The following is a 57,671-nucleotide window of genomic DNA, read 5'->3' on the forward strand; positions in this document are numbered from 1 at the left end:
AAAGATTCTGAAATCACAATAACACCAAAAGATGGCACTCCATCAACAGTGAAAGTGTCAGACAAAACTAAAGAAACAGGTCTAAATGACCCTGCAAGAGTAGTGGTCAAAGATTCATCTAGCCTAACACCAGAAGAAAAAGCTGCAATCAAAAAAGCTGTTAAAGATGCAAACCCAGGTCTAAAAGACGATCAAATCGCAGTAGACAAAGAAGGTAATGTAACAGTTACAAAAGACGGCGAACAACCAAAGACAATTGGTAAAGACAAAACTGTATCAAAAGATGTAAAAGCACCAGCAATTACAGAAGTAGCAAACAAATCACAATTAACTGATGATGAAAAAACAAAAGTAAAAGAAGCAGTTAAGACAGCAAACCCTGGATTAACAGACGATCAAATCGAAGTTAAAGCTGATGGTACAGTAGTCGTAACAAAAGATGGAAAAGAAACAACAATTCCAGCATCAGATGTAGTTAAAGAAAAAGCTACAACTGGAACAGGTGGCTCTACTGGTGGCTCTACTGGTCCTGTAATCCCACCTATTAGTGATGGTTCTGGTTCTGGTGACAGTGGCGATGCTGATGAGGATAGTTCTCTTAAACCTATTGACAAGGTAGAAGTAAAGGATAAAGATAAGCTTACTGACGCTGAGAAGAAAGAAATTGCCGATAGGATCAAGGAAAAGAACCCAGGCATCACAGGTGTCGAAGTTGATGATAAGGGTAATGTAACAGTTACCAAAAAAGACGGCACAAAGACCAATATTCCTGCAGGAGATGTCCTAAAAGAAGCGGAAAGTAAAAATACAATCCAACCAATAGACAAGGTAGAAGTAAAGGATAAAGATAAGCTTACTGACGCTGAGAAGAAGGAAATTGCCGATAGGATTAAAGAAAAGAATCCAGGCATTAAAGATGTCGAAGTTGATGATAAGGGTAATGTTGAGATCACTAACCAAGACGGTTCTAAAACTAAGATTCCAGCTAAGGATGTCTTAAGCAAAGCAGAGGATGTTAAGGTAGTTATACCTAAGGATAAGGTCAAGGTTAAGGATTTGGATAAGTTGACCGAGGCTGAAAAGAAGAGCCTATTGGATAAGATTAAGAAGGCTAACCCAAATATCAAGAAGGTAGAATTTGACGATAAGGGTAATGTAGTTTTAACATTTGACAATGGCTTGATGACAAGTCTTCCATACAGGAACCTAGTTGTTAAGGCTGAAAAAGGTTCGGTAATGGTTCCTCACAAATCTAAGTCAGAGGGAGAAGCTCCATTGAGAAATAGGAAAGACAATAAAGGCGCTAGAAATGTAAAGACTGGCGTTAGTGAAGTTGGCGGCCTATTCGGAGTGGTAGGAACTGCAATTGCAGGCCTATTTGTGACAAGAAAAAAAGAAGACAAAGAAGAAAAATAATTCAATCATATTTCCAAGAAAAAACTCAAGGTGTGATGCCTTGAGTTTTTTTGTCCTCTTAAGCAAGTTGGGCAAAGAAGGTAGGGGAAAATATATCTCTTGTGCAAGTGATAGAAGTTAATCTCAAAGTTTATAATTATACTTAACATTAGCCAGGAAAATATTTTTACCTAAAACCATCCTAGGTGATTTTTTAAGCTATAGCTAAATATTTTTCGTTTTCACTCTTATTATAGTCATTTCTTAATCTATATATTTTTTTGGAGATTTTTTATTGATGCTGGTTTATGGATTATTGTATCTAAATTTCGATGGATTTTTGTATATTAATGCACAGTCTTAATTTTGTATATATAATCAAATGAATATAAAACATATTTATTATGGAATGAGTCATAAATCCCTTATTTACAAAAAACGTTTTACACTTTGAAATTCATAGGAGTCTAGAAATTTATTCACTTTTACTTACAAATAATAATAAAAATTAGCTTGATATTGGTAAAAAAATAAGTTATAATCTATCCGTTGAATAATTATTAATATGATAGGAGATGTTATAATGTTTAAAATCAATGTACCTTACGATCATACAAGTATGGAGGTCGTATTAGAAGATAAAAACTTTGCAGGAAAACTAGAAGGAAAACAAACTCACTATGTGGCTAGTAAGTCTCAAGAAGATTTGGTTGAAGATTCTCTAGATAATCCAATCGGACAAAAGAGTCTCGAGGAACTTGTAGTAGGTAAAAAGGATATAGTAATTATTAGTTCAGACCATACTCGTCCTGTCCCTTCAAAAATTATTACACCTATTTTGCTAAGAAGGATTCGCAGTGCTAACCCTGATGCTCGCATCCGTATTCTAGTGGCAACAGGTTTCCACCGTCCATCAACTAGGGAAGAATTAATAAATAAATACGGTCAAGAGATTGTAGACAACGAAGAAATTGTAATGCACGTATCCACAGATGACAGTTCAATGAAAGAAATTGGCACCCTTCCAAGTGGTGGAGCTTGCATAATTAATAAAATCGCTGCAGAATGTGATTTGTTGATTGCTGAAGGATTTATTGAAGCTCACTTTTTCGCAGGATTTTCTGGTGGTAGAAAATCAGTTTTGCCAGGGGTCGCTTCTTATAAAACAATCATGGCCAACCACAGTGGTGAATTTATAGATGATAAGCATTCAAGAACTGGCAATCTAAACCATAATTTAATCCATGAAGATATGGTTTATGCAGCAAGAAAAGCAAATCTTGCCTTTATCATCAATGTTGTATTGAATGGTAAGCACGAAATCATCGGTTCTTTTGCGGGCGATATGGAAGATGCTCACAAGGTGGGTTGTGATTTTGTAAGAGAACTTGCTAGCGTTAAGAAGATTGACTGTGATATTGCTATTACAACAAATGGTGGTGCTCCTCTTGATCAAAATATTTACCAAGCTGTAAAGGGTATGACAGCTGCTGAAGCAACTGTTAAAGAAGGTGGAGTTATCATAAGCTGTTGTGCTTGTGGTGATGGCCACGGTGGTGAAGGTTTCTATCACAATATTGCTGATGTGAAAGAAGCTAAAGAATTTGAAGATATGGCTATTAACACTCCAAGACTAGAAACTGTGCCAGACCAATGGACTTCTCAAATTTTTGCCCGTATCCTTTCCCACTATCATGTAATATTGGTATCTGACCAAGTAGATGAAAAACTTGTTACTGACTTGCACATGCAACTTGCTAGAACTATGGATGACGCTTTGAAATTAGCTTTTGATATAATGGGAAAAGATGCTAAGGTAGTTGTTATTCCTGATGGTTTGGGCGTAGTTGTTGAAGAATAAGAGCTAAGGAGAGTATATGATTTCAAAATTAATAGCAGAGTTCTTAGGAACTGCACTTATGATTATATTTGGTGTTGGTGTTCACTGTGATGAGGTACTTAATAAGGCTAAATACCAGGGTTCAGGCCACTTGTTCGCCATCACAACATGGGGATTTGGTATTACTATAGTTTTAGTAGTTTTTGGGGATGTATGCATTAACCCAGCTATGGCATTATGCCAAGCTATCCTAGGTCTTATCCCATGGGCTTACTTTATACCATATGTTATAGTTGAATGTTTGGGAGCATGTGTCGGAGCTTTGATTTGCTATGTCCTATACAAAGATCAATTTGATTCATCCCTAGACATTGACCCAGTAAAGGTAAGAAATATATTTTCAACAAACCCTATATTTAGAAACCTTCCTAGAAACTTCTTTGTAGAGTTTTTTGCAACCTTTATTTTCTTATCATCAATATTAGGTCTTGTTAAAAACCAACCAGATTTTGTGCCAATAGGTGTTGGTTTATTAGTATGGGCAATTGGTATGGCATTGGGTGGTCCTACAGGATTTGCTATGAATCCTGCCAGAGACCTAGGTCCAAGACTTGCTTATAGCCTCCTACCAATCAAAAACAAAACAGATAATGACTGGCAATATGGTCTAACAATTCCGGGTATTGCCCCATATGTGGGTGCTATTGCAGCTGCCTTATTTGCTAGGTTTTATCTAGGATTTTAGGAAAAAGCATAAAATAAAATAAGCCTATAACTTAAAAGGTTGAGTAACTTATAAAAAAATAAGCGGAATGGAATCTTAAGATAAGATTTACATCCCGCTTATTTTTTATTTATCAATATATAGCTAAGTTATTTTTGTTTGTCTGATTTATTCTAAAATCTTTGTTATTTTTCTGTTTTTGGGCATGAAAAAAGGAGCCTAGTTGGCTCCTTTTGCTATTGCCACATACCTTCTTTCCCCACTTGCTCTTCCTATATAGGATGCCCAGGTGTAGTTTTCGTTTTCGATTAATTGGTCGTAGTAGACTCTTTCGCCTGGGTAGTAGCAGGCTACTATGGGGGCTTGGATTGTTGGGGCTGTTCTTACGTTTGTGGCGACTTTTATGATAGCTATACCAATTGAGTCTATGATTTGCTGGGCTTTTTGATGTGGCTTTGTGACTGGTCTAAAGTATCTTTCCCTTGGTGACCTTTTTAGGTCGAGGACAGATCTTAGTCCGTTTTGCATGGTGGTGATGGTTACTCCGTTTGCCTTGTAGGAACAATGGATAATCCTGTCTTTGGCGAGGAAAATCCCTGTGTGTCCTCCTGCTCCTTGTGATTTTCCTTGGATACCTCTGATGAAGATGTCTCCTCGTCTGACTTCTGCGTAGGTGTATATTTCGATTAAAGCCTTGCCTTTTAGCTTATATAGGCTTTCGGTGTTGCCGATTGCTGTGCCTTTTGGAAGGTAGGCTCCAGCTATTAACGAATAGTAGACGAAGGATGAGCAGTCATAAAAGGCTGGTCCTAGTCTTTGAGGGTAGGCCATGGAATAGGCCACCCTCCCCACTTTGGAGAGGGCAAAATCAATCATTTTTTCTTGTGTCATATTCCTCCTATTTTTTGATTTCCCTCAATATCTCATCAAGCTTACCGTTGATTTGAACAATCAAGATAAGGTTCATTACGATAGGGAAACCGAGTTGTGATATTAATTCTACAATATCCATATGTCATTTTGAGGCAAAACTTACTGACTTTTCTTTATCGCTAGCAAATATCAAAGTGAGCAAGTAGAAGAAAATTAACCTTTATTAATCTCAATTTTCCTATAAAAAAAGCTCTAGACCGATGCTAGAGCAATTTTATTTGATTTTAAAGTGAAATTATCTTCTAATAGAAAGTAGCCTCTTTCTCCTTTCTATATTTTTTTAGCCGGCTAGTTATATATAGGAGGACCTACTTTTTTGTCCCGAGCCTGGTTTTTAATTTTTCTACAAGACTTAGGGATAGGATCATTAGCAGGGTCATGGCTATGAATACTATGATAGCTGGAAAGCCAGCGAAAAATTCTATTGGCACCTTTGTTAGGTAGCCATAGTTGGCATTTAAAGTTAAATCCACAATGAAAATTATAAGGTTGATGACAAAGCAATTAATGGCTATATCCTTAACTGGTAAAGATTTTTTATAATTTACAGTTACTAGCAAACCACACGCCATGAGGACGTAGTGGTTTAGGATGTAGGTTGCGTTAGTTACATGTGGCCAAGCATAGTTAGATGGGTCTGGCACTGCAAAGGCGACGAGGGTGCCCACCAAGGCAAGGTCGGCAAAAAATGTTCTTGCCTTTTCTCTTTTCAAAAAGAAAGATAGGGGCAAGCATATACCTGCTATCCTGCAATGGTAAAGAGGAAGGCCTTCCATAATCAAAATATTATGGTCAAGGGTGTACCACCAATACAAAACGCCTTGCAAGCAAATACTAGCCACTAGCAAGGTCTTTAATAGCCAAGCTTTCTGTCTAAATTTATAAACGATAAATAAAAATAATATTAAACCTAAACGCACCAAGTGCATATTAAAAGTGAACCCGGCGTCAGGTGTGGTCCTAAAAAAATAATCCATATAAATCCTTTCTTGATAATACAATATTATAACATAATATTGGGGATTAAGAAAATAATTTTGTTAAAAATCTTTTTTTAATCAGATATTGGCGGTTGTAAAATTTTTAAGGTAAAAATTAACTGCTCCTATCCTGGAGAGAAAGTTAGCTTTTTATATAAAACTTTGACTTTATTCGTAATATTTGTTGCAATGTTTGCAGTTTAGTGTTATAATTATATCAGGAAAACGAAATCTAAAGATACTGGTCAGGTGATCGGTTGATAATAAGGACTTTTGTTGGTGGATATACCAACACTAGTCCTTTTTTTAAAAAAATTACTTTAGGAGATGAAAATGGGAAAAGTAAACGTTAACAATGAAATCAAGACACTAAAAAAAGTTATGCTTCATAGGCCGGGCGAGGAACTTTTAAACCTTACACCTTTTTTGCTTGAAGAACTTTTGTTTGATGACATTCCAGACCTTGCCAAGGCGCAGGCAGAGCATGATGCCTTTGCCAAAATTCTTAGGGATAATGGAGCAGAGGTTGTTTATCTTGAAGACCTCATGACTGAGACCTTAGATGATAACGAAGGTCTTCGTGAGAAATTTTTAAACCAATACCTAGAGGAAGCAAACATTAAAAACGAAAACCTATACAAGGAGAGTGAAGCCTTTCTTAAGTCTATTAAGGATACTAAGGCCTTTGTTGAAAAAACTATGTCAGGCATCACCCTTAAGGAAATTGGTGGCTTCAAAAATATTGACAAGATTGTTAGTAACGAGGCTTACACTGCCATCTATCCAATGCCAAACCTATATTTCACCAGAGACCCATTCTCTTCTATAGCCAATGGCGTTTCTATCAATTGTATGCACACCAGGACCAGACGTAGGGAAACAATTTATGCTGACTATATTTTCAAATATCACAAGGAATTTGGTGGTACTAGAGACTTCTATGGAAGAACTTCTGGCCATTCTATCGAAGGTGGGGATATTTTAAATATCAATAAAAACCTTGTTATGGTTGGTATTAGCCAAAGAACTGAGCTTGATGCGATCAAAAAGCTTGCAACAAACCTAATTCTTGCTGACGATAATGAAGTTAAGCAAGTACTTGCAGTAAATATTCCGGTTGAGAGAGCCTATATGCACCTTGATACTGTATTTACACAAATCGACCACGATGCCTTTACATATCATCCAGGCATCATGAGCACCTTCCACGCCTATAGTTTCACTGCAAGAGACGGGGAAGTAATATCTGAGCAATTAGACAAGAGTCTCCAAGACCTACTCAAGGATGCCCTTGGCCTTGATCACGTAAAACTTATCCCATGTGGTGGTGGAGATCCAATCGCAGCTCTTCGTGAACAGTGGACAGATGGGTCTAACACACTCGCCATTGCACCGGGTAAGGTAGTAGTATATGACAGAAACAATGTTACAAACGATGTTTTGGAAAAAGAAGGCTACGAAGTTTTAAAACTTGATTCTTCAAACCTAACAGTAGGCAGAGGTGGCCCAAGATGTATGTCAATGCCACTTGTTAGAGAAGACTAAAATTGGGTATATACTTATTGGACACTTTTAGAGAAAGAAGGGAAAATGTTTAATAAAAAATACAAAAATAAACCAAATATCATATCTAGACTAGCAAAAGCAGCATTCATGGTTGGCGCTGGTGCATATTTAGTGGTAAAAAACAAAAAAGAAGTCCAAGAAACTGTTAAAGATGCCAAAGAAAAAGCGAATAGGGTAAAAGATGATTTGATAGACGCTTTTAGTGGCGAAGAATTAAAATAAAAAAAGAAAATCCGGCAACAAGGCCGGATTTTTTGGTGGGAAATTTTTTTGTTGCGAGTTGTTTTAATTATTAAATAATTTGAAAGATGTAGCGATAAAAGAGTGAGAGCGAGTGAGAAAAAAGACATCTCGGATAAAACTATTTTGCCGTTTTGTGGTATAGTATGACTAGGAGTTTAATCCTAGACTTTACATATTAAGAATAAGGGTTTTGCCCTTTTATATATTTTGACTTAGAAAGAGGATTTTATGGTTGATTTTGATGATAAATTGTTTTTTGCACCTATGACGGGCGAGGTTTTGGATATTACTGAGTGTGTAGACCCTATTTTTTCCAAGTCTATAGTTGGGGCTGGAGTTTTGATGGTTCCTTCAGACTCTAAGGTTTACGCACCTTGCTCTGGCAAGGTTACTATTGTGGCTAATGGCAAGCATGGAATGGCTATAAAAAATCCTTCTGGTCTTCAAGTTTTAATCCATATTGGCATTGATACTGTGGATATGGATGGAGATGGTTTTAAGGCTTACAAAAAAGTTGGCGATGAGGTGAAGGTTGGTGATTTGCTACTTGAGTTTGATCTTGATAAGATTAAGTCTTGTGGCAAGAATATCCAATCTCCTGTTGTTATTACTAATCCAGTTATTAAGAAGGTTGATGTTCTTAAGTCTGGCCTTGTTAATTTTGGGGACGAGCTTTTTAGGATTAAGTAAGGTCTTAATTTTAAGAATAAGTTAGGAGTTGTATGAAAAAACTAATTGCAGTTGATGTTGATGGAACTTTGGTTAATAGCGAGGGGGTGATTACAGCTAGGACTCGTGAAGCTTTGATTGCTGCTAGTAAGATAGGTCACGAGGTGATGATTGTCTCTGGCAGACCTACCTATGGACTAAGGGAGCAGGCGAAGGCTTTGGCTTTTGATGAGTTTGGAGGGATTCTTTCTTCCTACAACGGGGGCCAGCTTTATGATTTTAAGGCTGAGAAAATCCTTGCTAACCATCCTATGGATTTTGAACTTGCTAAGGAAATTCTCGAACTTTCAAAGTCTTTGGACCTCGTTCTCATAGCGCCTCATAGGGATGTGATTTTTACTGATGATGCGGAAAATTTTTATTCTAGTCGTGAGGGTGTCATGCTTAAGATGGAAGTTAGGGGAGTTGGGGATATTAGGGATAGCCTAGATTTTGCCCCAAACAAACTTCTTTTTGCCCAGGATCCTGACAAGATTGATGAACCTTGTGCAAAGATTAGGGAAAAGTTTGGTGATAGGACTGAGCAGGTTAAGTCTACTAGGTTTTTTTATGAGGTGATGCCTAAGGGACTTTCTAAGGGCTCTTCAATCATCGAAGCTTGTAAAATTTTTGGCATCGATATTAAAGACACTATAGTTTTTGGCGATGAAATGAACGATATGTCTATGTTTGAGGTGGCTGGCACAGGAGTTGCCATGGGCAATGCAGTAGAGCCGGTCAAAAATGTAGCTGACTTTGTGACAAAGACAAATAACGAAGATGGAATTGCTTATTATCTAGAAAAATATGTATTGAATAAGGAGAATAAATGAATCTAATCGTAGCTCAATCAGGTGGGCCAACTTCTGTTATCAACTCATCTTTGGCAGGTGTCATTGATAGTGGTATTGATAATGATTTTGAGAAAATTTTTGTTTCAATGAATGGTATCGAGGGAATTATAAACGAGCACATTAGACTTGTGGACGCTGAGGTTTTCACAAAGGAAAATATGGCCAAAAAACTCAAGGCAAGACCTGCTTCTATACTTGGTTCTTGTAGGTTTAAGCTTAATGATGACCTCGATAGCCCGGTTTATGAGAAGATTTTTAATGTCCTTAAGAAAAACGACATTGGACTTTTTGTCTATATTGGTGGCAATGATTCCATGGATACAGTTAAAAAACTAAATGCTTACATAGCTTACAAAAAAATTGATGGCATAAATGTAATCGGTTGTCCAAAAACCATCGACAACGATCTTGAAGGCATGGATCACTCTCCAGGTTTTGGGTCTGCTGCTAAATATATAGCATCAACCTTGAGGAGCTTAAGGTGTGATGTGGATATTTATGACCTTGAGAGCGTAACTTTCGTTGAAATTATGGGTCGTCACGCAGGTTGGCTTGCTGCATCAAGTTTGATTTCTAATTACAACTACCACAAGGACTTGGTAAATCTTTTGTATATACCAGAGGACGAAATGAGTATAGATGAGCTTTTGGGAGATATAAAAGATGCGTTAAAGACTGAGAAAAATTTACTTGTGGCTATAGCTGAGGGCTTTAGGGATGTAGACGGGATTTTGTCTGAAGAAGTCTTCACTAATACCAAGGACGGCTTTAATCATCCAATTGTTTCCGGTGTTGGTCAAAGACTCGCTGATCTTGTTAGAGATAGGCTTAAAATCAAGTCTAGGGCAGTTGAATTAAATATTGTCCAAAGATCAAATACCTTGATTTCAGAAACTGACTCTAGGGAAGCTTACAAGCTTGGCTATAAGGCTGTAGAGCTTGGGACAACAAGGACTAACCTGGTGCCAGTCCTAAGGAGAAAAGAGGGCGAAGCTTACGAAGTTTATTATACAGAAGTCGCTCCAGAAGAAATTGCCAACAGGGAAATGAAAATCCCACAAGAATGGCTAACTGATAAGAAAACTCTAGAGAAAAAAATTCAAGCCTACGCACTCCCACTAATAGCAGGGGAAGTTAAGCAAGTATATGAAAAAGGCATGCCAGTTTTTGTAAGAATAGAAGATTTCACCAGAGAAATTTAATAAAAAAAGATAAACCCCAGTCAAGGCTCGAAAAATAAGAGCAGGCTGGGGTTTTTGGTTGGGGTTTGCTAAGAATTCGGATAAGTTATATTGTTTATTGTATAGATTTTATGATAATATTTAGAGTAATAGTTTGGGTAAAGATACACCCACCTCGAGGAGCAAAGCGACGAGAGGTCTCCATCGGTTTCTCTAGATGAGGTTCACTTTTTCATCGGAAATTTTTTGGTAAATTATAAAGGCTTGGAATAATAACGATGTATAAACGGAACCCTTGATATAGAGAACGATGGAGGTCTCTCACCTACCTGCGGTAGGATTCGAGACGGCACTTGGGAGTTGGGAAATACTCAGCGCCGTCCCTAATGGGAATACAGCCCGTCGGCTAGAGGAGACCACAGTGAGCGTAGCGAACTGACGAGGGATCTCATCGATTTAGGATAATATGTTTCTTCGAATGTTCTTTTCCCGAATTTATAAGATCTCTCCTCCACCTTCGGTGACGTTCGAGATGGCGTTGTGGGAGTTTCGAAACTCTGCGCCGTCCCGACAGAAGGAGCGTAGCGACTGACGAGGGACCTTATCGCTGTGGGATACGGATAAACGAAGCAATCTTCTATATCATCTTATAATAAAGATCATCCCAATCTGGATTCATTTTGTTTATTAAGTTTATCTTTTTTTCTCTTCTGTAGTCTTTTATTTGATCCTCTCTCGTTCTAGCGTATTCGTAGTCTTCAAATATTTCGTAGTAGACTAGTTTGGTTATATTGTACTTATCTGTAAAACTCCCCTTGTCTAAGTGATTTTTGTGTTCGTATGTACGTCTTATAAGGTTGTTTGTATAGCCGGTGTAGAATCTTTTGTTATATTTTGTTGTAAGTATGTAAACAAAATGGTACATAATTTCTCCTGATGTTGTTTTATCGAAAGAACGCTTCGAATGTTCTTCTCCTTAATTCATAAGGTCTCTCACCTACTTTCGTAGGATTCGAGACGGCACTCGGGAGTTGGGAAACACTCAGCGCCGTCCCTAATGGGAATACAGCCCGTCGGCTAGAGGAGACCACAGTGAGCGTAGCGAACTGACGAGGGATCTTATAGCTGTGGGACCAGGATGAACGAAGAGACATTTCTATATCATTTAATAATAAATTTACTTATGGTAGGGTTCCTTGTTTATTATCCTGTAAGCCCTATATATTTGTTCCATTAGGATGACTCTCATCAGTTGGTGGGGGTAGGTCATTTTACCAAAGGATAGCCTGTAATTAGATCTTTTTAGGACATTTTCGCCAAGACCGTTTGACCCTCCGATTACAAAAACCATGTCTCTCCCAAAGCCATCTAGCATTTCATCTTGGATGAGCCTTGCAAATTTGATTGAGTCTAGGGCCTTGCCACCGATTTCCAAGGTTACTACAAAGGAATCTTCTTTGATTTTAGACAAAATTCTTTCGCCTTCAGCGCTTTTTACTTGGTCGATTTCTTTTTCTGACAAGGTTTCAGGAGCTTTCTCGTCAGCGACTTCTATGATTTCAACCTTGTTGTAGGAGGTCATCCTTTTTTCGTATTCGGCCAAGGCTTCTTTGTAGAATTTTTCCTTAATTTTTCCTACGCAGATTATTTTAATTAACATTAGTTTTGACTCTGGGCGTAGGCTTCGTAGGCGTCACGAATCTTTGAGAAGCCTTCGTTTGATAGAGTGTCTATGACTATATTTCTGACTTCATTAGTTCTTGTAAGTCTTTTTTTGTCGCCATGAAATAATTTGTCTGCCACATCTTTTAGGATGATTGCAATATCAGAGCTATTTAATTGCATACCTGCCATGTCTGCAGCGTTTTTTATTGATCTAGAAAGCTTATCTGCGTTGAATTTTTCGAGGTTGCCACTTTTTTTGACTACATACTCATCATTTCCTGAAATCATGGACATTATAGCGTCTACTGACAAAGATTTCATGATTTCACCTATGTCTAGGTCCTCAATATTGTTGTTTTTTAAAAATTCTTTTAGCAAGGTTAATATTTTTTCTGTCATTATTTTCTCCTATATTTAAAAATTCAATATCATTTCTACCCGTATTTATACCCAATAACCTTATAAATTTATCAGGAATTATAGTGCCTGTTGGGAAGTGTTATGATTTCGTTGAGCTCCTTTGGAAGCTTTATATCTCTTTTGAGGGCGGCAAAGGAAATAGCATCCTTGCCATATTTTTTTCTGATTTCATAAAGGGCCTTGTCGCAAGATTCTTCTTTGAAATACTTGTCGCATTCGGTGAAGATATCAAGTTGGCTTCCAGAGCCTAGAGGTCTGAGTTGGGTTGCCCTGATGCCGATAGCTCTGACAGGAAGGGGCCAGTCGTATTTTTTGCAAAATAGTTTGAAGCCAGCATCAGCTAGGGTGATTGAAGATTGGCTGGCAAGTTTTAAGTCGTCAGTAAAATGTTGAGAAAATAAATCAGAATCTCTTACGAAAATTTCAACACCGTTGGCTTCAAGTCCTGCTTCCCTAAGTCTTCTTGATACAGAAAAACTCAACTCTTGGATGACGTTTTTGACTTCGCCGTTATTTAAAAGGTCCTTCCTGCAAGTGGAGGAGTTGCCGATAGTCTTTATTATGTCCTCGTGACCTATATCAACGACTGGACGTATATCTTCACCATTGGCATAGGTCCAAAGATAGACCCCGTTTATACCGAGGAGGTTTTGTATAAGGCTAACTGGACTTTTGGCAAGGTCTCCTAGGGTGTAGATACCGATGTGGTTTAGTTTTGCCTTGGTTGCCCTGCCTATGCCAACCATAGCCTTAATATTTTGGGGCCAGACTTTATCTTTCCAATTTTTCTCATCAATGACAGTGATGGCGTCTGGTTTTTTCATATCAGAGCCTAGTTTGGCAAAAACCTTGCAAAAGGAAAGACCGATGGACACTGTAAGCCCAACTTCTTCCTTCATACGCCTTGAAATTTCCTTGGCAATGTCCAAACCAGACCCAAAAAGTTTGGTAGAACCAGACACATCTAGAAAACATTCATCGAGTCCGAAAGACTCGACTTGGTTGGTGTAATCGTAGTAGATTTTCTTAGCCATCTTTGAATGCTTAAGGTACTGGTCATAGTGGGGAGAAACTAATATTAGGTCTCTGCAATGGGTCATAGCCTCCCAAATTGGCATGCCAGTTGCCACTCCCATCTCCTTAGCCTCCTGGCTTTTGGCAAGGATGATTCCATTTCTATTTTTAGGATTGCCAGCCACAGCCATGGCCTTGCCCTTAAGGTCTGGGTTTAGCTTGGCCTCTATTGATGCGTAGCAGGCATTCATATCTGAATGTAGGATAATTCTCTTCATTTCGTACTCCTTGAGGTAAAAGATTTTGTAAAACATCTTGATTATTCTGGACTCTTAATGTATAATTAAGACAATAAGTGACTGTGACTTAATTATAAGACACTAAATGTCTTTTGTCAAGACATTTTATCCAATAGGAAAATAAAAAACGAGGAGAGTTATGAGTTTCGCAAGCAAATTAAAAAGTTTAAGAGAAGAAAAAAAAATGACCCAGGGAGAACTAGCTGAGAAGGTAAATGTATCCCTAAAAACCATATCCCGTTATGAATTAGGCATATCCAAGCCAAGGTATAGAAAGACCTACGACCTCTTGGCAGACGCCTTAAATACCAGCCATGACTACCTAGTCACAGATGAAGAAGACTTCATCCTTACAACTCGTGAAAGATACGGCATCAAGGCAGGAAAGGAAGCAGAAGACCTAGTTGATGGTGTGATTGGACTTATGGCAGGGGGCGAAATCCCAGAAGAAGATAAAAGGGCAATCCTAGACGCTATTTCCGAAGCCTACTATATAGCTAGACAAGACAGCAAAAAATTTAGGAACAAAAAATAATGGCCTACTCATATGATCAAATCTATGAGGACGTGCTAGACTTAATCAAAACCCATAAGACTCGTGACCCTAGGCAAATCCTTGAAGAACGAGGGGTCCACATCATCCCCTTCAAGGAAAACACCAAGCTTTTGGGCATGTATAAGATAATAATGGACAGTCGTTTTGTCTTCTACAATCCCTATGTAGACTACAGGATATTAAACATGGTCTTTGCTCACGAGTTGGGCCATGACATCTACCACCAAGCCAATGCAAAGGATACCTTGGTTGAATATGAAATTTTTGATATAAAAAGCGAAATGGAAATAGAAGCCAACATCTTTGCAGCTCATCTTTTGTTGGATGAAAAAAGGCTCATGGACGACATAATCGAAGGCTATACTTACAACGAGCTAGCCAGTATGCACGACGTAAATGTCAACCTCATGATATTCAAACTAAATGAAATGCACAGGATGGGTATGCCTATAAGAAAAGAAGGACCAAGCCAGGCAGATTTTTTCAAGGAAATTGACGGCAAAGACCTTAAAAATTTGAGGTCCTACTGATGGGCAAAAGAGTAACTGACCTAGTAAAAATAATAATAGGTTCAAAAAAAGAAATAAAAGTTGCAGCTGACTTAACAGTAGGAACTGGCAAAGACAGCGAGTATATCCTAGAAAACACAGAAGTAGAAAGGCTCTATGGCTTTGATATCCAAAAAGAGGCAGAAAAAGAAGCAAAAAAATTAATAGGCGACGATCAAAGATTTATTTTCCACCTAGACAGCCATGCCAATATTGAAAAATATATAAAAGAAGGGCTTGATCTAGCCATATATAACCTAGGCTACCTGCCAGGAGGCAACAAGGAAATCACAACCAAGTATGAAAGCACAATAAAAAGCCTAGAAAAAATCCTAGACTTTTTAAACAAGAACGGCATAGCCATAATAACAATTTATCCAGGCCACCCAGCAGGCAAAGAAGAAAGCGAAAAAATTGAAAAATACCTAGCAGGAATCGACCAGAAAAAATATGGGCTAATAAAAATAGCCTACCCAACCAGACCCAATAATCCACCATACATAATCGTGGTAGAAAAGAACTAAGAGCTAAACAAAAACCACTTGCCAAAGGCAAGAAAAACAAGGCCAGTTCAATGGGTCTTTTAATTTATAAAATTTTGGGAAATGGAAGAGAAATATGAAAAACCAAATTAAAAAACTACATTGATGAAGTTGTTTTATTATATAATTAGAGGAGAAAGGTGGAAGTTATGGAAAAATTTTTGTGGGCAAAGAAAAACAGGGTGAAAAATATCCAGAAAACAGCAAAAAAGGCATAAGCAGATGAAAAAAGATTACAACTCAATAAAAAAATTAAATCAGTATGTTGCCGACAACATAAAAATCTTGCCGAAAGAAACCTATCAAAGCATAGTTGACGACTTTGATCTAAGATTTACTCACGAGTCGACCAAGATTGAGGGTAACACTTTAAGTATAGCCGAGGTTAAAACTTTGCTTATCGATAGGGTATCTATAGGTGGCAAAGACCTTAGAGAGCTATACGAGGTCACCAATAATGAAAAAGCTTATAAGCTTATAAAAAATAGACTAGAGCAGGGTGCAGTCCTTGATGAGGAGCTGATAAAAGATATACACCAAGTTGTCATGGAAAATATAATCGAAGGTGGTTTGTATAGGAGCTATAACGTGCGAATCACAGGAGCTGGATTTACGCCACCAGACTGGATGGAAGTAAGAAATAACATGAAGTGGTTTATGGCAGATTTTGAGGCTAAAAAATCTGATCTAAATCCTATCGAGCTTGCTTCATACGTCCACGCTGAGTTTGTAAGAATCCATCCATTCCAAGACGGAAACGGACGAACTGCAAGATTAATACTAAACTTTATATTAATAAAAAAAGGATTCCAGCCTGTGATTATAGAAGCAAAAGATTGTCCACTTTACTATAAAAGCATGAACGACTATTCAGTAAAAGGCGACTTGGAGAGTTTTTATAATATCGTTATGGATAAGGAAAAATTTGCTCTTGAAGACTTAAAAACAGAAATTGATAAGGTAAAGACTAAGGGAAACTGTAGCTAAAATAGATTTTGGTGTAATTATTTATAGACTACCTACGGACGAAGGGGAGTTACTAGGGTAGGTGAAATTTTGAATGTAAGGAAGTTGTACCCGCAGACGCGGGGATGATCCTTTCTTAATATATCCATCTGAAATTAATTTTAAGGACAGGACTTGCAAGTGGGAAAGTTCGATTTTTTATTTTTTGGGATTAAATCAGGTCATAAAGGGTATAATATTAATGGAAGTGTTAATACTTTTTCATTTCGAATTTTTTATTAATCATTTATTTTTTCGAAAATTAATTCTCTATTTATTTTCATTTTTAATTCTGCATTTATCAATTTTATTTATCGAAATATCATTTTGTTTTAAAAGCTAGCTTTGTTTGTGTTTTGATTTTAAGTTTATGAGTTTATAAAAATTAGGATTTTATAAAGTTTTTTTGGAAGAAGGAGAAAATTATGAATAGAGAATATTTAATAATGAGAATAGCACTGGGGGATACAACTGCTGAGGCGAATAATATCACACTCACAGAAGAGGACAAAGAGGCCATCGAGTGGTACAAAAAGGAGTCTGAGAAGGCTAAGAAAGAGGGCAAGCATATTGTTTTTTATGCTCCTGATATGGATTAGGTATTTTGTTTAGTAGGATTATTTGAGTTCAAAATATGGGAGATTGAAATGAATAGGGAATATTTGCTTATAGGTATAGCGCTCGGTGCGGAAAAAGTTGAGGATTATGATATAATACTCACAGAAGAAGAAAAAGAAAGAATCAAGAGATACCAGGAAGAAAGTGCCAAGGCCAAGAAGGAGGGGAGGCATATTGTTTGGTATGCTCCTGATGATGAATAGGATTAGAAAATATAATTTAGCAATTAAAATTTTAAAAGTTGGTTAGATCCTAAAATAAAAATGATAGCTTTAGTTATTAGTTTACTTTAGCTAAATTTAGGCTAAGACCTGTTTGGGAAATTTTTTGTAAAGCAAAAGGCATGGCCAGTTTTTTGGTCATGCCTTTTTGAATTTGTTGATTTTCAAGTTTCCTAGAAAGATATGTGGTATCTGATGGCTATAAAGCATAGGATTATGGCTAGGGGTACGAAGATGTATTTGCCTGTATAATACCAGGTATTTCCGTATTTGCCTTTTACGCTTTTGTTTACTTCGCTTAGGAGGTCTTCTTTTTTGATTATCCAGAACCATGTGATGGCTCCTATTATCCCGCTGATTGGGAGGATGTAGATAGTTACTATGTCCATCCATGGACCCCATTTTGAGATTGGTTCGATGAAGATGCCTATTAGATAAATTGTTGTGATTAAAGCGATTAGAACCATTTTTCTTTTTAGTTTTGGGAAGCTATAGACTATGGCTTCGGTTATGGTTTCTAGCATTGATTGGATTGACGATATGCCTGCAAAGACTACTGCTAGGAACAAGATGATTCCATATAATCTGCCAAGGGGCATTTCTTTTAGGGCTTGGGGCAAGACTACAAAGAGTAGTTTTGGTCCACTTGCTGGTGAAAAGCCGTAGGCAAAACAGGCTGGTAGCATTACGAAGGCTGAGATCATAGCTGAGAGGGTGTCAAGTCCCATTGTGATGGTTGATGCTTTTATTACATCTTCATCATCTGGCAAGTAAGACCCGTAGACTACCATTACTGTTCCTACTAGGGATAGGGAAAAGAAGGCCTGGCCCATGGCTGCGACCCAGGTTTTGATTTCCTTAAGTTTTCCAAAGTCCATGTTGAAGATAAATTTATAACCTCCAAGGGCTCCGTCAAGGAAGAATACCCTGATTGCAAGGATAAGGAAGAGTACGAAAAACAAGGGCATGATAAATTTGTTTGTTTTCTCAATTCCTTCGGTTTCGTAGGCTAGGGCAAAATACACTAGGACCATCAAGAAGAGGTGGGGAATAATTACCTTAAAATCATTTGTGGATATGCTATCAAACCAAGTGGCACTTTCAACAGTGAAAATACTTCCACTGATGGTATCAAACAAGGCTTTTATGACATAGGTAATTACTACAGCATAGCCGATTGATAAGAGGCCTACTCCTATCATTGGTAGCCACCTAATTATTTTGCCAAATTTTTCCATGTTGCGACTTTTGTAGGCTTCTTTGTAGACAACCATTGGTCCTGATTTATATTTTCTGCCTATGGCGTTTTCCGCGGCCAGACCTACCCTGCCAAAAATAAAGGCGAATAGGAGATAGGGCAATAAGAATGCCAATCCACCATTAGAACCTAATTGATAGGGAAAAGCCCAAACATTGGCTAGGCCTACAGCAGAGCCAACACAAGCCATTATAAATCCCCATAGGGAAGAAAACTTATTTCTATTTTCCATAATAACTCCAATAAAATAATTTTAAATTAATGATTAATAATCTAATTATAATGAATTTTGGGAAATATTCAAGCAAGCACGAACTTTTAAAAAATTTTTATAATATTATTTTAAAAAATAGTTTAAAGAAGGGATAGACTTAGGGTATAATGTAACGAGTAAAGGAAAATTATGAAGATAAGAAGATTTTTTGCCCTAGTCTTTGTTTTTGCCCTATCTTTTGTGGCTAGCAAATTTGCTTTTGATTTTCTTGATCAAAGGTCGAATGCTGCTAATCATTCTAATGGAGGGACATTTGAAGACCAGGCTGTTAAAACAAGTAAAGATGAATATTTAATCCTCCTAGTTGGAGTGGATAAGGCAGCAGGTGAAGAGAATAACGAAGATTTCACCCGTACGGATACTATTATGTTGATGAAGGCCAATACCAAGGACGGCACAATTAAACTCTTGTCAATCCCTAGGGACTCCAGGGTCCTTGTGAGAAATACCTATGATAAGGTTAACCACGCCCACGCCTTTGGTGGTATTGAGCTAACTCTTCAAAGTCTTAGGAACTTCCTAGGCCTTGATATTGACTACTATGTCCAAGTTAATTACCAGGCTCTTGTAAATATTGTCGATGCCATCGGTGGTGTTGACTATGAGGTGCCAGAAGGTGTAAACATTAAAAAGTGGACTCTTAATATCAAACCAGGTATGCACCACTTTAATGGTACAGATACCATGTGGTATTTAAGGACTAGACATATCTATAACAATGGTGATATAGGAAGGGTTCATGCCCAACAAGATTTTGTTAAGGCCATGGTAGACCAAGCTGTTAAGAAATCAAATGAAATGAACCTTATGACAGTGATTTCGTCCTACATCAAATATGTAAAGACCAACCTACCAATGAGTGCCATAGTTAATTTGGTAAAAAGTATTCCAAATTTCTCATCAGATAAGGTTGAAACCTTTATAGTTCCGGGCAATGGTGCCTATATAAACAACATTAGTTATTATATACCAGATGAAAGAGGAACTTGGGATATAGTTAATGATGTATTTGCGGACTTCAAGCTTAGTAAGTGGAAGGAAGAAGATTCTGGTCTTCCTGAATCAAACCATGCAAGCATTAACCAAGAGGCACCAGTTAATATTTTCCCAAAAAATAATAATATAAATAATCAAACCTACGAGCCAAATTATAATTACGAGAATAATTACGAAAATACTTACGAAAATAATTATAATAACTCCTATGAATACCAAGAAGAACCAAAATGGGAAGAGCCTGCCAAGTCAACTCCAAAGACCAACCAAGGTCACAGGGAGAGAAGACAAGAGCCTAGTACCGAGACTTATGAACCAGCACCAAAGGCTCCTGAAAGCCCAGCACCAAAAGAGGCACCAGCAGACCCAGGCGTTGTTGAGTACGAACCAGGCTTGAATGTTGACCAACCATCAGACAGTGGCTCTGGAGAAGGTGGGGAATAGTTAGGAAAAAATATGACAAGTAGAAGACGAGAAAGAAAAGACGAACATATTGAAAATTACCTAAAGACATCTGGTTATAGCGACCCACTTTTTGAAGATGTCTACCTTGATCACAATAGTTTGTCAGACGTAAATTTTGATGAAATTGATACATCCATTGAGTTTTTAGGTAGGAAAATTTCTATGCCTATTATGATAAATGCTATGACCGGTGGTGGTGAATCAAGCGCTGATATAAACGAAGATTTGTCATCCATCTGTAAGAGCCTTAACATACCAATGGCTGTGGGCAGTCAAACAATCGGTCTCGAAGATGATGAAGCTAAAGAAAGTTTCACCCTAATTAGGGAAAAGGACATGGTAAGGATAGGAAATCTTGGAGCTGAAAGAAGCCTTGAAGACTTCAAAAATGCAGCCGGTATGATAGGTGCTAACGCCATCCAAGTCCACCTAAATGTGGCCCAAGAACTCTTTATGCCAGAAGGCGATAAGAACTTTAGGGGCTATTACGAAAATATAAAAAAATTAATCAAAAGCCTAGACGTGCCTATAATTGTAAAAGAAACTGGCAATGGTCTTTCAAAGGCAACTTGCCAAAAGCTTATAGAAGCAGGCGTAAAATACCTAGACGTTTCTGGCAAAGGTGGTACAAATTTCATAGAAATTGAAGATATGAGGGACTTTGAATCCGACTATAAAGAATTCTATGATTGGGGAGTGCCAACAGCCAAGGCGATAATTGATGCGAGGAGCCTATCCGATGATGTATTTATCATTGGTTCAGGTGGGATTAAAACTGCAGTAGATGTTGCCAAGGCCCTAATACTTGGGGCTGATATGACAGCAATTAGTGGTGAAGCTCTTAGGTACTTACTCTTAGGAAGTTATGAGGCTTGTTACGACTACTTAAAGGAAATGAATAGGCGTTTAAAAATAGTCATGGCTCTACTTGGAGTGAAGAATATAGAAGAATTAAAAAAAGTTGATTATAAGTTAACTGGCAGGCTTAAAGAGCTTGTTGACTAGGAAAATGAAAAACGACAGTAATCTGATAAACAGAAATCTGTCGTTTTTTTCTTTGCCTAAATTTTATTTTCCTGAAAAGGAATTTTTTTCGTAAAATTTTTTCTTTAATACTTCTGCTATTAAAGCGTAGGCTAAGGATATGCCAAACATTGAGATGAGTGCTTTTGTTGGCAAGGCTGTCAAGCCTAGGTAAGTATTAAGAGGACTATAGATTATGGCTATTAAAACTAAACTTACAAGGATTATTGCAAGGATTAGCTTTTTGCTTGGTTTGCTTCTAAGAACCGGTCTTGCAGTCCTTACAATGAGCATTACGACCATGGCAGAGATGACTGATTCTAACATCCAACCTGTTTGGAAAAATTGTTCGTCAGCTTTAAAGATTTTTAGCAAGACGAAAAATGTTAGGTAGTCAAAAACTGAGGATGTAATACCAAAAATTATCATAAATTTTTTGATAAATTTCATATCCCATTTTACTGGCTTTTCTAACCAAGCACTGTCGACAGAGTCTGATGCAATCTGCAAGGATGGAAAGTCAGTAAAGAGGTTGGTTAGGAGAATTTGCTTAGGCAAAAGTGGCAAGAATTTTAAAAATAGGCTCGCACCTGCCATTGAAAACATATTGCCAAAATTTGCGCTGGTAGCGATAAAAATATATTTTAAGGTATTGATAAAAGTTCTCCTGCCTTCTTTTATGCCAGAAAGCAAAACATTTAGGTTGTTTTGCAAAAGCACAATTGATGCCGCATCCTTGGCTGTATCAGCAGCTGTATTTACAGAAATACCCACATCTGCTTGTTTGATAGCGGGTGCGTCGTTAATCCCATCACCCATGTAGCCAACAATTTCGCCAGCTTCCTTGTAGGCTCTGATGATTTTTTCCTTTTGGTTTGGACTTATCTCAGCAAAAATGTCTACGTCTAGGACTTTTTTATTAAGTTGGCTTAGGGAATAGGCCTTCAAATCTTCGCCCAACAGGATCTTTGCAGGGTCAAGACCGATTTGGCTGCCGATATTTTTTGCAATTTCCTTATTATCTCCAGTAATCATTTTTAGAGAAACGCCCAGCCTATCCATTTCACAGATTACATCCTTAACGTCATCTTTGAGGGGGTCTATAAAGAGGAGCAGGCCCTTAAAAATCATATCGCTTGCCTTTTCTTCTTTGATATTTTCCCCATCATCTAAAAATTTATAGGCAAGGCCCAACACCCTGTAGCCTTGGGCAGAATATTTGTTAAAAAGTTCAGTTATTTGATTTTTGATTTCACCAATAGGCCCCTGGCTCTTGTCAGATTTTTCGTAGGTATTGCAAACTCTAACAATATTTTCAAAAGCTCCCTTGGTTACCATGAAATTTTTTTGCGCTAAGCTAGAAGTATCCTTCACAGCCACAGACAAAATCTTATTTTCAAAGGAATAGGGGATTTCAAAAAGTTTTTTGTAAGGTGAAAAGTCAGTGGTAGTTCCCTCAAGAATCGCCTCGTCAATCGGATTTTTGTAGCCTTCTTGGAAATATGAATTTATGCTTGCAAGCCTAATTAAGTCGTCAGATTTTTCTTCATTATAGGCAAGGCCATAATCGAGTTTGACCTTGCCCTTGGTGATGGTGCCTGTTTTGTCAGAACACATAATGGTCATTGATCCAAAGTTTTCGATAGAATTAAGTTTTTTAACGATAACTCCCTCATCAGACATCCTTTTTGCACCCTTGGATAAGTTTACACTTATAATGGCTGGCAACATTTGTGGAGTGAGGCCAACAGAAAGTGCCAAGGCAAACATGAAGGATTCCAAAAATGATTTGTTCAAAATAATATTAAATAAAAATATTAGACAGATCAAGAGGATTGTTACGTGCAAAATTAAATTACCAAAGTCTTTGATCCCTCTTTCAAAATCAGTGTCGGTATCTTTTTTGCCTAGGGAGGAGGTAATCTTGCCAAATTCTGAATTTTTTGCCAAGTTTACAACAACAGCTAGGCCCGACCCACTTATGACATGGGTGCCCATCCAAAGCGAATTTTCCCTATGGGATAGGCTGGTATTGACGTCTAAAATTTTTACATTCTTCTCTACAGGAAAAGTTTCTCCAGTTAGGCTTGATTCGTCTGTTGCAAGTGCATTCACATCAATAAGCAAGCAATCAGCTGGGATCATATCGCCAGTCGCAACCTTGATAATATCTCCCAAAGTTAAGTCTGCGTTGTCAATTTCTTGGAACTTCCCATCCCTTAGGACTGTAGATTTTACACTCACGCTTGAAAGGAGCTTTTTTACAGCATCTTGGGCATGGCTTTCGTTTAGGTAGCTTAGGAACGATGAAATCATGACGATGATTAAAATAATGAATCCATCAGAATAATCTTTCGTAAAAATTGACAAAATTGCTGCGAAAATAAGGATTAGGGTAATAGGACTTTTAAATTGAGATATAAAAACCATAAATTTTGAAGAATATTTTACTTCCTTGAGAGTATTTTTTCCGTAGTCTTCTATCCTGGTTTCTGCTTCTTGGCTGGTCAAGCCCTTTTCACTTGTCTTTAGTTGGTTAAAGATTTCTTTTTTATCATAAGACCAAAAATCTTTCATAATAGCCTCCAATATATAAAAACTATATATTTTTATGGCTAATTTTCAATTATAAATAATATTTAGATTATATCCCAAGTTGCGACCAACAAAAGCGCTAGGATAAACTAACAGGTTCCTAGCAAGATAGATTTGCTAAGGCTAAGACAATGGATGAGTAGGCGAGATTTTAAAAGCAAGAATCCTATCTTACTTGCTTTAGAAAGATACTACTTTTTTGCAAAAAAATTTGCGCTTGTAGCTCTAATGTCTTATTTATTAGTAGCGAACAAAGCCCTTCTATGTTGATTTTTAACCTCATTTACTAGATAATAGTTATAAGGAAGATAATAGATAATCCCTGAATTTAAGAAGAGATTTTTATTTTTAAATTCATGGATTCGCATTTAAGAATGGAGAAAAATATGCTAGGAAATGACCTTTTTATTGCGACAAGTTTTATTCTCGCAGTCATATCTTTGATATGTCTCTTATTTACCCAAAAAAAGCTTCTTTTCGCCGGTGCGGCTGTAGTGCTTTTTGCTTATTTTTACTATGCCAATGCCAAGTACAACATAGCAGATAACATCACAGTTCTCACCTTTATCGTGGGAATTTCCCTCTTAAGTTTGGAGCTTTTTATTCCTAGCTTTGGAATAATTGGGGTGGCAGGGCTTGCCCTTACGACTTATTCAGTGATGGATTCCTTCACAGATCCTCACACAGGAATATTTGTCATCCTTGCCACAGGCCTTGCAGTTGTCATTACTATGACAGTCTTTGTAAAGCTAGGCTTTAGGGCAAAATTATTTGATGCCTATGTTTTGGAAGGGTCTGAGAAAAATAAAAGAAGACCTAGACCTAACAAGGATCTAAATAATCTTATTGGAAGTATAGGCTATACAAAGTCAATCCTAAGGCCAACAGGCAGGATTGAAATTGATGGTGAAATTTATGATGCTATGGCCAGGGCAGAATTTATCGAAAAATCTAAGGTGGTTTCTGTCATAGGTGTTAAAGATGGCCACATAATAGTAAAGGAGATGTAATGGAATTTATAATGATGGGACTAATTTTTGTATTAGTCGTAGTATTTTTTACAATGGTACCAGTTGGTCTTTGGATCACAGCGAGGTTTTCAGGCCTTAAGATTTCTATGGCAAGCTTAGTTGCGATGAGATTTAGGAGGGTGTCTCCATCTAAAATCGTAAACGCAATGATTAAAAGCCACCAAGCAGGCATCCATATTGCCACAAATGACCTTGAAAGTCACTACCTTGCAGGAGGTAATATTAACCAAGTTGTTGACGCGCTTATAGCAGCAGAAAGAGCAAACATAGACCTTTCTTTTGAACAAGCCGCAGCCATTGACCTTGCAGGTCGTAATGTGTTTGAGGCTGTTCAAGTGTCTGTAACCCCAAAGGTTATCAATACTCCAACCATAGCAGCTGTTGCTAAAAATGGTATAGAGGTGAAGGTAATTGCCAAGGTTACTGTTAGGGCCAACATCGAAAGGCTAGTCGGTGGTGCGGGTGAAGAGACCATTATAGCTAGAGTTGGCGAAGGTATAGTAACCACAGTTGGTTCTTCAGAAACCCACGCAGAAGTTTTGGAAAATCCAGACAACATTTCTCAAACCGTATTAAACAAGGGACTTGACTCTGGTACTGCCTTTGAGATTTTATCAATTGATATAGCAGATGTGGACGTTGGAAGAAACGTCGGCGCTGAGCTTCAAAGAGACCAGGCAGAAGCTGATAAGAATATCGCCCAAGCCAAGGCCGAAGAAAGACGTGCCCAAGCTATCGCTCTTGAACAAGAAAATAGGGCCAAGGTTGTGGAAGCAGAAAGTGAAATCCCACTTGCCATAGCTCAAGCCTTCAAAGAAGGAAACCTCGGAGTAATGGATTATTACAACCTTCAAAATATCAAGGCAGACACAAAAATGAGACAGTCAATCTCAAATGATGAGGCTGATCTCGATGTCAAATAATAAATCTTTCCTTTCCTTCTTAGATGAGCTTGCAGAAGAGATTCAAGCAGGAAATGAAAAGAAGGGAAAAATACAAAAACCCCTTTTCGAAGTTAAGAAAAGTCCAAGGAAAAAATCCATAATTGGCTACCTAAATGATTTGGTAGAAAATATGGAATTAGACCAATACCAAAGTCAATCAAAACCAGATATAGAAGCCCAAAGAAGGTTAAAATCTGAACTTAGGACAAAACATGCAGAAAAATTCAAAAAACCTGAAGAGGGAGATACAGCTGCCCTAAAGAGATTAAAAGAGGCAGAGCAAAAAGAAAAGACAGATAAGATTAGAGAAGAAATGGCGAAAGAAAAAAACAGAAAGAGGCTTAAGGATGCCATAATAATGGCAGAAATCCTAGGCCCGCCAGTTTCTAAAAGAAGATAAAATTATAAAAAATGAGAGCATTCGAGCTCTCATTTTTTTGTAAAATAATAACAAAAAAAAATAATAACAAAAAAAAATAATAACAAAAAAAAATAATAACAAAAAAAAATAATAACAAAAAAATAACAAATGAATTTTAGCTCGCTAATTGCTTGAAAACTATAAAAATCGGGTGTAAATTTTTTTATAATAGGAATTTTAAACAAGGAAATAGATGGATTTTATCTATATAAGATTAAAACTTGACTGATAAATGATAAAAATAGAATTTCATTATGTGCAAAATTGAGATTGTAAAAAAGAGGAAAGGATGAAAGGAAAAAATAAAAAAATTTTTAAGAAAATCTTTTTGGTAATACTTATTTTTTTGAACTTTATTTTTTTAGGAAATAAAGCCCTAGCTGCCAAGAATTTAGCTAAGACAAGAGAGATAAAAGAGTATCACATGGATTATGGAAGAGAAAAAATATCTAAATTACTTAGGAGTTTGTTTAGAATAAATAAAGGACTCCAGCCATACTCTTTCAGAGCAAATAAGTCAGCCATGAGAAACTCACAAGATAATTACAAAATTAAATTAAAAATTGTTACTATAAGAGAAGGTTATAGATTAACCGGAGGGAAAATAGAAATTTATTCTGAAGACTATACATATATACGTGATTGGTACCCTGATACTGAGCCAGAGCTTAGCTTAAAACCAGGAACATATTGGTTGTGGCAAACTGGAGGAAATGAGGGATATGCATTTTTTTCAGGGATAAAATTAACTGTTAGAAGTAATGGTGGTCTGGAAATGGAGGAAGATACCAGTACATACTTAGATGGAAATACGATAGTTTTTAAGGCTCTCAGAAAAGTTGTTCCTAGTTCAAAATCTTTTGAATTGATTATATCAAAATTGGATGCAGAAGGAAATTATCTGCCTGGAGCAAATTTTAAAATATATGAAAAAACAAAACCGCAAAAATATGACTTTGGATTTATATCATTAAGAAGTGACAGGAAAGTATATCTAAACCGTATAGATACTATTGGTGCCACATACATAATCAAGGAAGTAGAAGCTCCAGTTGGTTTTGAGAAGATATTAGATATTGAAATAAAGATACCTAATTATACCGAACTTATTAATGGTAAAAAAGATACTGCAATCCTTGTATCAAATCCAAATGGAGAAAGAGTAAAGCTTGAAGGTAACAAGCTCATAATAAAAAATAAAAGAAAAGAAAGAAAACAAAAAAAAGAAAAAGAAGTCTACCTTACTAAGATAAACGATTTTTCAAAAAGAGTAGCTGGCGGTGTTTTTCGAGTATATAAAGCTAATGATTTAAAAAATGCCATAGCCGAGCTGACAAGTACCGGTTATGGTGATGATGTAAAGATTAAGCTAGAATATGGCAAGGAATATATCGTAAAAGAAACAAAATCACCAGAAGGATATAGTATAGTAAATTTTTTCAAAGTAAGCGTAAGCAATACTGGTGTTATATCAATATCAGGAAATGATAATAATGTAAGGCTAGAAGGCGACAAGCTGATTATAAAAGAGCCTTTTAGAAAATATCCCGTAAATATCAAAAAAGTAGACGAAAATGGTAAGGCCCTAGGGGGAGTTAAGTTTAATATCTACTCAAAAAAGGCAGATGGCAATTATAGTTTGGATGATACTTGGAATTCTAATACAGAATACTCAAAAAATTTGATACCAAATGAATACAAAATCGAAGAAATAAGCACACCAGAGGGATATTCATCAATAGACCCATTTGAATTTGAAGTAAAACCCAACGGACAAATCGAGCCAAAGGTAACAAATCCTGATGTAAGTGTTGATAACAAAACATTTACCATAACTATAAAAAATAAATATAAACAAAATCTAATAAAAATATCAAAAGTTGATCAAAATGGGGATTTGCTAAATTCAAATTCAAATCCAGCAAAATTAAGATTATCTAGTGTGATAAATAGGCGTTCTAAATCTATTAAGACATGGCTAACTAATGAACAACCTACATTTACTTTGGGTGAAGGTCTTTATAATATAAGAGAAATTCATACACCAATAGGTTATAAAGGAACAGGCAAAATCGTATTTGAGGTAACAGATAAAGGAAAAGTAGTAATAAAATCAGACTCGTCAAATGTCATAGTTTCAGACTCAGCAAATAACATTATAGAAATTAAAGTGATTAATAGGCAGAAGAAAGATATTATAATATCAAAAATTGATCCAGAAGGAAATGCCCTTGCCGGAGCAAGATTTGGTATATACGAAAAAAATGACCAAACAAAGTCAGTGAAAAGTCTAAAATCCGAGACAAGTGATCAGACATTAAGTTTAGAGTGTGGAAAGACATACATTATAAAGGAAGAAGAAGCTCCACTTGGCTTTGAAAAAGTATTAGACTTTGAGATAAGCATAGATAAGGACTGCAATATCAGCCTTGTATCTAACCCAAATGGAGAAAATGTAAAACTTGTAGGTGGCAAGCTTATTATAAAAGATAAGTATAAAAAATATCCGATAAAGATATCAAAAATAGACCAAAATGGTAAATTGGTCAATGGCAATAATAATGCAAGACTAAAAATATTCTCGATAGAAAATAAGGTTGAAAAACCAATCTCAGGTGGAGAATGGGATACAAAAGCTCAACCAACATTTGACTTTAAAGCTGGCACATATAAGATTAAAGAAATAAAAACTCCAAGTGGATATGAAGGAACGGGAGATATCCTCTTTGAAGTAAAACATGGGGGAGGGATAGAAATAAAATCCAACTCGTCTAATGTAATTGTTTCTGATTTGGCAGATAAGAGCAAGGAAATAAAAGTCATCAACAGGCAGAAAAAAGATGTCCTTATATCAAAAGTAGACCCGGAAAGAAAGGCTCTAGCAGGAGCTAAGTTTGATATATACGAAAAAATCGACCCTATCCAAAAAGTAGCAAGTCTTACTTCAGGGGCGGGAGATCAGACAGTAAGTCTAGTGTGTGGCAAGACATATACAATCAAGGAATCACAAGCTCCAGTTGGATATGAAAAAATTTCTGATTTTGACTTCGAAATTTCTAATAATGGCATTTTAAAACTACTAGACACTCCTAATGGTGTGAGCATTGATGGAAATAGGATTGTAATAGTTGACAATCTAAAGAAGCACATAGTTAAATTTAAAAAGGTTGACGAAAAAAATAATCAGTTAAACGATGCAGTGCTTGAAGTATATAATCAAAACAATACTTGTATAAACAGTTGGACAACTGATAAAATTGCTGAAATACCACTAGAACCTGGGGTGTATAAATTAAGAGAAACAAAAACTCCAAAAGGGTATGAAAGCATACCGGAGGTGACATTTACTGTCAATAGTGATGGGAGTGTCACCTTAGGAGATAATGGAAATATAAGTATAGTTGGAAATCTAATAATTGTCACAAACAAAAAGAAAAATATTCCGCCACCACCTAAAAGAACAATAAGTGTCACTGTTCACAAGTTGCTCTTAGGTAAAAAAGAATTTGATGGCTGGCAGACCCCTAAGGGCTATGACGCAAGTCAAAACAAGACTGATTTTGACAAACTTGTTGAAAATGCTCCTAAAGAAATTTCTGGAGTTTACTTTGTATGGAAAAATGACAAGGATCAATTTATAGACTCAGAGGGAAATGTTGTAGATTCAATTGATAAGGCTCTTGGGAAATTGACAGGTCCAGAGGGAGCAACTTTCGATACATCAAAACTTCCTAATGGTAATTATAAAATTTATGAAGTTAAGGAAAAATCCACTTATACTGGAGAAGATGGAAAAGTTTTGACTGAAAGTAAAGCCTCGCCAATAGAAATAAAGCTACCAGTCATCAACAAAAATGGAGTTGTTGAGGATGTTCACGTATATCCAAAAAATACTGAGAATAAACCACAAATTGATAAGAACTTTGATGAAACGGTTACTGACCCAGATGTGGATAATAAATTAGATCTTGAGAATTATCAAAGACCAAAATCAAAAATCAATAGGACTATCGGAGATGTTATCCCTTATGCTGTAAAAACAGTGATTCCAATCGGTTCCGAGTACAAAAAATTGACTTGGACTGATAATATGACTAATGGTTTAACTTATGATAAAAATATCAGTATAGATGGAGCGAACCTAACTTCTTCTGATTATATAAAATCTGAGGATGAACGAGGATTTAGCTTGTCTTTGAAGGACTCTGGTTTGGAAAAAGTTAGAGATGCCTGCAAGACGGCTGATGTTGTATTGATGATAAAATACTCAGCCAGCTTAAATGCTAAGGCTGTCATTAATTTAGCAAAACCACAAGAAAATACTATTGCTCTTGATTATAGCAATAGTCCAGGCAAGTCATACCAGCCACTAGACATAAATCCTTTGAATGGAAAAATCAAGGTAGATAAATCTTGGGTTACCGGTGGAAATAAGCAAATACCTTTTGATGATAAGGATTTGGCTGTGACTTATATTTTGGAAGAAAAAGTTGGAGATGTTTACAAGGAAATAAAAGCTGTAACCCTTAGAAATAGTGAACAAAATCCAGCATTTGATTATGAATTTACAGGGCTTTCGAATCAAAGGACTTACAGGATTAGAGAAAGGGTCGGGGGCTATGAACCTAACTATGTTTCTTATAATCAAGGAGTCTTAAGCATTACCAATATTCCAAATAAAACTTACCTAAGACCTTCAAATTCAAAGGTAGAAACTTGTGGCAAAAAATTTGTAAAGGTTAATACCGAAGACGAAAGACTATTTGGAGCTATCTTTGCAATCAAAAAAGATGGAAAGTATTTGAAGGCAAAAAGTCTAGGAAGACGAACTCAAGATAAGGAAGAACTAAAGAAAGCAAAGGATACTCTTTGTGGAGCCTTAGATGCTTATAGCAATTTAAAATCAGAAGAACTTGACACAGAAGCTGGAACTAAGGCAAAAAAACTTATTGAAGACAGCCAAAAGGAATATGATAAAGCCTTTGAAAATGAAGGAATAGGCTTTGAACTTACTGATAAGTCAGATGATCCTGATTTAATAAAACTCGCATCAAATGAGGATGGACAATTCATGATTAGAGGCCTGGGAGCAGGTTCATATGAACTAGAGGAACTTAGAGCTCCTAAAGGATATGGAAAATTTAATAAGATTGATTTTGAAATAAATGTAATGAGTTTTAACAATGGCAACATCAAATATTCAAATGAGGATAGTGTTGACAATGCTACTAAAGTAATTAATAGAAAAGTTATTATCCCTCAAGCTGGTGGTCTAGGATCATTGATATTTATGGTGGTCGGATTGTGCGTGATGATTTACGCTTTATTCAATTTTAGAAAGAGGTCCATATATTAAAGATATAGAAAAATTAGAAGAGAGTAACAAACAGCTACGAATTGTAGCTGTTTTTGCATATTATAAAAGGTATAATATAGCAGAGGAGTGATTAATATTAAGGAATTTTTAGAAATAGAAGAGCCGGGAAGAATTATTTCGCTTTTTGGCAATTTTGATTCAAATAGAAAATATATAGAAGATAGGTTTGACGTTAAACTTAAGCTTAAGGACAATAGTTTAGAAATAAATGGCGAAGAAGGGCATGTTGACCTTGCCAAAAAGCTAATTATCCAGCTTTTATCCGAGCTTAAAAGAGATGGAGAGCTTAGCTTTCAAAGATTAAAATACGATGCAGATATGCTCGAGAGGGAAAACAAGGATGTGGTTAAGGCTCTCCTTGACCATGTGATTGTCACAACAGCCGGTGGCAAGCCAATTAAGCCAAAGACCTTGGGACAAAAATCATATATAGAAAAGATTTTGGCGAATGATATTGTTTTTGGTATCGGTCCAGCAGGTACAGGTAAGACTTATCTTGCCGTAGCCATGGCTGTGCGTGCCTTTAAAAACAACGAAGTAAATAGGATTATCCTCACCCGTCCGGCAGTAGAAGCGGGCGAGAGCCTAGGATTTTTGCCGGGTGATTTGCAAGATAAGGTTGACCCATACCTAAGACCTCTTTACGATGGGCTTTTTGAAATTTTGGGTTTTGAAACCTACCAGGCCCTTGTAGAAAAGGGCATTATAGAAGTCGCTCCCCTTGCCTATATGAGGGGAAGGACCTTGGATAATTCTTTTGTAATTCTTGATGAGGCACAAAATACAACCTACGAGCAGATGAAGATGTTTTTAACCCGTTTGGGTTATGGTTCAAAGGCGATAATTACAGGTGATAAGACCCAGGTTGACCTCCCTCGTGGCAGGAAGTCTGGTCTTGTTTCAGCCAGTCAAATCCTAAAAAATGTGCCGGGAATTGATTTTATGAGTTTTACTTCAATTGACGTTGTCCGTCACCCACTCGTCCAGAGGATTATAGATGCCTACGAAAAGGACGACAGGATGAGGGAAGAAGAAAGAAAGAAAAAAGAAAATGAATCTTCTGTTAGCGAATGATACAAACCAAGATTTGGACCTTGACCTCATAAGGGAGAGGGCGGAAAAAACTATAGAAGAAGTCCTAAGAGTAGAAAGTTTCAATGAAAATGCTGAAGTTTCCCTTTCTATTGTGGATATGGAAACTATCCATAGGCTCAATAAGGAATACAGGGATGTTGATAGACCAACTGACGTCTTATCCTTTCCTATGGATGAAGAAGGCTATGATAATGATGGAAATCCTCTTTTCCTCTTAGGAGATATTGTAATTTGCTTGGATGTGGCAGAAAATCAAGCCAAAGATTTTGGACATTCTCTTGAAAGAGAGATGATGTATCTTATTTGCCACTCAACCCTCCATCTTTTAGGCTATGACCACATAGAAGAAGATGATAAGGTTGAGATGAGAGCCAAGGAAAAAGAGGTTATGAAAAACCTAGGAGTTTTTAAATAATTAATGGATAAAAACTACGATGAACTTAAAGAAAATTTAAAAAAAGAGATTCTTGATGAGTTAAAAAAAGGCGAAGGCGAAGACTTTGAGCCCCTCAAATTAACTCACGGGCAAAAATTTTTGAAGGGTTTTGACTATGCCTATGAGGGGCTGGTTTATGCTATTAACCACGAAAAAAATATGAAATTTCACATCCTAGCATCAATCCTAGTCCTAATCGCATCTTTATTTTTCAACCTATCTAGGGTTGAGATGATGTTTTTAGTATTCTCTATTGCCTTTGTTATTGCCCTTGAGCTTTTAAATACAGCCTTAGAAGAGGTAGTAGATTTGGCAAGTGGGGGTAAGTTCTCAAAACTTGCCAAGGCAGGTAAGGATGTGTCAGCAGCTGCGACCTTTGTTGCAGCTTTGAATGCAGGCTTTGTCGGCTATCTAATATTTTTTGACAAGTTTTTAAATTTTTATGATTCAGTAATCCTAAAAATTGCAAGACGACCATCGCATTTGGCTTTAATTGCCATATCTCTGGTAATAATTTTGACAATTTTTCTTAAGGGAGTTTTCTATGAGGGCCACGGCACAGCCTTTAAGGGTGGTTTTGTTTCAGGCCATACCTCTGTCGCCTTTTGCCTTGCAACTGTTGGGATTCTTATGGTGAAAGAACCCTTGGTAAGACTTCTTCTTGTAGTCCTTGCCTTAATAGTTGCCGAGTCTAGGTACGAGGCTGATATCCACTCTGCAAGAGAAATTGTGAGAGGAGCCATACTTGGTACATCCATGGCTATGGCTATATTTGGGATATTTTCATGATGGACATAAAGGATTTGATAAAAAAAGCCATAGAGCTTAAGCAAAGGGCTTATGCACCCTACTCAAATTTCCATGTGGCCTGTGTCGTAATGACTAAGTCTGGCAAAATTTTTGATGGGGTAAATGTAGAAAATGCTGCCTATTCTCCAAGTCTTTGTGCTGAAAGAAATGCTCTTTCTACAGCCATTACCCAAGGGGAAAGAGATTTTTTATACATAGTGATAACTGGCGATAGTGACTACACCTATCCATGTGGAGTTTGCAGACAATTTATAAGAGAATTTGCAGATTTTGATACAAAGATAGTTGTGGCTAAGGATTGTGAAAACTACAAAACATATACCATTGAAGACCTCTTGCCAGAAAGTTTTAGTAAAAAGGATTTAGAATGAAATCAGGATTTATATCAGTTGTTGGTAGGGCAAATGTTGGCAAATCGACTCTTATGGAAAAAATTTTAAAAGAGAAAATTTCCATAATATCTAACAAGCCACAAACTACCAGAGATAAGATAAATATAATATACAATGACGAGGACAGCCAGCTTATTTTTATAGATACGCCGGGCATACAAAAACCAAGAAATGTACTCCAGGAAAGACTTTTAAGTTTTTCTAAGGATTCCCTAAATGAATCAGATGTCGTAACCTATGTGGTTGACGAGTCTAAGGAGATTGGCAAGCTTGATCAGATGATAATTGACGAACTCAGAAAAGTAAGAGTTCCTATAATTTTACTTATAAATAAAATTGACCTTCTAAATGAAGAAGAAATTGAAGAGATAAAAAATCTTTATGAAGAGGTGGGACTTTTTGATAAAATAATAGCCATTTCTGCCTTGGACGATACCAATGTGCACACCTATATAGATGGGGTAAAATCCTACCTAGATGATGGCCCGGCCTACTATGACAGGGACATGATTACCGATAAGACCGAGAGGTTTGTGGTTTCAGAAATCATCAGGGAAAAGGCCTTAAGACTTCTTTCAGAAGAGGTCCCTCATGGTCTTGCAGTTAGGATTGATGATTTTAAACAGAGAGATGATAAGGCCCTAATAGATATAAGGGCAACAATCATTGTGGAAAAAAATTCTCATAAGCAGATTGTTATCGGCAAAAACGGTAAAATGATTAAGCAAATTGGCATTGACGCAAGAAGTGAGATAGAGACCTTCTTAGATAGCAAGGTCAATCTCCAGCTTTGGGTTAAGGTAGAAAAAGATTGGCGCAAGAAAGAAAAGTTGGTGGACAGGTTTGGCTACGGCAGACCTTAAGAATATAAGGGGCATAGTCCTCAGGGAATTTAATTACAAGGAATCTTCCAAAATTATCGAAGTTTTCACAGAATCTATGGGCAAAATTTCCATATCTTGCCAGGGAGTTTTAAAGAAAAATTCTAAAAACTTAGCCCTTACAACCAGGTTTATCCTAGCTTCCTTTGACTTATATAAGTCCGGCAAGGAATTTTATGGTTTGAGGGAGGGAGTTGTTTTAAATCCCTACTACAAATCAAATAAAAATTTTGATATAATATTATATAAATCTGCGATTTGCGATTTATTACTTAGGACTATAGACCATATCCAGATTGGAACGGTTTTTACCCTCCTTACAAAGAGCTTTGATGCCTTCGAAGAGGCGGAAAAAAATCAAGTGAATATATTTTTAGGCTTTCTTCTAAAATATATTTCATTTTCTGGTTTCAAACCAAACTTTAAAACTTGTGGCATATGTGGTAAAAATATAAGAGGTAAATATTTGTATTTTTCACCAAGCGAGTCATCAGCAATTTGTGATGAGTGTAAAGATCAGATTTTTGATAGGGTCTTTATGACCTATGAAGAATTTATGTATTTCAACAAGCTTCTTTATACAAAATCTGAAGAACTTGAAGATATAAAATTGGTAGAATCTTATCCAAAAATTGGCAAAATAATAATAGACTATTGCCTAAAAAACCTAGACCTTGCGACCTATCCGTCGCTTGAATGGGTCAAAAAGGCGCTCGAAAGGAATGTAAATGTACTTTGAAGATTTAATACTAAAACTAGAGGAGTATTGGAAAGAACAAGGCTGTTCGGTAATGATTCCATACGACATCGAAAAGGGTGCAGGAACTATGAATCCTCACACATTTTTAAGGGCTCTTGGTCCTGAACCATGGAAGGTTTGCTATGTTGAACCATCCAGAAGACCTGCAGATGGTAGGTACGGGGAAAACCCAAACAGACTTTACCAACACCACCAGATGCAAATTTTATTAAAACCAACCCCATCTAATATCCAAGATTTATACCTAAAATGTCTTGAAACCATAGGCATAGATCCCAAAAAACACGATATTAGATTTGTTGAAGACAACTGGGAATCTCCAACCCTCGGTGCTTGGGGACTTGGTTGGGAAGTATGGCTTGATGGAATGGAAATTACCCAATTTACATATTTCCAACAAGTAGGTGGTATCAACTGTGCCCTTGAAAGTGGAGAGATTACCATAGGACTTGAAAGAATTTGTATGTACCTTCAAGACGTTGATAATGTTTATGACATCAAGTGGTCAGAGAACCTAACCTACGGTGATGTTTTCAAACTTCCAGAATATGAAAATTCAAAATATTCTTTCGAAGATGCGGATAATGAAACCCTAGAAACCTTATTTAACATTTATGAAAAAGAAGCAGGAAGGTTAATTGAGCTTGGTTTGATTTATCCAGCCTATGATAATGTTCTAAAAACCAGCCACACCTTTAACACCCTTGATGCCAAGGGAGCGATTTCTGTTTCAGAAAGAAACCACTATATCAAAAGAGTTAGAGACATATCAAGCCTAGTAGCCCAAAAATATATTGAAAAAAGAGAAGAGCTTGGCTTCCCTCTCTTAAGAAAGGAAAAGCATGCATAATTACCTATTAGAAATTGGAGTAGAAGAAATACCTTCAGATTATGTCAAAAATACCAAAATCCAATTAAAGGAAAAATTTGAAAAACTTTTATCTGAAAATAAATTATCCTACGAAGATGTAGAAATCGAATCTACCCCAAGAAGATTTATGGTCCTTTTAAAAAACGTGGCAGAAACTGCCCAGGCAGAAGTGATTTCTGTTAGGGGACCAAGTGCAAAGATTGCCTATGATGAAGATAATAATCCATCAAGAGCCCTTCTTGGCTTCCTTAAGGGCCAAAAGGCAGAGCTTTCTGATGTGATTATTAAGGAGCAGAAGGGCGAAGACTACGTTTTTGTCGAAAAGAAGGAAGAAAGCAAGTCCTTAGAAGAAATCCTAAAAGAAAATGTCTATGAAATTGTAAAATCAATTTCTTTCCCAAGATCAATGAGGTGGGGAGGCAAGTCAATCAGATGGGCAAGACCAATCAGGTGGTTTGTTTCTTTATTGGATGATAAGGTTCTCGATTTTGATGCTGAAGGCATTGAAGTAGGCAATATTACTAAGGGTCACAGGACACTTGGTTCTGATAAGATTGTTATAGAAAAAATTTCAGAATATGAAGCAAAACTTAAAGAAAATTACGTTATATTAAGGGGCAAGGACAGGAGAGATATTATCCTTAAGGGCCTAAATTCTGTATCTAGCCAAGTTGGTGGCGAATATATGAAAGACGAAGACCTCCTAGATGAGGTAGTAAATATCGTTGAATATCCTACAGTCCTAGTTGGTGAAATCGATCATTCCTACCTAGAACTACCTAGGGAAGTAATCACTACTCCTATGAAGGACCACCAAAGATATTTTCCTATCCTTGATGATAAGAAAAAACTTTTACCTTATTTCTGCCTAGTCAGAAATGGGGATGACTATGAAAGCCAAAATGTAATTGAAGGAAATAAAAAAGTTTTGGTTGCAAGGCTTGAAGATGCGAAATTCTTCTATGGCCTAGATGCAGCTAATACCTTAGAATCTTATGTCAAAGACCTTGATAACCTTGTATTTTTTGAAGGTCTTGGCAATATGGGTCAAAAAACAAAAAGACTTGTTGAGCTTGCAGCAAGCTATCAAAAAGAACTAAGTCTTGGCGATGACATAGCAGAAGATGCTAAAAGAGCAGCCTACTTGTCAAAGGCAGACCTTGTAACAAGGATGGTTGTAGAATTTACTGAACTTCAGGGAACTATGGGTGCAATCTACGCCCTAAATTCTGGCGAAAACCAAAGAGTAGCCACAGCTATTAAGGAACAATACCTACCTAAAAACCAAAACTCAGAGACACCTAAATCTGTAGTAGGCATCCTACTTGCCATAGCTGATAAGATGGACTCCATAGTTGGTCTTTATGCTATAGAAAATTATGTAACAGGTAGTCGTGACCCATTCGGTTTAAGAAGGGCAGCCCTTGGAATAATTAATATAATCTTAGAAAATGGTATCGACGTTGATATCAAAAAGCTAATTTCCGAAGCGCTCTTAGTTTACACAGAGATTAACGCCCTAGCCTTCGACTACGATAAAACCATGGATGAGACCCTAACCTTCATCAAAGATAGGCTTAAAAACAAGCTCTTAGATGATGGCTACAGGTATGATATAGTAAATTCAGTAATAAATACAAACTTCACAAATCTATTGAAAATGAGCGAAAAAGTTAAGGCAGTCAGCGACTTTATAGGAGAAAATGACGATTCGCTTTCATATTTAATTAGGATAAATAACCTAACAAAGAAAAGTGAAGCTTCAGAAATCAGAGAAGACCTCCTTGAAACAGACCTTGAAAGAAAATTCTACGAGGAAATCACAAAACTCGAAAACTTTGGCCTTGTAAGCAGCGCTGACTATAAGAAAGAATTAGAAAATATCCAAGCCACAAGCCTAGTAGGAAATGACTATCTAGACAACACAATGATAAATGTAGACAATGAAGAAGTTAAAAACAATAGGCTAGCCATGCTAAACTTACTCAAGAGAAGAATGGCTAAAATTTTTGATATTTCTGAGATAGTAAGATAGGAGATAGTGATGGAAGATGTTTTAACGATTGTAATTATAAGTGATTCGACAGGAGAAACTGCAATCAACTATATAAAATCTGTTACCAGCCAATTTCCAGACCTAGAAACAAGGGTAATTAGAAAACCGGATATAAGTAGTAAGGCTGAGCTAGATGTAATTATGGATGGCCTAGATAAGGAATCTGTAATTGTAATGACAATAGCGAATAAGGACCTAGCCCTCCACCTAAGAGCTAGGGCAAAAAAAGAAAATATAATTGTGCTTGACATCCTCTCCTATGGTATAAATAAATTTGAAGAATTGACAGGCATGAAGGCAATCAGGCAACCGGGCCTCACAAGGACTCTCTCAACCGGCTATTTCAATATGATAAATGCAATAGAGTTTGCTATTAAATATGATGATGGAAAGGATCCAAGGGGATTTTTGGACTCTGATATAGTCCTAGTTGGCGTATCCAGAACATCAAAAACTCCTACAACTATGATTCTGGCCACCAAAAATTTCAAGGTATCAAACCTACCCCTCTTGCCAGAATCAGAAATTCCTCAAGAGCTATTCGAGGTTGATCCTGACAGGGTAATAGGTCTTGTAATTGATCCAGATAAACTTTCTAACATCAGGTCTCAAAGGACCAAAACACTTGGTCTAATGGGAGAAAGTAAGTATTTTGACAAGGAAAGAATCAAATACGAACTAAACTATGCAATGGATGTCTTCAAAGACCTTGATTGCAAGGTCATTGATGTGACCGAAAATACAATCGAGCAAACAGCTACAGAAATTATTGAATATTACTTTGAAAAATTCCCAGAGGAAAGGGAAGAAAAGAGCTAAGACTCAAGAAGGGAAGACTATGTCAAAAGAAAAAATCCTAGTATTAAATTTTGGTGGTCAGTATGACCAACTAATTGTAAGACGTGTTAGGGAAATGGGTGTATTTGCAGAACTATACGAATGCGACACCGACCTTAAAGATCTTGATTTAAACAATCTTGCAGGAATAATCCTAACAGGTGGACCACAATCAGTAAACAACGAAGAAAGCCCAAGGGCAGATGAGAAAATCTTTGACCTAGGAGTACCAGTATTGGGTATCTGCTATGGTCACCAATTTATAAACTTTGTATTTGGTGGGGAAGTTGAAACACCAAACCTCGCAGAATATGGAAAAACAGAATTACAAGTAGACACAAATTCAGAACTATTCAAAAATATTCCAGAAGAATCAATCATCTGGATGAACCATAGAGATAGGGTAGCAAAAATTGCTGACGGATTCAAGGCAACAGCAAAGACAGCAAATACAGAAATTGCAGCCATGGAAAATGATAAAAAGCAAATCTATTCTGTGCAATTTCACCCAGAAGTAGTTCATTCTGAATATGGCAGGGAAATCTTAGAAAACTTCGTACTAAACATATGCCAGGCAGAAAAAACTTGGAAAATGGCAGACTTCGCCACAGAAATTATAGAAGAAATCAAAAATAAATACGCAGGCGAAAAAATGATCTGCGGCCTATCAGGTGGGGTAGACAGCTCAGTTGCAGCAACCATAGTCTCAAAAGCAATCGGAGATAAGCTCCAATGTATCTTTGTAGACCATGGACTACTCAGAAAAGACGAAGCCAAATCTGTAATGGAAACCTACAAAAACCTTGGCCTCAACGTCAAAATGGTAGATAAGTCTAAAGAATTTTTAGACCTCCTAAAAGGAGTATCAGACCCAGAAACCAAGAGGAAAATAATCGGCAACCACTTTGTCGAAGTCTTCGAAGAAGAAGCCAAAAAAATCGGTGGAGCAAGCTACCTAGTCCAAGGCACCATTTACCCAGACGTAATAGAATCTGGCAAAGATAAGGCAAGTGTTATAAAAAGTCACCACAACGTCGGCGGTCTACCAGAAGACATGGACTTCAAAGGTCTAGTAGAGCCACTAAGAATGCTCTTTAAAGACGAAGTAAGAGCTGTAGGTGAAGCCATCGGCATCCCACACGACATGGTATGGCGCCAACCATTCCCAGGACCAGGACTCGGCATCAGAGTCATGGGAGACATCACCGAAGATAAACTAAGGATAGTCAGAGAAACCGACGCCATCCTAAGAGAAGAAGTTAAAAACTTCGGCTTAAATGAAGACATATGGCAATACTTCACAGTCTGGACTCCAATTAAAACAGTAGGAGTAAAAGGCGACGCCAGAAGCTACGACAACGTAGTAGCCATAAGAGCCGTCACCAGCACAGACGCAATGACAGTAGAAGCCGCCAACCTCCCATACGACCTCCTCCAAACCCTATCAAACAGAATGATAAACGAGGTAGAAGGAGTAGGCAGAATAGTCTACGACATAACCAGCAAACCACCAGGAACAATTGAATGGGAGTAGTCCCACCATCTAAGGGTGACCGATGCAATTGCATCGGTCATTTTCGAGACGAAGCAAAGCTGAGTCCGAAAAACTAAGCGAAGAAACTGAAAGTTTCTGAGAGGAATTGCGAGCAATATTTTTTACGTTTTCCACCATTTATCAAGGTGCGAAGCACCGCAGAATAAATGGATGGAAACCCTTCTGCAGGGAAGAAAAGCCGACGCGACGAAAAGGATAGTTGGCTTTTCTGATTCGCTGAGTGGGAGTTTTACCCGAAAAATAGCGAGAATCGCGGAGAGCAGTGAAACTACGATTTTCGTTAGTCGCAAAAAACTAAAAAACCTTGTAAATTCAATGGATACAGAAGATGGAAAACTGTAACCGGGATTAAAATGGGAACATTTGTAAAAAAGGATAAATTGAATAATAGTACCAATTGTTATACATGAGGACAAAAAATTAGACCGTAGTTTTAAACTGCGGTCTTTATTTTTATGGAATTTTTTAATCGTTTGTAATAATATTTTGCTAAAATTTAAAAATATAAAAATCTTAGACCTGTAAGAAGATTTGGAAATATGATACAATATATTTAAATGTAATGTCGATTTTTAAAATGACAAGGGAGCGAAATTTATGCAAAACTTTGGCAAGATTATTTTTAAAATAGACCAAGTTTTAGAGGAGAAAAATATAAGCAAAAACAAGTTAGAAAAAGAAGCAAATCTTCAAAGGACACAACTTAATTCTTATTGTAATAATAAGGTTAAAAGAATAGATTTAGAAACAATAGCAAAAATTTGTTATGTGCTGGAGTGTGGGGTTGAAGATATTATGGAGTATGCACTATGAATATAAAAGAAAAAAGTACAGATTTATGGGTCTATGATTTACTTAAAGAAGCAGAATTAAATTTAGATGCACAAGGCTCTACAATAAAGGAAATAAATGATGCACTTAAAACTGCGTCTAAAAGAAGAACCGGCAAAGTTGGATTTCCGGAATATGTTGGGATAGTTAAAGATTTTGTTATTGTTATAGAAGATAAAAGTTCTCTTTCTATGCATGAAAAAAGGACGGATGATGGAATAATAGCAGAAGATGTTTTATCAGTTTGTGATTATGCAGTTAATGGTGCATTATTTTATGGGAAACATCTTGTAAAAAATACCTCATATACAAAAGTAATAGCAATTGGCGTATCAGGAAATGAGAAAAAACATAGAATAAGTCCAATATTTATTAATGATAGGCTTGATTATTATGAATTACCTGAAATTGAAACCTTTATTTCTTTTAATGAAAATAATATACATGAATACTACACAAAAGAAATTCTAAAAGAAAATACTAATTTTGAAAAAGAAACAAAGGAAATTTTAAAAGATGCCGCTTTATTACATGAAGATTTAAGGAATTATGGATCGATTCAAGATAAGGATAAGCCATTAATTGTATCAGGCATATTATTAGCTTTAAGAGAAATTGAATATGGGAATTTTTCAATTGATATGCTTACTGGAGATTCTAATAAGACTGATGGAGAAAAAAATTTATGATGCCATAAGAGATAATCTTAATAGAGCACGTGTGTCTCCCGATGTAAAAAGAGATAAATTGTTAAATCAATTTTCTGTCATCAAAGATACTACAAAGATAAATCAAATTGAACCCAATTTAGGTAAAACTCCAAATAAACACTATACTGAGTTTTTATATAAAAGCATATATCATTCTATAAGATATCATCAAAGTGGTGAAGACTATCTAGGTAGATTTTATGGGGAGTTTATGTCATATTCTGGTGGCGACGGTCAGGCATTGGGAATAATTTTAACTCCTAGACATATAACTGAACTTTTCTGTAATCTACTAGATTTAAAATCATCTGATACTGTCTTAGATCCTTGCTGTGGAACAGCTGGTTTTTTAATAGCTGCCATGCATGATATGCTACAAAAAACAGATGATTATAATGTTAAAAAACATATTAAAGAGAAACAGCTTATTGGAGTAGAACTTCAATCATATATGTTTACGATAGCAACTACAAATATGATTTTAAGGGGTGATGGAAGAAGCAACCTTGAAAATGAAGATTTCTTGATGCAAAATCCTGCAAAACTTCAACTTAAAGGTTGCAATGTGGGTATGATGAATCCGCCTTATTCACAAGGCTCAAAAGATAATCCTAATCTCTATGAAATATCTTTTACAGAACACTTATTAAACTCTCTTGTAGAAGGTGGTAGAGTAGCGGTTATTGTCCCTCAATCGTCAATGACAGGTAAAACAAAATATGAAAAAGAAACTAAGGCTAATATATTAAAACATCATACTTTAGAAGGTGTCATTACCTTAAATAAAAATACCTTCTATGGAGTTGGAACAAACCCTTGTATAGCTATTTTCACTACAGGCATACCACATCATAGGGACAAAGTTTGTAAATTTATAAACTTTGAAGATGATGGATATGAGGTTGCAAAGCATGTAGGGCTTGTGGAAACACCCTCAGCAAAAGATAAAAAACAGCACCTACTTGATGTGTGGTTTGATAGGATTAATGCCGAAACAAAATTTTGTGTTGAAACAACCATTGAATCAGATGATGAATGGTTGCACTCTTTTTATTATTTTAATGACGAAATACCTACTGACGAAGATTTTGGAAATACAATTGCCGATTATATAACTTTTGAAGTCAATATGATAACCCATGGTAGGGGTTATTTATTTGGTATTGAAGAAGAAGACGATGAGGAAGACATTTTTGATGATAAGTTATTAGCTGCAGAAGATGGTGAAGACTATGAAACAAAATAGATTATCACTTAATGATGCTGAGTGGGGAGAATTTAAAATATCAAACTTATTTGAAATAGAGTTATCCAAAGGAGATAATAAAGCCGATTTATTAAATGTAGGCAGGATTCCGTTGATTTCGTCGGGATTAAACAAAAATGGTATAACTAAATTTGTTGATAGCGGAGATGGTAAAAGTGAAATAATAGCAAATAACACAATAACTGTTGATATGTTTGGTCAATCTTTCTATCATTATTATAATTATTATGCAGTATCACACGGAAGAGTAAATATTTTGCATCCAAATTTTAAAGCGAATAAATTTATTTTGTTATTTTGTGTGGATTCAATCAATAAAAGTACATGTAATATTTTTTCGTATAATAGGATGTGTTCAAGTACGAGGCTTTCTAAACTTAGAATATTACTACCAATAGATAATTTTAGAAATCCAAATTGGCAATTTATGGAAGATTATATAAAGCAAGAACAAAAAGATATTGCTCAGAAAGTTATATCCTATTATGAACAAAAAATGCTTGAAACTTCTTTTGATTTAGTAGGCTTTGGAGATGTTGAGTGGAGAGAATTTATTTTTAATGATGTATTTAGAAAAATACAAAGAGGGAAAAGACTAAAAAAAGATGACCATATAGAAGGGAATATTCCTTATATTTCTTCAACTTCACTAAATAACGGCCTTGATCAATTTATAGGTAATGAAGATAAGGTTAGAAAGTTTAAAAACAATATTACTCTTGCAAATAGTGGGAGTGTAGGGTCATGTTTTTATCATGAATATGAATATATTGCTAGTGATCATGTAACATCTTTAACTTTAGATAAAGCTGATAAATATATTTATTTGTTTATGGCAACTATAATTAAAAGACTAGAAGAAAAATATTCATTTAATCGAGAAATCAATGATAAAAGAATAAGGAAAGAAAGATTCATTTTACCTGCTGATGAAAATGGCAATCCACATTGGGATTATATTAGTAAATTCATGCAAAAGTTGGAAGCTGAAAAACTCGAAAAAGTGCTTGAATATATATATATAGGTTAACCATTTCTTATGATTCTAAACTAATTCAGCTGCATAAAAAAGAATGGAAAGAATTTTGGCTTGAAGATATTATTTATATAAAATCGGGTGTAAGACTGACAAAGGCAAATCAAAGAGATGGAAATATACCTTTCATAGGATCGACGGACAATTGCAATGGAATAACTAATTTTATTAATAATAAAAATTCTAGTTTGGATAATAATGTATTGGGTGTTAATTATAATGGTTCTGTAGTAGAGAATTTTTATCATCCATATGAAGCTATTTTTTCAGATGATGTGAAACGCATACATTGGTTAGATAAGAACCAAGAAGACAGATATACTTATTTATTCTTAAAACAAGCTATACTTCAACAGAAGGTGAAATATGCTTATGGATATAAATTTAATGCTGGACGTATGAAAAGACAAAAAATCATGTTGCCCGTCAAAGAAGATGGCACAGCAGATTATGACTATATGAGACAATACATTCAAATTGAAGAGATTAAGCAAAGTTATAAGATTTTGGATTATTACAGAGAAATATAAGAAGGTAAAATATGAGTTCAAATATTCCATTAGGAAGACTAAAAGAAGTAGATATTAGAGAGTTATGGGAACATGAGCAATATAACTTTTCGAATTGGTTAGCGAAAGAAGAAAATATTGAATTGATTAATGAAACAGTGGGTCTTACGTTAACCGATATAGACAAGGAAGTTTATGTTGGATCATATCGTTGTGATTTATTGGCTGTTGATGAAACGACTGATATCAAGATTATTATAGAGAATCAATTAAATTCTACCGACCATGATTACCTAGGAAAAATTATCACTTATGCATCAGGACTTGATGCCAATGTGATTATTTGGATTGTAAAAGAAGCAAGAGAAGAGCATAAAAGTGCCATTGAATGGTTGAATAACAACATGGCAAAAGAAATTTCTTTCTTCTTGTTAGAGATTAAGGCTTATAGAATTGGGGATTCACTTCCAGCGCCAATGATCAAAGTAATTGAGAAACCTAATGATTTTATTAAGAGTAATAAGAGCATCAAGGATGGAGACTTATCTAAAACTCAAGCTGAAAGACTTAATTTTTGGACAGAGTTTAACCGTGTGATTACAGAGAACGGGAAGCCTTTCAATATCAGGAAAGCAACTACTGACCATTGGTATGATGTAGCAATTGGTACAAGTGACGCACATATCAGCATTACCCTGGTAAATAAAGATGGAACAATCGGTGTTGAGCTCTATGTTAGGGATAGCAAAGATTTATTTGATAATCTGTATGAGCATAAAGAAGAAATAGAAAACAAACTTGGTTTTAATATGCACTGGGAAAGGTTAGATGATAAGAAAGCATCTAGAATAAAGTCATACATCACTGGTTTAAATTTTAATAAGCAAGGTAACTATCCTGAACTTATGAATCAAGTTATTGAAAGAGTTGTTAAAGTAAGAGATGTTTTTAAGGGATATTTATAGTGTTTTAATACTTGATAATGTTCCTAAAAATTTCAGGAGAAAAAAGTCATACATAGCGTGGGGGAAATATTGAAAGAAAATAATAGGACATCAATAGGTGGTATTCTATTGGGACTACTATTGATTGGGGCGATTGTATATATTTTTGTTTGGCTTATAGGAATATTGCTAAACTATATTGGTAATCTAGCTCTCAAGTTGGATCAAATAGCATCAAAGTTAGATGCTGTGGTTATTGTTGCCGTTATATCAGGTACTGTGTCGATTATAGGGGTAATAATTAGTTCGATCATTTCGAAAATTATTGAATATCGTCAAAATGTCAAAAGGTACTTATACAGTAAAAAGGAAGTACCATACACGGAATTTATAGAGATGGTTTATAAAATCCAAGAGAAAATCAAAGAAGGTGATGAATATTCGGAAGAAGAAATGTTAAAAGATGTATTTAGCTTTTCTAAGAAATTGACTTTATGGGGATCTAATAAAGTCATAAGAAAGTGGTTACAGTTTCGCAGCAAAAGTGCAGAAGGGAATATAAATCCAAAAGAGACACTTTTTCTCTTGGAGGATATAATATTTGAAATTCGAAAAGATATGGGACAATCTAAAAGAGGGTTAAAGCAAGGCGATATACTAAGATTTTTTGTAAATGATATTAGTGAACACTTGCCGAATAAAAGAAATAAGAATTAATATTGCACATCCAATACTGGAACTGGGACGGGACTAAAAATCTAAAAACGTCCTATAATTAGATGGATTTAGTGAAATAATAAAAAATAAGTGAGTGATAAGTGTGAAATACATACCAGTAAGTTTTAAAATGAAAGATGGTGGGATTTGTGAAATTAGAGAAATTCAAGTAAAAGACGCTTCAGAAACTATTGAATATTTGAAAACCGTTATGGGAGAATCTAACTTTTTATACTCCTATCCAGAAGAAATAACTCTGACTGTTGAACAGGAAGAGAAGATGATAAAAAATTTCAATGAATCTGAGGACATTCTTATGATTATAGCAGAGTTTGATGGAAGATTGATTGCGAGTGCTCAGATTTCAAGATTTAAAAAAATGAAAATGCGTCATCGAGGAAATGTCGCTGTTACAGTACTGAAAGAATTTTGGAACTTAGGAATAGGAAAGAAGATGCTCCTTTGTCTTGAAGACTATGCTAAGGAATGGGGCCTTACCCAAATTGAGCTGGACTATTTCTCAGGTAATAAAAGAGGTTAGATTCTTTATGAGAAACTAGGATTCGTCAAAGTGGGAGAAATACCGGATGCATTTATTTTAAAGGATGGAACACGATACAATAATATAACAATGGTAAAAAGTATTTAAATAAATTTCCAAAGTATAAAATTTTCGGTTAATGTGATAAACAATCCGCTTGAATAGATCGAAAAGCTAGTGTCTGCAATTATTAATAATACAATAGGATGTTTTTGAGGGGTTCGCGTCATAATATAGATGGAGACAAATAGTTAAGTAAATATAAAGTATTAAAGTTTCTAGCAAAGTTTATAACTCGAAAAATCAATAGTAGGTATGCTGCCTAGAGTAATGATTATATAATGACTATTGTAAGGAGTACACTAGTATAAGGAGGTAGTAAATTGTCAAAAATAAATAAAGAGCAAATTTCTGCTAAGGGATTTTCAATTCAAGTTTATACTGAAGATTTTAAAAATGACTATATAAGCATTACTGATATAGCAAAATATAAAAACACAGATGATCCAAGATTTGTAATCCAAAACTGGATGAGAAATAGGAACACTCTTGAATTTATAGGATTATGGGAAGCACTTAATAATCCAAATTTTAACCGTGTGCAATTCGACACGTTTAGAAATGAAGCTGGTTTAAATAGATTTACGATGACACCGAGTAAATGGATAGAATCTACCGGAGCTATTGGAATCTTCACAGAGAAATATCAAAAATAACTCAATTGATTATCTAAAATAAGTATTAATGAAAAATTTAGCTAGTAAAAATCTAGTAAACAATCTCAATTCCAGAATATTAATATCTTAAAAGGGTGATTTTAATATTATATTAACAGATGAAATTATATAGATAATTGCGATAACAAATAGAAATAATGGTAATGGGTTTAAATCATATACTAGAAATAAGATAGTTATCAAAATTTAGTTAATAATTTAAACTGACATTTTTATAAAAAATTTTTCAATAGGGGGCGTAATGTCAATATATGCTTTAATCGTAGGCGTTAGTAATTATGATTTAATTGGAGAAAAAAAATTAGGATTTTGTAAAAATGATATAAAATATTTTTCTGATGCTCTTGTTAAAGGTTTATCAGTAAAAAAAGAACAAATAGTAAAATTAGGAGAAAATGATGTTGTAAAAAAACAGAGTTTTATAAATGTCTTAAGAAAATTTGATTTTGAAGATGAAAATGAAGATACTTTTATTTTTTATTTTTCGGGACATGGTGGAATTAATTGCAATAAGCATATTTTAGCGTTTAGTGATGGATATTTAGAAACAGAAGATTTAATAGAATACATTAATAAAATAAATGCAAAGAATAAGTTGTTGATTTTTGATACTTGTTATTCAGGACATTTTAAAATAAACAGTTTACCAGAATTTGATTATGAATTAAGTTTAAAAGAATTTATCGGCAAAGGATATGCAGTTTTAGCGTCTTCTTCATCTAACCAAACTTCGTATGATTATCCAGATCCTAAAAAACAGTTAAGTCTTTTCACTAGTTTTTTAAACGATGCAATAACAGCTAGAATTTTATTAAAAGAAGGAAAGAAATCATTAGATGATATAATTAATTTGTTATTTCAATATATGAAAATTTGGAATATAAAACATCCCAAATATGCTCAAACACCAATTTTCAGATCTAAATTAGGTGGAACAATATTTTTTTCAGTTGAAAAATATATACCCTATGTATCAAATAATTATTTTTTAGAAAAAGAAAAATATAGAATCTATAAAGTGGAGCCTATTCATACTGCTAGAGCTAAAAGATATGTAGTTAAAGTAATATTAAAAGATTTATTAACATTAGAAGAAATTTCAAAAGTTCATAAAGAAATAGTAAGTATTATAAAAAATATTGAAATATATAAAAGTGAGAATTTTGAAAAGCATTGGAAAGATAAGTTAGCAAATATTATTTTTTGTCACTATGGAAAAAGCGAAGATGATATTTTAAACTCTAATTTTTTATGTAAAACTATTTGGGTAGATGATACACAAGATAAAGATTGGTGGTATAACTTATCAAATAAATCAAAGTTTGTTAATGATGTGTATTTCGATATAAATTCAAATTACGAAGTATTAAATAAATTTTATGCAGACCATACTGCTGACGATACATATTTAATACAACAAACTAGAGATATAATTATTAATATGATTAATCTAGCAGAAAAACTAATTAAATCATTTGATGAATTATTAAATGAAGAAGCTACTGAAGAAGAATTTATAGAAGAATTTGAAAAAATAAGTCCTAAAATAACGGAGTATTACTTTAAAGAATCTAATTTAGACTTACCAACTAAAAAATTAAAAGATTGGAGCTCTGCTTGTACAGGGTTATCGGGTACCATTCATGATTTTACCTTGTTTTATGGAGAACATGCTCGAAATAATCGTACATATGATAATAGAATAGCCTGTATGAAAATGACAAAAACTAAATACTATAGTGATTTAGAAAGATTAAAAGAGGAAGAAGAGAAGATTAAAGATTTAATCAATGACGCTTTGTCATAGATTTAGAAAATAGACAGCATCATTAATGAGGATTTACTATGAAGATAATTTGAAGTTAGAAGATATAAGTCTTATATTATTATATTTTTTGCACTTATTTATTGGGGAATAATCCGTTATCAACAATCTAAGTTATGGGTTTAGTGTCATGATAGTGTTAGAAACAGATAGTAACGATGTATACTGTTATTAAGGGAATCTACAAAAAAATAAGGATTGAATGATTTTTGCAGTAAATTTGTAAAATGATTTAGAAATACGAAAATCCTGACCTAAAAGGAAATATGAGAGACTATGCAAGTCTTAATGAACTATTAGTACTTGCAAATAAGGAATCCTACAATGCAATTTTAATTGAAAAAGGATTAGAGCAAAAAGAAAGAATGATTGAACTTAGAAATCTTGCAAAGACCCAACTCATATATTTAGAAAAATTAAATCAATCAGATATAAAAAAGTTACACAAGTAAATTTTTTGTTCCGGTACTGGTACTGGGATGGGATTAAAAATCTGAAAATGTCCTATAATTAGAAGAATTTAGTGATATTAGAATGATTAGAATCTAGTATTTTGAATGGCTTGGGATATGTCGGACGTTTGGAAAAGAAGAATGGGAATAATTTGTGGTAAAAATGGCGAACTAGACTCGTTTCGGAATCTCCTCATTGAGGCGTACTAAAGTACGCCTCACTACGGAGCTTCCTGTACTTCGTCTATTTCATCCATTTTTCTTCACAAATTATTTTGAACCCTTCTGCAGGGAAGAAAAGCCGACGCGACGAATAGGAGCGTTGGCTTTTCTGATTCGCTAATGGGATTGAAAATCACGGAGTGATTTTCAAATATGATATAGACTTACTCAAACGAAGAGAATGAAAAATGGCTACTGTTACTCAAATGGTACTGGAAGTAAAAAAGAATAAATTGAATAATAGTTCCAAGTACTTTACATTTGGACAAAAAAAGACCGTAGTTTCAAGCTACGGTCTTTTTGCGTTCTTAGAAATTCTTATTTATACACACCCAAAAGAATAAACGCTTGTATTTTTGAATATTTATGAAAAATTGATATACTATAAAAATAAAATTCTAAAAAACAAATACTAAGTAAACCTATTTAGGTTGATTAAATTGACGATATGGTGTATAATAATTTCAAAGGAGGATATTATGCTTACACAACTTGGAATTTTTTTAAGAAAGTTAAGATTAGAGTCTGGTGAAATAATGAAGGATATGGCCGCAAAGTTAAATGTCAGTTCATCTTTTTTATCAGCAGTTGAAAATGGAAAAAAGAAAATGCCAGAACCTTGGTATGATACGATTATTAATTTATATAATCTTGATAAAGAAAAACAAAATGAATTAATGTCAGCAATTGAAGTATCTCAAAAGTCTCTGGAAATTAATCTTGAAGATTTAAGTAAAGAAAAGAAAAGATTGGCATTTTCATTTGCAAGGGAATTAGAAAATATGAATAAAGATGAGGTGGATAAAATGAAAATATTTTTTAATAAGGATGGTGAGTGAAATAGGTGGATATATAGCAGATTCTTTATCTATAAAGGATATAAGAAAACTGGCTAATAGAATTAGGAAGTTATTTGATTTTGAGAATGAGATGAATTTTCCAATAGTTCAAGTTATAGAATTTTTGTCTAATAAAGGAGCGTTTTACTTAGAAATATGTACTTTTGATGAGATGGGGTCAAAATATGGGGAAACAATTCCATCAGAAAATTTAATAAAACTAAGAGAAGACATTTATGATAAGGCTTGCGAGAATGATGGATTTTCAAGATCGACTTGTAGTCATGAATTATTACATTGGCTACAGCATAGGGAAGAAACAGTATCCTTTTGTAGAAAAGAAGAAGACTTAAAAAATAGAAGAGCATATGAAAATCCCGAGTGGCAAGCAAATTGCTTTTCAGGTGAATTGTTAGTTCCTAAGCATTTAGTGAAAGGTATGACCATCGATGAAATTGTAGAAGAATGTAATGTGACACCTTCTATGGCACGATATCAATATAAAAAGTATGAAGAAGAAGGAGGGGAAGAATGAAAATAAAAGAAAAAAACACACTAAATAGATTGTTGGCGCAATCTAAAGTATGTTTTCTAAACTGGATATTGTTTAATAATTCCAAATTAATTATATCAAATCCAGTTTTAAAAATCAAGAGTTTTAAACTGGGGGGATATATTGAATAGCATAAAAAGACAATATAAAAAATTAAAGTGTGAAAAATTCAAAAATAATGATGTATTTAAATCTTTTTTAGTGGAAAACGCATCATATGATGGTGACTTGGAGATGCCAATATTGAATGGATCCTCTGAGATTCCATATGATTTAGTATTATTTTCAAAAGCGAAAAAATTTAATGGAAATAATAAATGGATTTGCTTTTATGAAGATGATAGTAAAATTGAAAGTTTCTGGAATAATCCTAGGAAATATTTATCTTTAATGAAAAGAGCTAGGGGAGTTATATTACCAGATTTTAGTGTTTTTAGAGACATGCCTTTAGTACAACAAAATTGGAATATTTATAGAAGTAGGGCAATTGGAGCTTGGCTAGAATCTCAAGGTTTAGAAATAATTCCTAATATAAGATGGGCAGATAATCGCACATATGAAACTTGTTGTTTAGGAATTAAAGAAAATGGTACTATCGCTATAGGAACGCATGGTCTTATCAAAAAAATTGAGGAAAGAAATCAATTTATTAATGGCTTAGATTATGTAGTTGGTAGATTAAATCCTAAAAATATAATTATTTATGGAACTGCGTCCCAAAATATATTTGGCAAATATAGGTACTTAGGAATTAATATCTGTCAATTTGATAGTGAAATAAGCAAATTCTACCAATTGAGGTATTGCTAATGGGTGCAGGATTTCATGGAAATTTTGGGAACACAAAAGGAACGAAGAATAGGATTCCCATTAAAAATAAAAGTGATGTTGAATACAGTGAAGGTAAAATGGAAAATTATTTATTGAATAATAAACACCCTGAGGGAAAATCTAAAGCTAAATTTCTAAAAGATGTTCTAGGATATAAAAGTGGAGATGGTAAAATTTTACATGACAATTTAGTAAGAGCTGTATTAAATAAAAAACCAGTAAAGGTTGAAAATACAAGTTATGGGATAAAGAATACTTATAAAATCAAGTTAGTAGGAAAAAATAACAAAGAAATTACTGCTAATGTTGTTTGTATTTTCCAAAAAGATTCAGGAAAAACAAAATATAGGATTATTACAGTTTATCCAGATAAGAGGTAATTTAATGAAAGAATTAGATGTTGTAAGATTGAAAGAAGATTACAAAGAAATAAGTAAGGGAACAAAGGGAACAATTGTTTTAATTTATGATGATAAAAATTGTGAAGTTGAGTTTTTTGATAAAGATGGAGATACCATAGATGTAGTCATGACTCCTTTAAATAAATTAGAACTTATAGAGTCATTCTAATATAATTTAAATTTTTGTAAATAGAGCTTGTAAAAAATGAATCATACAAGCTCTATTTTTATATCCATTTGAATAAATTACTTTTGTTAAACACCATGCCTTCTATCGTTAAATTACAAAGGATCGGTTAAATTCATCAAGAGGACTATGTAAATCTGATTTTTAAATATAGAAGTTATATTATGATTCTTCTTAAGATCAATATTTCTGAAATCACATTTAAATCCGGTACTGGGACTGGGACGGGACTAAAAATTTGAAAACGGCCAATAATTAGATGGATTTAGTTGCATTAGAAAAAATAGAATCTTGTATTTTGAATGGTTTGAGATATATTGTACATTTGGAAAAGAAGAATAGTCCCACCATCTAAGGGTGACCGATGCATATGCATCGGTCATTTCCGAGACGAAGCAAAGCTGAGTCCGAAAAACTAAGCGAGAGACCAAAGGTCTCGAGAGGATATAACAGTCAAAGATAAATATAAAAGTAAGGCGTCAAACAGCATCGGTCATTTTCGAGACCACTCCGTGGTGGGTCTTCCCATAGCCAGACGGGCTAGCACAAAACTAAGCGAATAAACTGAAAGTTTCTGAGAGGACATTGGTAAAATCTTGTAAAATCAACGGTTACAGAAGATAAAAAACTGTAACTGGGATTAAAATGGGAACATTTGTTAAAAAGAATAAATCGAATAATAGTTCCAAGTACTTTACATTTGGAAAAAAATAAGATCATAACTTAAGTGTTATGGTCTTTTTATTTGATAGATTGTACAGTTAAAAGTGACAATAAATTGTCGGTTTGAGTATGTCTTAACGAAAAGAAAATAAGCATTTCGCAAAAATGTTGAGGAAAAGTTTTGGTTTATTTTTTTATGAGTTATAATTTAAAGCTTTCTACATGCGGGTCTTCTTTTTTAATAAAAAACTGACCCTAATAGTTAGTTTTATTGCTAACTTTTGGAGTCAGTTTCTATAAGATTATAAGATGCCTAGAATTTTTTCTAGTATTAGGGTTATGGATGTGATTGATATAAAGCACACGCCTCCTAAGGCTAGTGGCTTAGCTCCTGATTTTAATAGTTTTACTATATCACTATTAAAACCAATAGCTGACATTGCCATTACAATAAAAAATTTGGATAAGTCCTTAAAGGGTTTGAAAAATTCAATATTTATTCCTTTGGCTAGGGCTATGGTTGTAATCAAACTTGCAAGGATGAAGTAGATTATAAAGAATGGGAAGATTTGTATTATAGATATTTTTTTATTAGCTTCTTGTTCAGCATTTCTCATTCTAATGAAGGCTAGCCCTAAGCATATTGGAATTATTGCTAGGGTTCTAGTCAATTTTACTGTTACAGCCTTGTCAAGTGTCTGGCTACCAAGATTAAATATTGTATCCCATGTTGATGCGCATGCTGTAACTGATGATGTATCATTAACAGCAGATCCTGCGAATATACCAAAGGCATGACCATCGGTAGTAGAAAATCCAATCATACGACCTAGGCTTGGAAATAGGATGGCTGCTAGGATATTAAAAAAGAATATAACAGATATGGCTTGGGCTATCTCATCTTCATCTGCATCTATAACTGGAGCGGCAGCTGCAATTGCAGAGCCTCCACAAATTGATGATCCAACGCCAACAAGTGTTGCGATATTCCCTTTTATAAGTCCAGCCTTGTAGGCTATGTATGCGATTATAAGTGATGTTGATATGGTAGATAGGATGATTGGAAGTGATTGCCTACCAGTTTTTAAAACAATTCCAAGATCAAGACCAAACCCGAGGAGGATTACAGCATATTGAAGAATTTTCTTTGATGTAAATCTCACGCCACCTATATAAGGTTTTTTGTCTTTTATAATTTGACCTAGGGCCATTCCAATTAGAATACCAAAGACTGCTGGGCCTACTAGTGGGATTTTTTTGCCGATTATCTGGGATATTATTGCAATTATAAGGCAGAGAATAATCCCTTTTATATTTTTTTCTATAGATTTTATCATATAAGCTCCTTTCGCTTTTTTTATTATATAATAAATCACTATAATGTAAAATTATAATTATTTACTATATGATAAAAATTTGTTATGATAGATGTGGAGGATACTATGTTAGATTTTAGGATAGAAAGTTTTTTGGAAGTATGTAAATATATGAATTTTACAAGGGCTGCTGAAAGCCTTAATATAACACAGCCAGCCATATCTACTCATATTAAATATTTAGAATCCTATTATAATTGTAAACTTTTTTATAGAAGTAAGAGGAATTTGTGTCTAACAGATGAGGGCAAGATTCTAAAATCTGCTTTGCTTTCTATGTCAAATGATCAAGATAAGTTGAGGATGATATTAGCTGAGGAAAAAACTAAGAGTGAAAAAATTTCTTTGGGTTTTACTAGATCGGTCGGAGAATATCTAATATTGGATAAGCTTATAGCCTTGATTAAAGAAAAACCTTCTTGTGATTTTCATATTTATTATGAAAATACGGACGAGATTTTACGTGATATTGATAGTGGAAGGATAGACTTTGCCATTATAGAGGGATTTATAAAATCTAGAGATTATTTTATTAAAAAATACAAAAGCGATAGGATTGTTTGCATCAGCCACAAGGACCACAAGTTTAAAAAACAAGTTAAAAAGCTAACAGACTTATTAGATGAAAGAATTATTATTAGGGAAGAAGGATCTGGTACCTTAGCTATATTAAAAAATTTTCTAAGCATGGACAATATTGATACGAAAGATTTTGTAAATATCATAGAAATAAATAATATGCGTTCCATAGTAGAAATGCTCAGGTCGGATTGTGGTGTAAGTTTTATTTTTGAATCTTGTGTAAAAAAAGAACTAGAAGAAGGCACTCTCATGGTTGTGGACCTAGAAGATTTCAACTTAGTTCATGATTTATCACTTGTTGCCAGAAAAAATTCAATATTTACTGATTTGTATTTGCAAATAGCTGAAGCTTTTTATTAGAAAAAATTTCATAGTATTAGGTTAGGTTAAGATGGGTAAAGAAAAATATCGTTTTATAAAAGCAAAAAACTGGCTAATTCTTAGTTATAAGGTGTTTTATATTAGGTGATATTTTTTAGTAATATAATAAACTTAGATATAAGAACAAAGTCTGATTTTAAAATAGAAAAAAATGTCAAAGATGTTTTTGAAATTGAAAGCAACTATATTAGATGTACTATCCCTTTTCAACAGGAAGTAATTGACCAAATAGACAATAAAAATGACGGTTTGAATGTCGGTTTGAATAAGACTGAGAAGAAAGTGATAGAAATTTTGATGGAATAATAAGTTGTATGGAAAAATAGAGGGGAAATAGGGCACAATAAAAGCAAATAAATTATATATAGATAGGTAAATAGTGGCTTATAGAATTTGATAATTAGTGATTTTGGATATAATCTTGTAATAAGCTTAGGTCAGGAAGCATACGGTGCTCTGGCCATTTTTTATGTTATAATATAAGTAATAAAAATCAAGCCAGAATAAGGAGGGGTATATTGTCAAAAATTAAAAAAGAAAAAATTTCTGCTAAGGGATTTTCAATTCAAGTTTATACTGAAGATTTTAAAAATGATTATATAAGTTTAACAGATATAGCAAAGTATAAAAACAAGGAAGAACCTAATGTAGTTGTTTCAAATTGGATGCGAAACTATA

Annotated in this window: 57 protein-coding genes and 3 pseudogenes (1 of these 60 running past the window's edge); 50 read left to right on the forward strand and 10 right to left on the reverse strand. The window is 34.9% G+C overall.

Features of this window, described 5'->3' with window-relative positions:
• The 3 genes and pseudogenes from HMPREF1630_RS09495 to larD form a co-directional block, all read left to right on the forward strand.
• A pseudogene (locus HMPREF1630_RS09495) lies at window positions 1-1,416 on the forward strand (GA module-containing protein); the annotation flags it as partial.
• 562 nt (window positions 1,417-1,978) lie between these two features.
• A complete protein-coding gene (gene larA / locus HMPREF1630_RS03830; protein ID WP_037327270.1) occupies window positions 1,979-3,256 on the forward strand; it encodes a nickel-dependent lactate racemase in 1,278 nt (425 codons plus the stop codon).
• A gap of 16 nt (window positions 3,257-3,272) precedes the next feature.
• On the forward strand, window positions 3,273-3,980 hold the full coding sequence (gene larD, locus HMPREF1630_RS03835; RefSeq protein WP_037327274.1) for a D/L-lactic acid transporter LarD: 708 nt from the start codon (window positions 3,273-3,275) through the stop codon (window positions 3,978-3,980).
• A 198-nt stretch (window positions 3,981-4,178) separates the two neighbouring features.
• Here larD and HMPREF1630_RS03840 read toward each other — a convergent pair whose 3' ends face one another.
• The 3 genes from HMPREF1630_RS03840 to HMPREF1630_RS03845 all read right to left on the reverse strand — a co-directional run bounded on the left by HMPREF1630_RS03840 (window position 4,179) and on the right by HMPREF1630_RS03845 (window position 5,869).
• Window positions 4,179-4,850, reverse strand: a complete 672-nt coding sequence (locus HMPREF1630_RS03840; RefSeq protein ID WP_037327277.1) for a peptidoglycan amidohydrolase family protein — start codon at window positions 4,848-4,850, stop codon at window positions 4,179-4,181.
• A gap of 7 nt (window positions 4,851-4,857) precedes the next feature.
• Window positions 4,858-4,971 (reverse strand): YvrJ family protein, encoded by a 114-nt coding sequence (locus HMPREF1630_RS09625; protein ID WP_231549506.1) that lies wholly within the window; start codon window positions 4,969-4,971, stop codon window positions 4,858-4,860.
• Between the two features lie 229 nt (window positions 4,972-5,200).
• The gene (locus HMPREF1630_RS03845; RefSeq protein WP_037327279.1) at window positions 5,201-5,869 is read right to left on the reverse strand and encodes a YwaF family protein; all 669 of its coding nucleotides are present in this window, start codon (window positions 5,867-5,869) and stop codon (window positions 5,201-5,203) included.
• Window positions 5,870-6,205: 336 nt separating this feature from the next.
• On the opposite strand from HMPREF1630_RS03845, the gene HMPREF1630_RS03850 reads away from it, so the two are divergent.
• From HMPREF1630_RS03850 to HMPREF1630_RS03870, 5 genes are all read left to right on the forward strand, one after another.
• Window positions 6,206-7,417: an arginine deiminase gene (locus HMPREF1630_RS03850; protein WP_037327281.1), complete on the forward strand. Its 1,212-nt coding sequence runs from the start codon at window positions 6,206-6,208 to the stop codon at window positions 7,415-7,417.
• Window positions 7,418-7,462: 45 nt separating this feature from the next.
• On the forward strand, window positions 7,463-7,660 hold the full coding sequence (locus HMPREF1630_RS03855; protein WP_037327284.1) for a hypothetical protein: 198 nt from the start codon (window positions 7,463-7,465) through the stop codon (window positions 7,658-7,660).
• Between the two features lie 249 nt (window positions 7,661-7,909).
• On the forward strand, window positions 7,910-8,371 hold the full coding sequence (locus tag HMPREF1630_RS03860; RefSeq protein ID WP_037327287.1) for a PTS sugar transporter subunit IIA: 462 nt from the start codon (window positions 7,910-7,912) through the stop codon (window positions 8,369-8,371).
• A 32-nt stretch (window positions 8,372-8,403) separates the two neighbouring features.
• Window positions 8,404-9,222 (forward strand): Cof-type HAD-IIB family hydrolase, encoded by an 819-nt coding sequence (locus HMPREF1630_RS03865; protein WP_037327290.1) that lies wholly within the window; start codon window positions 8,404-8,406, stop codon window positions 9,220-9,222.
• Window positions 9,219-10,445 (forward strand): diphosphate--fructose-6-phosphate 1-phosphotransferase, encoded by a 1,227-nt coding sequence (locus HMPREF1630_RS03870; RefSeq protein WP_037327291.1) that lies wholly within the window; start codon window positions 9,219-9,221, stop codon window positions 10,443-10,445. Before HMPREF1630_RS03865 ends, HMPREF1630_RS03870 begins: the two co-directional genes overlap by 4 nt.
• A gap of 616 nt (window positions 10,446-11,061) precedes the next feature.
• On the opposite strand, the gene HMPREF1630_RS03875 is transcribed toward HMPREF1630_RS03870, so the two are convergent.
• The 4 genes from HMPREF1630_RS03875 to HMPREF1630_RS03890 form a co-directional block, all read right to left on the reverse strand.
• Entirely contained in the window at window positions 11,062-11,349 is a 288-nt protein-coding gene (locus HMPREF1630_RS03875) for a GIY-YIG nuclease family protein (protein ID WP_037327293.1), read from the reverse strand.
• 252 nt (window positions 11,350-11,601) lie between these two features.
• On the reverse strand, window positions 11,602-12,084 hold the full coding sequence (gene rlmH, locus HMPREF1630_RS03880) for a 23S rRNA (pseudouridine(1915)-N(3))-methyltransferase RlmH (RefSeq protein ID WP_037327294.1): 483 nt from the start codon (window positions 12,082-12,084) through the stop codon (window positions 11,602-11,604).
• Window positions 12,084-12,488 (reverse strand): ATP cone domain-containing protein, encoded by a 405-nt coding sequence (locus HMPREF1630_RS03885; protein WP_052039358.1) that lies wholly within the window; start codon window positions 12,486-12,488, stop codon window positions 12,084-12,086. The genes rlmH and HMPREF1630_RS03885 overlap by 1 nt, the downstream gene beginning before the upstream one ends.
• 71 nt (window positions 12,489-12,559) lie before the next feature.
• The gene (locus tag HMPREF1630_RS03890) at window positions 12,560-13,801 is read right to left on the reverse strand and encodes a DNA polymerase Y family protein (protein ID WP_037327296.1); all 1,242 of its coding nucleotides are present in this window, start codon (window positions 13,799-13,801) and stop codon (window positions 12,560-12,562) included.
• A 160-nt stretch (window positions 13,802-13,961) separates the two neighbouring features.
• On the opposite strand from HMPREF1630_RS03890, the gene HMPREF1630_RS03895 reads away from it, so the two are divergent.
• From HMPREF1630_RS03895 to HMPREF1630_RS09505, 6 genes are all read left to right on the forward strand, one after another.
• On the forward strand, window positions 13,962-14,357 hold the full coding sequence (locus tag HMPREF1630_RS03895) for a helix-turn-helix domain-containing protein (protein WP_037327298.1): 396 nt from the start codon (window positions 13,962-13,964) through the stop codon (window positions 14,355-14,357).
• Window positions 14,357-14,908, forward strand: a complete 552-nt coding sequence (locus tag HMPREF1630_RS03900; protein ID WP_004826837.1) for an ImmA/IrrE family metallo-endopeptidase — start codon at window positions 14,357-14,359, stop codon at window positions 14,906-14,908. The genes HMPREF1630_RS03895 and HMPREF1630_RS03900 overlap by 1 nt, the downstream gene beginning before the upstream one ends.
• A complete protein-coding gene (locus HMPREF1630_RS03905) occupies window positions 14,908-15,450 on the forward strand; it encodes a tRNA (mnm(5)s(2)U34)-methyltransferase (RefSeq protein ID WP_037327302.1) in 543 nt (180 codons plus the stop codon). The genes HMPREF1630_RS03900 and HMPREF1630_RS03905 overlap by 1 nt, the downstream gene beginning before the upstream one ends.
• Window positions 15,451-15,690: 240 nt before the next feature.
• Window positions 15,691-16,455, forward strand: a complete 765-nt coding sequence (locus tag HMPREF1630_RS03910; protein ID WP_037327304.1) for a Fic family protein — start codon at window positions 15,691-15,693, stop codon at window positions 16,453-16,455.
• A 443-nt stretch (window positions 16,456-16,898) separates the two neighbouring features.
• On the forward strand, window positions 16,899-17,072 hold the full coding sequence (locus HMPREF1630_RS09500) for a hypothetical protein (RefSeq protein ID WP_004826826.1): 174 nt from the start codon (window positions 16,899-16,901) through the stop codon (window positions 17,070-17,072).
• Window positions 17,073-17,120: 48 nt separating this feature from the next.
• Window positions 17,121-17,294 (forward strand): hypothetical protein, encoded by a 174-nt coding sequence (locus HMPREF1630_RS09505; RefSeq protein WP_197049854.1) that lies wholly within the window; start codon window positions 17,121-17,123, stop codon window positions 17,292-17,294.
• 191 nt (window positions 17,295-17,485) lie between these two features.
• On the opposite strand, the gene HMPREF1630_RS03915 is transcribed toward HMPREF1630_RS09505, so the two are convergent.
• Entirely contained in the window at window positions 17,486-18,802 is a 1,317-nt protein-coding gene (locus HMPREF1630_RS03915; RefSeq protein ID WP_037327305.1) for a sodium-dependent transporter, read from the reverse strand.
• Between the two features lie 171 nt (window positions 18,803-18,973).
• On the opposite strand from HMPREF1630_RS03915, the gene HMPREF1630_RS03920 reads away from it, so the two are divergent.
• Together HMPREF1630_RS03920 and fni are read left to right on the forward strand one after the other, a co-directional pair.
• Window positions 18,974-20,284, forward strand: a complete 1,311-nt coding sequence (locus HMPREF1630_RS03920; protein ID WP_004826823.1) for an LCP family protein — start codon at window positions 18,974-18,976, stop codon at window positions 20,282-20,284.
• Between the two features lie 12 nt (window positions 20,285-20,296).
• Window positions 20,297-21,310, forward strand: coding sequence for a type 2 isopentenyl-diphosphate Delta-isomerase (gene fni, locus HMPREF1630_RS03925; RefSeq protein WP_037327308.1), 1,014 nt, complete (start codon window positions 20,297-20,299; stop codon window positions 21,308-21,310).
• Between the two features lie 63 nt (window positions 21,311-21,373).
• On the opposite strand, the gene mgtA is transcribed toward fni, so the two are convergent.
• Window positions 21,374-23,905 carry a magnesium-translocating P-type ATPase gene (mgtA, locus tag HMPREF1630_RS03930; protein WP_037327311.1) on the reverse strand — a complete coding sequence of 844 codons (2,532 nt, stop codon included), beginning with the start codon at window positions 23,903-23,905 and terminating at the stop codon, window positions 21,374-21,376.
• A gap of 404 nt (window positions 23,906-24,309) precedes the next feature.
• Here mgtA and HMPREF1630_RS03935 point away from each other — a divergent pair, with 404 nt between their 5' ends.
• The 31 genes and pseudogenes from HMPREF1630_RS03935 (at window position 24,310) to HMPREF1630_RS04080 (ending at window position 53,973) form a co-directional block, all read left to right on the forward strand.
• Window positions 24,310-24,933, forward strand: a complete 624-nt coding sequence (locus tag HMPREF1630_RS03935; RefSeq protein ID WP_037327314.1) for an NfeD family protein — start codon at window positions 24,310-24,312, stop codon at window positions 24,931-24,933.
• Window positions 24,933-25,877: a flotillin-like protein FloA gene (gene floA / locus HMPREF1630_RS03940; protein WP_037327316.1), complete on the forward strand. Its 945-nt coding sequence runs from the start codon at window positions 24,933-24,935 to the stop codon at window positions 25,875-25,877. The genes HMPREF1630_RS03935 and floA overlap by 1 nt, the downstream gene beginning before the upstream one ends.
• Window positions 25,867-26,298 carry a hypothetical protein gene (locus HMPREF1630_RS03945; protein ID WP_037327319.1) on the forward strand — a complete coding sequence of 144 codons (432 nt, stop codon included), beginning with the start codon at window positions 25,867-25,869 and terminating at the stop codon, window positions 26,296-26,298. Before floA ends, HMPREF1630_RS03945 begins: the two co-directional genes overlap by 11 nt.
• A gap of 310 nt (window positions 26,299-26,608) precedes the next feature.
• Window positions 26,609-31,675: a SpaA isopeptide-forming pilin-related protein gene (locus tag HMPREF1630_RS09215; protein WP_052039359.1), complete on the forward strand. Its 5,067-nt coding sequence runs from the start codon at window positions 26,609-26,611 to the stop codon at window positions 31,673-31,675.
• A gap of 87 nt (window positions 31,676-31,762) precedes the next feature.
• On the forward strand, window positions 31,763-32,770 hold the full coding sequence (locus tag HMPREF1630_RS03955; RefSeq protein ID WP_052039360.1) for a PhoH family protein: 1,008 nt from the start codon (window positions 31,763-31,765) through the stop codon (window positions 32,768-32,770).
• The gene (gene ybeY / locus HMPREF1630_RS03960) at window positions 32,748-33,206 is read left to right on the forward strand and encodes an rRNA maturation RNase YbeY (protein WP_037327321.1); all 459 of its coding nucleotides are present in this window, start codon (window positions 32,748-32,750) and stop codon (window positions 33,204-33,206) included. Before HMPREF1630_RS03955 ends, ybeY begins: the two co-directional genes overlap by 23 nt.
• Before the next feature lie 3 nt (window positions 33,207-33,209).
• Entirely contained in the window at window positions 33,210-34,016 is an 807-nt protein-coding gene (locus HMPREF1630_RS03965; RefSeq protein ID WP_004826814.1) for a diacylglycerol kinase, read from the forward strand.
• Window positions 34,016-34,408, forward strand: coding sequence for a cytidine deaminase (gene cdd, locus HMPREF1630_RS03970; protein ID WP_037327405.1), 393 nt, complete (start codon window positions 34,016-34,018; stop codon window positions 34,406-34,408). Before HMPREF1630_RS03965 ends, cdd begins: the two co-directional genes overlap by 1 nt.
• On the forward strand, window positions 34,405-35,292 hold the full coding sequence (era, locus tag HMPREF1630_RS03975) for a GTPase Era (protein ID WP_037327325.1): 888 nt from the start codon (window positions 34,405-34,407) through the stop codon (window positions 35,290-35,292). Before cdd ends, era begins: the two co-directional genes overlap by 4 nt.
• Window positions 35,273-36,049 carry a DNA repair protein RecO gene (gene recO, locus HMPREF1630_RS03980; RefSeq protein WP_037327327.1) on the forward strand — a complete coding sequence of 259 codons (777 nt, stop codon included), beginning with the start codon at window positions 35,273-35,275 and terminating at the stop codon, window positions 36,047-36,049. The genes era and recO overlap by 20 nt, the downstream gene beginning before the upstream one ends.
• Window positions 36,039-36,920 carry a glycine--tRNA ligase subunit alpha gene (gene glyQ / locus HMPREF1630_RS03985; protein ID WP_037327328.1) on the forward strand — a complete coding sequence of 294 codons (882 nt, stop codon included), beginning with the start codon at window positions 36,039-36,041 and terminating at the stop codon, window positions 36,918-36,920. Before recO ends, glyQ begins: the two co-directional genes overlap by 11 nt.
• Window positions 36,913-38,976 carry a glycine--tRNA ligase subunit beta gene (gene glyS, locus HMPREF1630_RS03990; protein WP_037327331.1) on the forward strand — a complete coding sequence of 688 codons (2,064 nt, stop codon included), beginning with the start codon at window positions 36,913-36,915 and terminating at the stop codon, window positions 38,974-38,976. Before glyQ ends, glyS begins: the two co-directional genes overlap by 8 nt.
• A 9-nt stretch (window positions 38,977-38,985) precedes the next feature.
• The gene (locus tag HMPREF1630_RS03995; protein ID WP_037327334.1) at window positions 38,986-39,816 is read left to right on the forward strand and encodes a pyruvate, water dikinase regulatory protein; all 831 of its coding nucleotides are present in this window, start codon (window positions 38,986-38,988) and stop codon (window positions 39,814-39,816) included.
• Window positions 39,817-39,835: 19 nt separating this feature from the next.
• On the forward strand, window positions 39,836-41,368 hold the full coding sequence (gene guaA, locus HMPREF1630_RS04000) for a glutamine-hydrolyzing GMP synthase (protein ID WP_037327337.1): 1,533 nt from the start codon (window positions 39,836-39,838) through the stop codon (window positions 41,366-41,368).
• 618 nt (window positions 41,369-41,986) lie between these two features.
• The gene (locus HMPREF1630_RS04010) at window positions 41,987-42,202 is read left to right on the forward strand and encodes a helix-turn-helix domain-containing protein (RefSeq protein WP_037327341.1); all 216 of its coding nucleotides are present in this window, start codon (window positions 41,987-41,989) and stop codon (window positions 42,200-42,202) included.
• Window positions 42,199-42,909 (forward strand): hypothetical protein, encoded by a 711-nt coding sequence (locus HMPREF1630_RS09510; RefSeq protein ID WP_197049855.1) that lies wholly within the window; start codon window positions 42,199-42,201, stop codon window positions 42,907-42,909. Before HMPREF1630_RS04010 ends, HMPREF1630_RS09510 begins: the two co-directional genes overlap by 4 nt.
• Window positions 42,890-44,176 carry an HsdM family class I SAM-dependent methyltransferase gene (locus HMPREF1630_RS04015; protein WP_197049856.1) on the forward strand — a complete coding sequence of 429 codons (1,287 nt, stop codon included), beginning with the start codon at window positions 42,890-42,892 and terminating at the stop codon, window positions 44,174-44,176. The genes HMPREF1630_RS09510 and HMPREF1630_RS04015 overlap by 20 nt, the downstream gene beginning before the upstream one ends.
• Window positions 44,163-45,227: a restriction endonuclease subunit S gene (locus HMPREF1630_RS04020; protein ID WP_037327342.1), complete on the forward strand. Its 1,065-nt coding sequence runs from the start codon at window positions 44,163-44,165 to the stop codon at window positions 45,225-45,227. Before HMPREF1630_RS04015 ends, HMPREF1630_RS04020 begins: the two co-directional genes overlap by 14 nt.
• 29 nt (window positions 45,228-45,256) lie before the next feature.
• A complete protein-coding gene (locus HMPREF1630_RS04025) occupies window positions 45,257-45,763 on the forward strand; it encodes a restriction endonuclease subunit S (protein WP_269319697.1) in 507 nt (168 codons plus the stop codon).
• Window positions 45,764-45,774: 11 nt separating this feature from the next.
• Window positions 45,775-46,707, forward strand: coding sequence for a DUF4268 domain-containing protein (locus HMPREF1630_RS04030; protein WP_037327345.1), 933 nt, complete (start codon window positions 45,775-45,777; stop codon window positions 46,705-46,707).
• Between the two features lie 69 nt (window positions 46,708-46,776).
• A complete protein-coding gene (locus HMPREF1630_RS04035) occupies window positions 46,777-47,403 on the forward strand; it encodes a hypothetical protein (RefSeq protein ID WP_037327408.1) in 627 nt (208 codons plus the stop codon).
• Between the two features lie 103 nt (window positions 47,404-47,506).
• Entirely contained in the window at window positions 47,507-47,944 is a 438-nt protein-coding gene (locus HMPREF1630_RS04040; protein WP_197049857.1) for a GNAT family N-acetyltransferase, read from the forward strand.
• Between the two features lie 383 nt (window positions 47,945-48,327).
• Window positions 48,328-48,645 (forward strand): annotated as a pseudogene (locus tag HMPREF1630_RS04045) (KilA-N domain-containing protein); the annotation flags it as partial.
• Window positions 48,646-48,922: 277 nt separating this feature from the next.
• Entirely contained in the window at window positions 48,923-50,488 is a 1,566-nt protein-coding gene (locus tag HMPREF1630_RS04050) for a caspase family protein (RefSeq protein ID WP_037327347.1), read from the forward strand.
• Between the two features lie 260 nt (window positions 50,489-50,748).
• Window positions 50,749-50,958 (forward strand): annotated as a pseudogene (locus HMPREF1630_RS04055) (KilA-N domain-containing protein); the annotation flags it as partial.
• A gap of 701 nt (window positions 50,959-51,659) precedes the next feature.
• A complete protein-coding gene (locus tag HMPREF1630_RS04060; protein WP_037327348.1) occupies window positions 51,660-52,019 on the forward strand; it encodes a helix-turn-helix domain-containing protein in 360 nt (119 codons plus the stop codon).
• Window positions 52,009-52,554, forward strand: a complete 546-nt coding sequence (locus tag HMPREF1630_RS04065; RefSeq protein WP_197049858.1) for an ImmA/IrrE family metallo-endopeptidase — start codon at window positions 52,009-52,011, stop codon at window positions 52,552-52,554. The genes HMPREF1630_RS04060 and HMPREF1630_RS04065 overlap by 11 nt, the downstream gene beginning before the upstream one ends.
• Window positions 52,551-52,703, forward strand: a complete 153-nt coding sequence (locus tag HMPREF1630_RS09515; RefSeq protein WP_197049859.1) for a hypothetical protein — start codon at window positions 52,551-52,553, stop codon at window positions 52,701-52,703. Before HMPREF1630_RS04065 ends, HMPREF1630_RS09515 begins: the two co-directional genes overlap by 4 nt.
• Complete coding sequence (locus HMPREF1630_RS04070) at window positions 52,696-53,382, forward strand: DUF4417 domain-containing protein (protein ID WP_197049860.1); 687 nt, start codon at window positions 52,696-52,698, stop codon at window positions 53,380-53,382. Before HMPREF1630_RS09515 ends, HMPREF1630_RS04070 begins: the two co-directional genes overlap by 8 nt.
• Entirely contained in the window at window positions 53,382-53,783 is a 402-nt protein-coding gene (locus HMPREF1630_RS04075) for a DUF6883 domain-containing protein (RefSeq protein WP_197049861.1), read from the forward strand. Before HMPREF1630_RS04070 ends, HMPREF1630_RS04075 begins: the two co-directional genes overlap by 1 nt.
• Before the next feature lie 4 nt (window positions 53,784-53,787).
• Entirely contained in the window at window positions 53,788-53,973 is a 186-nt protein-coding gene (locus tag HMPREF1630_RS04080; RefSeq protein WP_037327349.1) for a DUF4926 domain-containing protein, read from the forward strand.
• Between the two features lie 983 nt (window positions 53,974-54,956).
• On the opposite strand, the gene HMPREF1630_RS04085 is transcribed toward HMPREF1630_RS04080, so the two are convergent.
• A complete protein-coding gene (locus HMPREF1630_RS04085; RefSeq protein ID WP_037327351.1) occupies window positions 54,957-55,991 on the reverse strand; it encodes a YeiH family protein in 1,035 nt (344 codons plus the stop codon).
• A 105-nt stretch (window positions 55,992-56,096) separates the two neighbouring features.
• Between HMPREF1630_RS04085 and HMPREF1630_RS04090 the strand changes: the two genes are divergently transcribed.
• The 3 genes from HMPREF1630_RS04090 to HMPREF1630_RS04100 form a co-directional block, all read left to right on the forward strand.
• Window positions 56,097-56,972, forward strand: coding sequence for a LysR family transcriptional regulator (locus HMPREF1630_RS04090; protein WP_037327352.1), 876 nt, complete (start codon window positions 56,097-56,099; stop codon window positions 56,970-56,972).
• A gap of 105 nt (window positions 56,973-57,077) precedes the next feature.
• Window positions 57,078-57,299 carry a hypothetical protein gene (locus HMPREF1630_RS09520; protein ID WP_037327353.1) on the forward strand — a complete coding sequence of 74 codons (222 nt, stop codon included), beginning with the start codon at window positions 57,078-57,080 and terminating at the stop codon, window positions 57,297-57,299.
• A 212-nt stretch (window positions 57,300-57,511) separates the two neighbouring features.
• Window positions 57,512-57,671: the beginning of a KilA-N domain-containing protein gene (locus HMPREF1630_RS04100; RefSeq protein WP_037327354.1), read on the forward strand. 680 nt of this gene lie beyond the right edge of the window; the window shows 160 of its 840 coding nt (coding positions 1-160); it begins with the start codon at window positions 57,512-57,514; its stop codon lies off the right edge, out of view.

Origin of the sequence: Anaerococcus lactolyticus S7-1-13, assembly GCF_000758765.1 — a bacterium.
Classification (GTDB): Bacteria; Bacillota; Clostridia; order Tissierellales; family Peptoniphilaceae; genus Anaerococcus; species Anaerococcus lactolyticus.

Excerpts from the sequence above, each read along its gene's own strand:
- larA (WP_037327270.1), top strand. The coding sequence starts at position 1,979 with ATGTTTAAAATCAATGTACCTTACGATCATACAAGTATGGAGGTCGTA.
- larD (WP_037327274.1), top strand. The coding sequence starts at position 3,273 with ATGATTTCAAAATTAATAGCAGAGTTCTTAGGAACTGCACTTATGATT.
- HMPREF1630_RS03840 (WP_037327277.1), bottom strand. The coding sequence starts at position 4,850 with ATGACACAAGAAAAAATGATTGATTTTGCCCTCTCCAAAGTGGGGAGG.
- HMPREF1630_RS09625 (WP_231549506.1), bottom strand. The coding sequence starts at position 4,971 with ATGGATATTGTAGAATTAATATCACAACTCGGTTTCCCTATCGTAATG.
- HMPREF1630_RS03845 (WP_037327279.1), bottom strand. The coding sequence starts at position 5,869 with ATGGATTATTTTTTTAGGACCACACCTGACGCCGGGTTCACTTTTAAT.
- HMPREF1630_RS03850 (WP_037327281.1), top strand. The coding sequence starts at position 6,206 with ATGGGAAAAGTAAACGTTAACAATGAAATCAAGACACTAAAAAAAGTT.
- HMPREF1630_RS03855 (WP_037327284.1), top strand. The coding sequence starts at position 7,463 with ATGTTTAATAAAAAATACAAAAATAAACCAAATATCATATCTAGACTA.
- HMPREF1630_RS03860 (WP_037327287.1), top strand. The coding sequence starts at position 7,910 with ATGGTTGATTTTGATGATAAATTGTTTTTTGCACCTATGACGGGCGAG.
- HMPREF1630_RS03865 (WP_037327290.1), top strand. The coding sequence starts at position 8,404 with ATGAAAAAACTAATTGCAGTTGATGTTGATGGAACTTTGGTTAATAGC.
- HMPREF1630_RS03870 (WP_037327291.1), top strand. The coding sequence starts at position 9,219 with ATGAATCTAATCGTAGCTCAATCAGGTGGGCCAACTTCTGTTATCAAC.
- HMPREF1630_RS03875 (WP_037327293.1), bottom strand. The coding sequence starts at position 11,349 with ATGTACCATTTTGTTTACATACTTACAACAAAATATAACAAAAGATTC.
- rlmH (WP_037327294.1), bottom strand. The coding sequence starts at position 12,084 with ATGTTAATTAAAATAATCTGCGTAGGAAAAATTAAGGAAAAATTCTAC.
- HMPREF1630_RS03885 (WP_052039358.1), bottom strand. The coding sequence starts at position 12,488 with ATGACAGAAAAAATATTAACCTTGCTAAAAGAATTTTTAAAAAACAAC.
- HMPREF1630_RS03890 (WP_037327296.1), bottom strand. The coding sequence starts at position 13,801 with ATGAAGAGAATTATCCTACATTCAGATATGAATGCCTGCTACGCATCA.
- HMPREF1630_RS03895 (WP_037327298.1), top strand. The coding sequence starts at position 13,962 with ATGAGTTTCGCAAGCAAATTAAAAAGTTTAAGAGAAGAAAAAAAAATG.
- HMPREF1630_RS03900 (WP_004826837.1), top strand. The coding sequence starts at position 14,357 with ATGGCCTACTCATATGATCAAATCTATGAGGACGTGCTAGACTTAATC.
- HMPREF1630_RS03905 (WP_037327302.1), top strand. The coding sequence starts at position 14,908 with ATGGGCAAAAGAGTAACTGACCTAGTAAAAATAATAATAGGTTCAAAA.
- HMPREF1630_RS03910 (WP_037327304.1), top strand. The coding sequence starts at position 15,691 with ATGAAAAAAGATTACAACTCAATAAAAAAATTAAATCAGTATGTTGCC.
- HMPREF1630_RS09500 (WP_004826826.1), top strand. The coding sequence starts at position 16,899 with ATGAATAGAGAATATTTAATAATGAGAATAGCACTGGGGGATACAACT.
- HMPREF1630_RS09505 (WP_197049854.1), top strand. The coding sequence starts at position 17,121 with ATGAATAGGGAATATTTGCTTATAGGTATAGCGCTCGGTGCGGAAAAA.
- HMPREF1630_RS03915 (WP_037327305.1), bottom strand. The coding sequence starts at position 18,802 with ATGGAAAATAGAAATAAGTTTTCTTCCCTATGGGGATTTATAATGGCT.
- HMPREF1630_RS03920 (WP_004826823.1), top strand. The coding sequence starts at position 18,974 with ATGAAGATAAGAAGATTTTTTGCCCTAGTCTTTGTTTTTGCCCTATCT.
- fni (WP_037327308.1), top strand. The coding sequence starts at position 20,297 with ATGACAAGTAGAAGACGAGAAAGAAAAGACGAACATATTGAAAATTAC.
- mgtA (WP_037327311.1), bottom strand. The coding sequence starts at position 23,905 with ATGAAAGATTTTTGGTCTTATGATAAAAAAGAAATCTTTAACCAACTA.
- HMPREF1630_RS03935 (WP_037327314.1), top strand. The coding sequence starts at position 24,310 with ATGCTAGGAAATGACCTTTTTATTGCGACAAGTTTTATTCTCGCAGTC.
- floA (WP_037327316.1), top strand. The coding sequence starts at position 24,933 with ATGGAATTTATAATGATGGGACTAATTTTTGTATTAGTCGTAGTATTT.
- HMPREF1630_RS03945 (WP_037327319.1), top strand. The coding sequence starts at position 25,867 with ATGTCAAATAATAAATCTTTCCTTTCCTTCTTAGATGAGCTTGCAGAA.
- HMPREF1630_RS09215 (WP_052039359.1), top strand. The coding sequence starts at position 26,609 with ATGAAAGGAAAAAATAAAAAAATTTTTAAGAAAATCTTTTTGGTAATA.
- ybeY (WP_037327321.1), top strand. The coding sequence starts at position 32,748 with ATGAATCTTCTGTTAGCGAATGATACAAACCAAGATTTGGACCTTGAC.
- HMPREF1630_RS03965 (WP_004826814.1), top strand. The coding sequence starts at position 33,210 with ATGGATAAAAACTACGATGAACTTAAAGAAAATTTAAAAAAAGAGATT.
- cdd (WP_037327405.1), top strand. The coding sequence starts at position 34,016 with ATGGACATAAAGGATTTGATAAAAAAAGCCATAGAGCTTAAGCAAAGG.
- era (WP_037327325.1), top strand. The coding sequence starts at position 34,405 with ATGAAATCAGGATTTATATCAGTTGTTGGTAGGGCAAATGTTGGCAAA.
- glyQ (WP_037327328.1), top strand. The coding sequence starts at position 36,039 with ATGTACTTTGAAGATTTAATACTAAAACTAGAGGAGTATTGGAAAGAA.
- glyS (WP_037327331.1), top strand. The coding sequence starts at position 36,913 with ATGCATAATTACCTATTAGAAATTGGAGTAGAAGAAATACCTTCAGAT.
- HMPREF1630_RS03995 (WP_037327334.1), top strand. The coding sequence starts at position 38,986 with ATGGAAGATGTTTTAACGATTGTAATTATAAGTGATTCGACAGGAGAA.
- guaA (WP_037327337.1), top strand. The coding sequence starts at position 39,836 with ATGTCAAAAGAAAAAATCCTAGTATTAAATTTTGGTGGTCAGTATGAC.
- HMPREF1630_RS04010 (WP_037327341.1), top strand. The coding sequence starts at position 41,987 with ATGCAAAACTTTGGCAAGATTATTTTTAAAATAGACCAAGTTTTAGAG.
- HMPREF1630_RS09510 (WP_197049855.1), top strand. The coding sequence starts at position 42,199 with ATGAATATAAAAGAAAAAAGTACAGATTTATGGGTCTATGATTTACTT.
- HMPREF1630_RS04015 (WP_197049856.1), top strand. The coding sequence starts at position 42,890 with ATGGAGAAAAAAATTTATGATGCCATAAGAGATAATCTTAATAGAGCA.
- HMPREF1630_RS04020 (WP_037327342.1), top strand. The coding sequence starts at position 44,163 with ATGAAACAAAATAGATTATCACTTAATGATGCTGAGTGGGGAGAATTT.
- HMPREF1630_RS04030 (WP_037327345.1), top strand. The coding sequence starts at position 45,775 with ATGAGTTCAAATATTCCATTAGGAAGACTAAAAGAAGTAGATATTAGA.
- HMPREF1630_RS04050 (WP_037327347.1), top strand. The coding sequence starts at position 48,923 with ATGTCAATATATGCTTTAATCGTAGGCGTTAGTAATTATGATTTAATT.
- HMPREF1630_RS04060 (WP_037327348.1), top strand. The coding sequence starts at position 51,660 with ATGCTTACACAACTTGGAATTTTTTTAAGAAAGTTAAGATTAGAGTCT.
- HMPREF1630_RS04065 (WP_197049858.1), top strand. The coding sequence starts at position 52,009 with ATGGTGAGTGAAATAGGTGGATATATAGCAGATTCTTTATCTATAAAG.
- HMPREF1630_RS09515 (WP_197049859.1), top strand. The coding sequence starts at position 52,551 with ATGAAAATAAAAGAAAAAAACACACTAAATAGATTGTTGGCGCAATCT.
- HMPREF1630_RS04075 (WP_197049861.1), top strand. The coding sequence starts at position 53,382 with ATGGGTGCAGGATTTCATGGAAATTTTGGGAACACAAAAGGAACGAAG.
- HMPREF1630_RS04080 (WP_037327349.1), top strand. The coding sequence starts at position 53,788 with ATGAAAGAATTAGATGTTGTAAGATTGAAAGAAGATTACAAAGAAATA.
- HMPREF1630_RS04085 (WP_037327351.1), bottom strand. The coding sequence starts at position 55,991 with ATGATAAAATCTATAGAAAAAAATATAAAAGGGATTATTCTCTGCCTT.
- HMPREF1630_RS04090 (WP_037327352.1), top strand. The coding sequence starts at position 56,097 with ATGTTAGATTTTAGGATAGAAAGTTTTTTGGAAGTATGTAAATATATG.